Here is a 56,570-nt window from a genome sequence, read left to right on the forward strand (position 1 = left end):
CGGCCTTGAGCATGGTGTCAACATCGGCCTGGCGGCGCGCACCGATATGCCGATCGGCAAAGGTGCAGGGGGACGACTGGATGGTCATGAAGGAACTCCATAATTCAGGTGGCGTGCTGGGTACGCCACATTGACTCGGGTTCCTCCCCGCTCTGTATTGGACCTGAGAGTTTCCGCGCCTACCTGCTTTCACAGGGTGACACTTGCACCGTCGGTGAGCCCGTTGCCAGACTACTTTCCAGAGTTGCCTAACCGCGGCGGTACGTGGGCCTGAGAGATTCCCGGAGAGGATTTGCTCCTACGGCGCCTGCTGAACGTACCGGCAGGACTCTCCCGCCGCAGATCAAAAGCATGTGCCACTTTGTCAGTGACACGTCTCACAGGATAACCGGATTTCAGGCCGCTTGCAAGGCGGGGAGGATGGATGCCAGTGCCACCTGCATGGCTGTTTCGCCGGGGACGCTCACGCTGGCGTGGCGTTGCCAGAGGTGGAGGCCGGCAGTGGCGATGAGCCCAGAAGCGACAGGCGGCCGTCGAATGACGTTTGTGCCGGCAACAACCAACCGTAGCTGTGCGGTGTGTGGGTCACATGTGTCACGTCAGAGTTCGCACGGTCGTTTCGGGATCAGTCGGACCATCCGGGTGAGCCGCGCCTCCGGCTGAGGCGAGTACCGGGTAAACGGAGTCATGGCAGGTTCCGATAAGTCGAGTACTGGGTACTCGTACTTTCGGTCGGCGTCCGTTCGTAGACTCCGGATACCGGACGCTGCGATCCGCGCCCCGGTCCGAACAAAATCTGAAGGGGCATCGAGCTCACATGAGAACAACTTCACTTAGAGTGGCCGGCGCGTCGGCGGCGTTGGCTGGCCTTATGGCGGTGGCGGCTCCGGCAATGGCGTCCGTGATATTTGATCCGGCCACGGGGACGGGGTTTGTCGGCAAGGGTGATGTGCAGCTTGTCTTTTCCTGGAATAACAAAGTGCTCCAGGACAACGCATTTGCCGTGGACTTCCGCGTGAATTCTGTGAGCGAGACGACGTGGACCTGCACGAAGATCGTCATGCAGGGCAACGATGAAACACGGGAGACTGTTCAACAGCGCAGCACCACCAGCACCGCCCAAGGACTCGTCACCACGGTTGCGCGCGAGAACTCCAAGGGTAAGGACGGAGCCGTGACAGGCTTCTACCTCACTGGCTATGAAGGCGCGCCTGTCTTGGGCACGGACGGACCCGCGCCAGGTTCCTGCCCGGCTGACCCCAGCGGCTTCGTCTATGACGGAAACTCGGTGACGACCGAATCCGGCGGTGGCCTCCAGGTCACCCGCGACGGCACGAACTGGTTCAGCATCGGATAGGTTCCGGCAGTGCGACGGGCAGGGCAGAGGCGGGACCATCGCTGCTGCCCGCCCGTCGTCGCCCGTTCAGGAACCTTGGGCGGCAGCGCGGCGGGAGTTCCTCACGTCCCTTGATCAAGTCTTTCGGATTTAGCGTGCAATCTGCGTCATATTCCCGCACGTCGGGCGATTACTTAAATATGGACCTGACGTCCATCAGCATTTTTCAGGGTATTCACATTGGAGGAATTCATGTCGTTCTTTACCGCATTGGTGACAAGCAAAATCGCGGCCGGGATTCTGGCCGGAGGAACCCTCGCCGCCGGGGGCGCGGCCACCGCAGCCTACACCGGGACACTTCCCGCGCCGCTCCAGCAGGCCAGTCATGAGGTCATGGGCGCCCCAGCACCGGCGGCCGCTTCCACGGCCGCTGAGCATACGCCCGCCGCAGCCCGGCACGGGAAAGCATCGAAGGCCGCCGCTGCGCCGGCGCCGCGGCCGGACGCAACACCTGCGGGCCCGGACGCTACCGGTCCGGCAGCCTTCGGACTGTGCACGGCGTTCACCAACGGCGGCCTGGACCCGGCCTCAACCGCCTTTGAGTCCTTGGCGACGGCAGCGAATGGCAGCGCGGGTATCGCAGCGTACTGCAAATCCGTGCCAGCGCCCGGCCAGGCGGCTGACCGTCGGCAGGACAAACCGGATAACTCGGGCACATCCCTATCACCGGGCAAGGTAACGCCGCCGGCTCAGGCTGACAAGGGACTGTCCCACAAGCCTGCCACGGCAGGGAAACCCTAAGCCAGGCCGAACGGGGATGTCTGGGAGGCGGGGGATGGATTCGATCACTGACGACCTCGTGGCAGGGGGCCACGGGGACTGCGCATCGTTGTTCTCCACCGTATACCGGGCATTCTCACCGGCAGTCGCTGGCTATCTGCGGGCCGGCGGAGTGGACGACCCCGAGGGCGTCACCCACGATGTGTTCCTGGCCGTATACCCCAGATTGACGGCGGTCAGCGGCGGAGCGAAAGGCCTCCGGGTGCTGATCTTCTCCATCGCCCACGCCCGCCTCGTAGATCACCACCGCCGCCGCAGCAGAACACCCGTCCCGATGGAATACGATCCCGGCAGGGACGACCGTCTGAGCGCATCGGCCGAGGACACGGTCCTGGACGGCAACGCCGAAGCCAACGCCCTGGCGATGCTTGAGGGCCTCAGCGAGGATCATCGGGAAGTCCTCCGGCTGCGCATCATCGCTGAGTTGTCCGTGAACGACGTCGCCTCCATCATGCAGAAGTCGCCAGGGGCCATAACGCAGCTCCAGCACCGGGCCCTGGCCAGCCTACGGAAGCTGCTCAAGGTTGAGACAAGGGTGGCCTCATGATCACCAGGCACACACTTCGCGACGAACAGGTCGTCGATGAACTGCTCTTGGAAACCGGCAGCGAAGATGCCCCTGACCTGAGAGCTGCACTGCTGGACCTGCGCTGTTTCGTGGCCAGTCCCGCGGTGGTTCCTTCCGCTGAACTTGAAGCACTCATGGCCACCGGACCGGCCAGCCTGGACGCCCGCCGCCGGCGCAACCACCGCCGAACCGCATTCACTGCGGTGGCCATTGCAGCGTCCATGGGAATTGGCACTGCGGCCGTGGCCGCGGCCGATCCAGGATTCCGCGAACATGCACAACAGGCCTTCACCACCGTGATCGACGCGGTCACGCACGGCTACTCGGGAAAGCCAACACCCGCCTCCGGCCCCGGTGCCACGAAGACGCCCGCCCGCGTTCCCGATCTTCCAGCACCTGCGCAAGGTCTTCCAGCACCTGCGCAAGGCGACCCGGGGCGGTCCGGCACGAATCCCGCGTCATCGCCGGTGATCCCGCCAGCCAACGGAACGGCGAACGGGCCTGCACCCGCCGTCCCCCAGAGGCAAGGGAACCATCCCGCACCCGCATCTCCGTCCTTCAAGGCCCACCGATAGCCTGAACGTGGGCAGCAAGCTGCTGCCGGCGGCCAACCCGGTTCAGGACTGCGGGACCTCGTTCCTGAGGGAGCCGCCGCAGCGATCGAGACCAAGCAGGAGGTCGGTTCTTTGAAATCGTCCGCGGACATGGTGAAGGCGATCGAGCCGGCCGTCAGGTTCGATGAGCGGCCGCCCGCCGAGGGGCCGGACGTCGAGACGCCGTACGCCACAACATGTGGCTCAGCGCCGAGGAGTAGGCCGAGGCGTTCGACTCCCCTACCCCGGCACCCCGCACAACGAGGCCCGCGCCGAGGTCTGGGACGAGCTGCTCACCGGCCTCAAGGACAAGCACGACGGCGGCGACCTCCCGGAAGGCGTGCCGCGCCGGCGCCGTCACCTGGCGGCGCTGCTTGGCGGCGTCGGCGAGCAGCTGCCGGAACTGGGCTTTGGTGTTGAGGGTGAGTTTTTCGCCGTTGAGGAAGAACGTCGCGGTGCCGGTGACGCCGAGGGTCTCCCCGTCCGAAATCTCCGGCACCGCGCCTACAATAGGTGCATAGGTACGCACATATTGTTTAGATTAAGGAATTCTCATGATCGAAATCCTGGCCGTCCGCGCCTACCGGAAGCTCTTCTCAGCCCAGATTGTTGCGTTGTTGGGGACCGGCTTGCTAACGGTGGCCCTCGGACTGCTGGCGTTCGACCTTGCCGGAGCTCAGGCCGGGGCCGTGCTGGGGACAGCGTTGACCATAAAAATGCTGGCCTACGTCTTCGTCGCGCCAGTCATGGCGGCACTGGTGGAAAAACTGCCAAAAAAGGCCGTACTGGTGGGCGCGGATCTGATCCGTGGCGGAATCGCCCTTATGCTGCCCGCGGTGGATCAGGCCTGGCATATCTATGTGCTGGTCTTTGTGCTCCAGAGTGCTTCGGCGACGTTCACGCCCGCCTTCCAGTCCCTGATCCCGGTGGTGCTTCCCGACGAACGGCAGTACACCCGGGCCCTGTCGCTCTCCCGCCTTGCGTATGACCTGGAATCCCTGGTCAGCCCGGCCCTGGCCGCCGCACTCCTGTCCGTCATTACGTTCCATGAACTTTTCCTCGGCACCGTGGCAGGCTTTATGTTCTCGGCGGCACTGGTGGTGACCACGCAACTGCCCACAGCCACCGCCGTGAAGCAGGAAGGATCACTCTGGCACCGCACCACCCTCGGGGCACGGATCTTCGCGAAGACGCCGGAACTGCGCGGCCTCCTCGCATTGAATCTGGCCGTGGCAGCCGCTACAGCCCTGGTGCTGGTCAACACCGTGGTCTATGCCCGGGACCTTTTCGCAGGATCCAACGCCGACGTCGCCGTTGCCCTTGCCTGTTTCGGCGCAGGCTCGATGGCTGCAGCACTCAGCGCACCCAGGGCGCTGGACCGAATAGCCGACCGTTCACTGATGATGGCCGGAGCCGCGCTTCTTGCCCTTGGCCTCGCCGGCACGTTTGTCCTGCTGGCCACCGCCGGGCCGTGGCTCATACTGCTGGGGCTCTGGGTTGCCCTGGGGGCCGGGACCTCGATGATCAGCACCCCTTCGGCCCGGCTGCTGCGCCGCTCCGCAACGGAAAGCACACGGACCCATATCTTCACCGCCCAGTTCTCCCTCTCCCACGCGTGCTTCATCATCACCTACCCGGCGGCCGGCTGGATCGGCGCGTCCGCCGGCCAGCCCGCGGCCGCAGCAGTCCTGACCCTGGTGGCTATGATCGCTACAGTAGCGGCCCTGAAATTCTGGCCGACAGCCTCCAGGACCGGCGCAAAACCGGCCAGCAGGAAAGGGTGACCCCGTGAAAGAGGCCCAACGCATCAACGCACCGAGCCTTCACCACCCCCGGCTTCCCGATGCCCGCCGGCTCGATGCCGCGACGGCCACGTTCCGGATGCTCTCCGATCCCACCCGCCTGCACCTGCTCTGGCTCCTGACCCAGGACCCGGCCGACGTCACCACCCTGGTGGAACGAACCGGAGCCTCCCGAACCTCAGTCAGCCAGCACCTCGCCAAACTCCGCTTCAGCGGCCTCGTCAGCACACAAAGGGTCAGCCGCAGAGTGGTCTACAGCATCGCGGACGGCCACCTGGCCCGGCTTGTCCTGGAAGGCCTGAACCACGCCGACCACACCGTCACCGGGGAACCCGGCCACGGCTGACTGTCCTGGCGGCGAGGCGAGCGCCCTGGCAGCAACAGCAGACTTCTTCATTGCCCTCTCCCGGCCCAGCAAGGCACTGGGGCTGCAGCCTTACTGGGGCCAGAAGAGCAAAACGCGTGCTTAGCGCAGAACGCCGCAGGCCGCAGGGTCGGTGGCCTCGGCCGGGAGGTTCGGGTTAAGCTCGCTGGCACCTTCAGGATCGCTGAAGTTGTAGGTTCCGTTGCCGTCGTAATCCAGCCCGTGGATCACCAGGACACCCTCGCCATCGCGGATGGAGTCCGCGATCTGCTTCGCGGTGCCAAGCCCGCCGGCGCCCGGGTAGCCGGTACCGGCAACGTCCGTGAACTCGATATTGTCCCGGCTGTAGTCATAGCTGCCACCATGCGAGACCGGGAACCGGGAAACGTCCAGGAAGCTGGCGGGGGTCGTATCGCCGGTGGTGTTCAGCGACACCACAACGGGGCCGTAGGCCGGAACACCCTCCAGGGTATTAATGCGTCCGTCACCGTTGCTGTCTTGCGCCAGTGTGGGGCACTCGTTCAGGGCCTGGTTGCCGTAGTGGATGTGCTGGGCGTGCGGGGCGTCGGGGGTCAAGCCAGTAGCGTGAACCTCGATGTGCTGGATTTTCTGGTTGCGGACAACCGCGGTGGCGGTGCCCGAAGCGCCTGAGCCGTTGAGCTGCTTGAGGGTGGCCGTCAGCGTCACGGTTTTCTCCGCCGCCTTTGCGTTCTGGGCCATGACTGGCCCGGCGCCCAGCGACACAGCAGCCAGCATTGCCACACCAGCACCACCCAATACCAATTTTGTATTCCGTTTCACGATTTACTCCTTGGTCAACGATCGCAGGGGGAGTCCCGACGGTCATGTGTGATTCGTCACACCGTGCGTTACGGATGGGTCACTGCTTCAAGCCACTGCGCACACCCCGCCCGCACATGTTAAGTTGAGAGCCACGACGGGCCGTTCCGGTCCGGCGCACCGGCTGGAAAAGAGAAGTTCCGTGGAATCCCCCGCATCTGCCCCCGCACCCGTGAGGATCCTCACGGTCTGCACCGGCAACATCTGCCGCTCCCCAGTGGCCGAACGCCTGCTGCAGGCCGGGCTGGACCAGGTGATGCCGGGCGGCTTCGAGGTCACCAGCGCCGGAACCCGGGCCATGGTGGGCGACCCCATGCAGCCGCTGTCCGGAGACATCGTGCGCACCTTTGGCGGAAACCCGGACGGTTTCGTCTCGCGGCAACTGACCAGCAAAATATTGCGCGGCGTGGACCTGGTGCTGACCATGACCTCGGGCCATCGCGGTGAAGTGCTCCAACTGGACGCGTCCCTGCTCAAGCGCACCTTCACCATCCGCGAGTTCGCCCGCATGCTCGACGTCCTGGACGAGCGTGCGGACAGTGCCGCAATCGTTCCGGTAACGGCCGACGGCGGCAATCCCCTCAGCGCCAACACCGCCTTCTGGCGGGGGCTGCCCGCGCGGGCCGCGTCCGTCCGGCACCTGTCACTGCCGGCGGATTCCTCGGAGAACGACATCATTGACCCCTACCGGCGCAGCCCGGAGATATACCGCCAGATGGAGGACGAACTGGCCCCCGCCATCGTTTCCGTCCTGCGACATGCCCGACTAAACGTTCCCGCCTGAGCAAGCGCGCTTTCCACCGAACCCGGCGCGCCGCCGTCGTACGTCACAGCACGGAAACGACACGCTCCGCGTTATAGCCGTAAGCGGGCACCAGGGCGGACACTAAGTCATGGTAAGCACCCCAAGCGGTTCTGATCCGATTGACCCAGCCCCGTCCGGCCCCGAAGCTGCCGCGCCTGCCGCGCTGAAACGGCGGCGCGTGATCGCGGCGGTGCTGTCGCTTGTACTGGTGGCCGTCGTCGTCGTGTCCGCCCTGGTATTCACCCGGCCAGCCGCGGATGTTGCGGCCCCGGCGCCCATCATCGCTGACTCCGCCACCCCCACCCCCACTCCGTCGGAGACGCCGCCGCCGGCACCGGCCCTTCCCCCGCCGCCCGAACCCATCGCGGAACTCCCTGCGGCGCCCATGAACATCCTGGTGATCGGCAGCGACAGCCGCGCCAACGCCCGGGAGCAGGCGGCCATCACCCAAGCCACCGGCGAATCCCAGGACCACCGCGCCGACACCCTGATGCTGGTCCACGTCCCGGCCGACCGCCGCAGTGTGCACGTCGTCTCCCTCATGCGGGACCTCTACGTCAACATCCCCGAGTATGGCTTCGCCAAGATCAACGAAAGCCTGCAGGCGGGCGGCATACCGCTGGCCACCCGGACGGTGGAGTCCCTGATGGGGACCCACATCGACCACACCGTCATGCTGGATTTCAACGGGTTCAAGACGCTCACGGACGGGCTGGGCGGAATCGACGTGAACGTCACAGTGCCGTTCCAGTCCACGCACGAAACGCAGCACGTCTTCACGGCGGGGGTGAACCACTTGGACGGCCAGGCGGCACTGGAATTCGTCCGCGAGCGCTACGCCTTCGTTGACGGCGACTTCCAGCGGGTCCGGAACCAGCAGACGTTCCTCCGCGCCATCCTCGCCCGGCTGACCAGCGACGGCGCCCTGCACGATGTGACCGCAGTACGGGCCCTGGTGAGTTTCGCCGCCGGCTACCTCACCGTGGACCAGGGCTTTGATCCTGTGGGCGTGGCGATCCTTGCCTACGGAATGCGCGGCATCGACCCCAATGCCGTTGTTTCGCTCACGCTGCCGACAGCCGGGGTGGGCACGGCACCAGGAGGGGCGTCGGTGGTGTTCCCGGACTACGGCGGGATCGCCCAGGTGGCGGCGGCCATGCGCGAAGGCCGGCTGCCCGAGTACGCCGGCGGATAGAACGCCGGGCAACACGATCCGGGTACTAGCGGGCACCCATGAAGCGGCCCCCTGCTGTGCCAGGGGCCGCTTCATTGGTGACTTAACTCCGGGTGGGGTCCGGCCGCAGCGGTGCCGGCCCCGGATCCGGGACGGGCAGCGGGCCTGGAGGTTCCGGCGTCGGGATGGGGCTGGGCCCGTCGGGTCCCGGGTGGCCGGGATGGGTGGGGCCCGGGTTAAAGGGGTCCGGGCCTGGTTCCGGCGGGAACGGCTCTGGTTCGTGCACTGGCGGGATGGTCATGGAACTTCCCCTCTCACTCATGGCGCGTGCGCCTTTGCGTGATCAGGATACTCCCGCCCGCCATCAACGCTCTCTCACATCCTGCAGAAATTTCCCGAACGCTCTCTCACTCCGGCTGTGAGTGCGTTCTAGTCCGACCTAGTTCTAGGCCGGACGGCGCAGCCGGACCGGGCGGGAAACCGGCGCCTTGGCTGCTTGGCCGGCTTCCTGCATCCGCGGGACGGCAAAGGTCACCACCAGGCGGGCGTTCGCGTCGTCCGTGGACCTGATGGTCAAGCTTCTGGTGCCGGGCGGCACGGACGGGGTGAATACCTGCAAGTTCCGTGAGCCCACACTGGCCGAATCCCTCAATGTGTAGAGCGTGCCCCAATGGTCTTCGATGGCAATTTCCGGGATGGCCATCCCGGCAGCGGATTCCACGTGGATGTTGACCACCAGGCACGTGCTCCAGACTTCGACGGAGAGCACCGTGAACTCAGCGCCCCGTGTCAGGTGCAAGCCGTACGTGGGCGGCAGGAGCACCTTCCGGAGGATGCCTTTCGGAATGAGGTTTCGCATCATCGCCCCCAAAATTTACTAAGAGTGCTTACAGTTAGACGCGATAATGACGCCCTGTCAAGGTCCCGCTCCGCGTTCTGTGGCAACCCACAAGAGCTCAAGTTAACCCGCGCCACGCCGGGTGTTCATCCGGTGGAAACGGGCTGTGTATTCGCCCCCGGCAGGGTGGGCCTATGACTGATATCTCACGCCGCACCATCGTCAAAGGTTCCGTCCTCGCAGCAGCGCTGGCGGCCGCGCCCGCCGCCGCCAACGCCAGCAGCTTCCGGGCCGGCCGGTCCGGGATCCCCCTCGTCCGGAACCGCCTCACCCTGCCCAGCGGCATCGCCACCGGCGACGTCACCTCGGATTCCGCCGTGCTCTGGTCCCGATCCTCCGCCGCTGGCCGGATGACCGCCACCTTCCGCGCCGTGGACGACGGCGGCACTGTACTGAGCGGGCGGGGTGCCTTCGAACGCACCCTCCGCGGTCCCAGAGCCACCCAGGCGTCGGACTTCACGGCCAAAATCCGCGCCAACCACCTCCCCGCCAACACCCGCTTCGCGCTGGAGATCAGTTTCGAGGACGACGGCGGCGCGGCCGGCGAGACCGTCAAGGGAACCTTCCGCACGGCCCCCGACGCCGGGACCTTCAACGGGGAGGGACGCACCGGCGGTGACCTCCCGCCGTCGGACGCCCAAAGCTTTGTCTGGACCGGCGACACCGCCGGCCAGGGCTGGGGCATCAACGAGGAGATCGGCGGCATGCGCGGCTACCGGGCCATGCATAACACCCGGCCCGACTTCTTCATCCACTCCGGCGACACCGTCTACGCCGACGGCCCCATTGCCGAGACCGTGGTGGAGAAGGACGGGCAGGTGTGGCGCAACCTGGTCACGGAGGAGATCTCCAAGGTGGCCGAAACGCTCACCGAGTTCCGCGGCCGGCACCGCTACAACTCCCTGGACGCCAACATGCGCGCCATGTTCGCCGACGTTCCGGTGATCGCCCAGTGGGACGACCACGAGACCCACAACAACTGGTACCCGGGCCAGATCATCGACGACCCCCGCTACACCGTCCGCGACGTCAACACCCTCGCAGCGCGTGGCCGGCAGGCGTGGCAGGAGAACATGCCCATCGCTGACAGTTCCGCGCTGTGGCGCCCCGGAACGTTCGACGACGGCGGGCACTACCAGCCGGCCCGCATCTACCGGAAGATCCCCCGCGGTCCGCAGCTGGACGTGTTCTGCCTGGACATGCGCACCTTCAAGTCACCCAACACCGACGGCAAGGAAGCCCACGCCACCTCCATCCTTGGCCAGGAGCAGGTGGACTGGCTGATCCGCGAGGTTTCCAAGTCCAAGGCGACCTGGAAGGTGATCGCCGCGGACCTGCCGCTGGGCATCATCGTCCCGGACGGTGCCGTGAACCAGGAAAGCCTGGCCAACCGCGACCCCGGTGCGCCGCTGGGCCGCGAGCTCGAAATCGCCGAGGTGCTGAGCGCGTTCAAACGGAACCGGGTGAAGAACGTTGTGTGGCTGACGGCCGACGTGCACTACTGCGCCGCCCACCACTACTCCCCCGAGCGCGCGGCCTTCACGGACTTCGATCCGTTCTGGGAATTCGTGGCCGGGCCCATCGCCGCCGGATCCTTCGGGCCCAACCCGATGGACGGGACGTTCGGACCCGAGGTGGTATTCGCCAAGGCCGGACGCTTCCCTGGCGAATCACCGCGCGACGGCGAGAACCAGTTCTTCGGCCACGTCCAGCTGGGCGAGGACTCGTTCACGGTCAGCCTGCGGAACGCCAACGGCGCCACGGTCTTCTCGCAGGTGCTGACGCCGGAGCGGTGAGGAGGGCCGCCGTCGGGCGTTGAGATGGCCCCCGGCTCAACGCCGGGGGCCACCGTATCGGGAGGGTCACCCGCAGACTGCCGATGCGCTATCTGGCGCTGTGGCGTGCCCAAACGGCTATTCGCCCTCAAGAGGCAGATGAAAAAGAAACGCGTCCGGATCCTCCCGGTAATGCCGTTCTAGCACCGGGCGGGGGACGTTTCAAGGGGTTCCGACGGGTAACTTTGGCTGCCTGCCCAGCCCGCCCCGTTGATCTATCACTTAGAGTCGCTTTGCCCCGGGTTTAGGGACCATAAGTGATAGATCAACGGGGGCAGGAGGGGCCGCGCTACCCCGGTAGCGAACGGCCGCGCCGTTGTCCGCGCGGCTCTATATATTGAAAGGCATGACCCAGACTCCGCTGCAGGATTCCGCCAGTTCCTCCGCCGCTACCGCCCCCGCACCGCCCGTCGCCAAGAAGGTCCCGCACGAGCGGACGCACCACGGGGACACTTTCGTGGACAACTACGAGTGGCTGCGCGAGAAGGAATCCGCCGAGGTGGTGGAGCACCTGAAGGCCGAGAACGCCTACCAGGAGGCGGTCACCGCGCACCAGGAGCCGCTGCGCGAGGCCATCTTCCAGGAAATCAAGGGCCGCACCCAGGAAACAGACCTGTCAGTCCCGAACCGCAAGGACGGCTGGTGGTACTTCAGCCGCTCGGTTGAGGGCAAGGAGTACGGCATCCAGTGCCGCGTCCGCGCCCAGGACTCCGGCAACCCCGTGGCCGACTGGACTCCCCCCGCGGTGCAGGCCGGCGTCGAGATCCCCGGCGAGGAAGTGCTGCTGGACGGCAACATCGAAGCCGAAGGCGAGCCGTTCTTTTCGGTGGGCGGCTCGGCTGTCACGGTGGACGGGAACCTTTACGCCTACGCCGTGGACAATGCCGGCGACGAACGTTTCACCCTTCACGTCAAGGACCTCCGCACGGGCGAACTCCTGCCGGACGTCGTCGAGAACATCTTTTACGGCGTCAGCTTCTCCCCCGACGGCACCCGCATTTTCTACACCGTGGTGGACGATTCGTGGCGCCCGTACCAGGTCAAGTCCCACGTCCTGGGCACCCCCGTCGCCGACGATGAGGTGATTTACCAGGAGGACGACGTCGCCATGTGGCTGGGCTTTGAGCTCTCCTCTGACAGGCGTCACCTCGTGCTGGGCATCGGCTGCTCCGAGTACAGCGAGACCCGCCTGCTGCGTTTTGATGACCCGACGTCGGCCCTCACCACGGTGATTTCGCGGGACGAGCGCGTCCTCTATGAGGCCGAACCGTTCCTGCTCACCGGTCCTGACGGCGAAAAATCAGAGCGCATCCTGCTCACCCACAACCGCGGTGCCATCAACTCCATGGTCTCCCTGGCGGACCCGGCCGAGCTCGCCAAGCCGCTGGCCGAGCAGCACTGGATCACCGTCGTCGAGCATTCCGACGACGTCCGCGTCAACGGTGCCGGCGTCACCTCCACGCACCTGATTGTGTCCGTCCGCAAGGACACCATCGAACGCGTCCAGGTGATGGGACTGGCCGGCCTCGGTACGCCCGCTCAGGAAGCTCCGGTGGAACCGGCGTTCGATGAGGAGCTGTACACGGCCGGAGTGGGCGGTTCGGACTACGAGGCACCGGTCATCCGGCTGGGCTACACGTCCTACTTCACGCCGTCGCGCGTCTACGACTTTGTGCTGCCCACCCCGGCTTTGCCGCTTGGTGAGCTGCTGCTCCGCAAGGAAAGCCCGGTGCTGGGCGGCTACTCCGCCGGCGACTACGTGGCCACCCGCGAATGGGCCGACGCCGCGGACGGCACGCGGATCCCCCTGTCTGTGCTGCGGCACAAGAGCGTCAAACAGGATTCGACGGCGGCTGGCCTGGTTTACGGGTACGGCTCCTACGAACTGAGCATGGACCCCGGTTTCGGCATCGCCAGGCTGTCGCTGTTGGACCGTGGTGTGGTGTTTGTGATCGCGCATATCCGCGGCGGCGGCGAGCTGGGCCGGCACTGGTATGAGGACGGCAAGAAGCTCACCAAGAAGAACACGTTCACCGACTTTGTGGACGCCACCGACTGGCTGGCCACCTCCGGGTGGGTTGATCCGTCCCGGATTGCGGCTCTGGGCGGTTCTGCGGGCGGGCTGCTGATGGGTGCCGTGGCCAACCTGGCGCCAGAAAAGTATGCCGCGGTGGTGGCGCAGGTGCCGTTTGTGGATGCCCTCACCACCATCCTGGACCCGGAGCTTCCGCTGTCCGCCCTAGAGTGGGAGGAATGGGGCAACCCCATCACGGACCCGGACGTGTACGCCTACATGAAGTCGTACTCGCCGTACGAGAATGTGCATTCAGTCGCGTACCCCAAGGTGGCCGCGGTGACCTCGTTCAACGACACGCGCGTCCTCTACGTGGAGCCGGCCAAGTGGGTCCAGGAGCTGCGGAACAAGACCACCGGCACGGAGCCTGTGGTGATGAAGATCGAGATGGACGGCGGCCACGGCGGCGCGTCCGGGCGCTATGTCCAATGGCGCGAGCGGGCGTGGGACTACGCGTTCCTCGCCGACTCCCTCGGCGCCAAGGACCTGCTGCCCGGGGCTGGCCTCAAGTAGCCCATCGGACCCCTGGATCTCGCTCCCCACCCGCTCCCTCACCGGGCCGAATCCGGTGGTTGAGCTTGTCGAAACCCGGATCTCGCGGCTCAGCTGTCATCCCTGCCGTATTCGGGGTGCTCGGCCAGAAGTTCGGCCAGAGTCTCGAGGTTGGCATGGACGGTGCGGGACTGGGCTTTTTCCACAAACCGGTCGGCGAGTTTGCCGAATACCCCGCCCAGTCCCGACGCGGCGTCGATCCGGTAGTTGAGGCGGGTCCCGTCACCTTCAGGAGCGAAGGCGGTGGATACCGTGAAGTCCATCTTTCCTTCCACCGACTTGGAAACGAAGCGGCTTGGTGGCTCGAATTCCGTCACTTCCGTGGTCCAGTCGAATTTCCGTCCCACAATCTTGCTGGTTCCTTTGGCCCGCGTGCCCAGCCCAACGGGCCCGGTCCCGATTTGTTCCGCGTGCACCACGGACGAGTCCCAGACCGGAATATTTTCGCTGTTCGACACGAAGTTGAACACTTCCTGTGGCGGGCGGGCAATGTAAACAGTTTCTTCCACGACAGGCATCGGATTCTCCTTGGACACGCCTGTTGCCAGCGCGGCGTGGCCGGCAGCTAAGCACAACGACAGTTTCGTCCTGGCGCACCAGACAGTCAATGGCGTCCGGAAACCTCCGATGGGCTCAGCTCCGCGCAGTCTATTCTTCGGCGAGGATCGCGTAGACCAACTCTGTTGCCCACTGGTTTTTGTAGTGCCATTTGTCCACAAACCTGGCTTCCAACCGCATTCCCAGCCGTTCGCATAAGGCGGCGGACGCGGAGTTCAGAGCATCGAGCCGCGCCTCGATCCGGCGCATTCCCAGCTCCTCGAACCCCAGCTTCAGCACGGCATCCGCTGCTTCGATAGCCATGTCGAGATCCGGGTTTCGACAGGCTCAACCACCAACGACGGCGGCAGTCGCCTCTGCGATGGCACGCTCCTCGTCGGTGGACACCACCAAAACGGGGATGACGGACGAAGCAGTGGAAATCACCCGCGGTTCCCTGGACCGCTGACTGTTCAGGCCGGCGTCGAGCTCTATGCCCAGTGCGTGCAGCCTGTCAGTCACGAGGGCGCGGAACTGGTGCGAGTTTTCGCCGATCCCCGCCGTGAACACGAGCGCCTTGGCACCGCCGACGGCCACGTGGTAGCCGCCGACGTACTTTGCGAGCCGGTAGGACGTGACTGCGAGCGCCATTGAGGCCTTGGCGTCACCGGCCTCTGATGCCTCCACGACCGAGCGCATGTCGTTGTTCCCGGCGAGCCCCTTCAACCCCGATTCACGGTTGAGCATGGTGTCGATGTCCTCCGGCGTCCACCCGATCCGGCCGAGGAATACCAGGATGGAGGGATCGAGGTCGCCTGAGCGGGTGCCCATCACCAGGCCCTCCAACGGAGTGAAGCCCATGGACGTGTCCACCGAATGACCGCGACTGATGGCCGTGACGGAGGCGCCGTTCCCCAAGTGGGCGATCACGCCGTCGAACTCTTCCATGGGAAGATCCAGCAGCGCGGCTGCGCGCTGCGTGACGTACTCGTGCGAGGTGCCGTGGAAGCCATAGCGGCGGATGCCGTGGTTCGTGTAGAGCTCGTCCGGGACGGCGTAGCGCCAGGCGTGCTCGGGCAGGGTGCGGTGGAAAGCGGTGTCGAACACGGCCACCTGCGGCAGGTCCGGCCACTTCTTGCCGATGGCGCGGATGCCCAGGACGCTGGCGGGATTGTGCAGCGGCGCGAGGGGGCTGAGTCGCTCGATGGCGCGGGTGATCTCGTTGTCGATCAGCACCGGCTCGGCGAACCGCTCGCCGCCGTGCACCACGCGGTGGCCCACCGCCGTCAGTTTGATGTCCCCGAGCTCGGCATGGATCGCGGCATCAACCTGCTCCGCCGCCTCCGCGTGGTCCCGGGGGCCCTCGATTTCGCCGTCGCCATCACCGCCGTTGCCCATGCCGATCTTCTCGATCAGCCCTTCGGTCAGCACAACGCCGGCGGCCACGTCACGGACCTGGTACTTGAGCGAGGACGAACCGGAGTTGATGACGAGTACAAGCATGGGGCCTCCTGAAGCCTTGGTACCGCGGGCACAGCTGACGAGGTGGTGCTGGAGCCTGGCGCAATGCTCCCCGGAATCCACTCTATAAGTTGCCCCTTGGATACGTCGGTTGCAAATGATAATGATTCTCATTAGAGTGATCGGCATGCATATCACTGTGATCAGCAGCCTGGACGCCCTGTGCCGCCAGCAAGCCTGCCAAGACGCAGCTGCGGCCAATCCAGGTGCCGTGGTGGTCCTGCACGACCTGCTGGAGAACGGCGTGGTCATCCGCAGGATCTCCAGCCAGTCCGGGCTTGTGGAGCGCGCCGAGACGCAGCTGGAACACGGCTGCCTGAGCTGCACCGTGCGGCTGGACCTCGTGCCCACCATCGAGCGGCTGCTCGAACGCGCGGAGACGCAGGCCATCATCGGGCTCCCGCCGGCGGTGTCTGCGGAGGCCGCGATCGGGGCGCTGCGGCGAGGCCTTTCCCGCCCGGTGACGATTGATTCCGCTGTCCTTGCCTGCGCCCCTGACACACTGGAGGACCACATTTGGGACCATCACACCCTGTTTGAATCCGGGTTCACGCCGGTCCCGGAGGACCAGCGCACTGCGGGCGAATTCCTCATCGGCGAATTGTCGTTCAATGACACGGTCCTCCTGGCGGAGGTGGACCTGTTTCCGGCCGACCCCGCCCTGCGGGTTCGCGGCGTGCAACTGGCCCGGGAACTTGCCCCTCACGCCGACGTGGCGGAAAACGCCGGCCTCATCCGCCCTGGCCGCCACGACTACCATGACGCCCTGGGCCGGACGGTCCCCGGTTCGGTGCGGATCCCGGCGTCGTCCTCAACGTCACCGTTCACTACTGTCACCCACCGGGCCCAACGTCCGCTGCACCCTGAGCGGTTCCGGCACGCCCTGGCGTCCCTCGCGGAGGGCTGCTGCTGGTTGCGGGGACGCCTGTGGATCGCCGCCGCACCGCAGTGCCGGATCGCCATCCAGGGCATCGGCCCGCGTGTCTGGCTCGAAAATACCGGACCGTGGCTGGCCGACCAGGACGCCGGTGCGGCGCCAGATCCCCTCAACCATGTGGACGCCCACCTGGACTGGCATCCGGAACACGGAGACCGCGGAAGCGTGCTGGCCGCGACCGGAGAGGGCCTGGACCCGGTGGAAATTGCGCAGCTGCTCTCCGCCTGCGAGCTCACCGACGCGGAAATGGAGGCCGGGTTCGCCGGGCTCACCGATCCTTTCCAGCTCGACCCCGCCCCGAACTGAACGACCCGGCTGCACGCTGCCCAACCGGCCAAAGCGGCACCCACCAACCGCCACCAACAACAAGGAGCAAGCCCATGAAAGTCAGAAATTCCCTCCGCGCCCCGAAGAAGGTTCCCGGCGCCCAGATTGTCCGACGCCGGGGCCGGACCTTTGTCATCAACAAAAAGAACCCGCGGATGAAGGCCCGTCAGGGCTGAGGCTGCGGACCGGCTCACCCCGCGCTTGCCGCCGCGCAAGCCACCCGGTTGCGCAAGCCGCGGCAGGCGCTTAGAGTCGGCGGACACGTTGCACTACGCAGAAGGGACTTCCATGCCGAACGACACCACTCAGCCCGACAACACCGAACCCGACACCGCGGAATCTGACACGGCAGGCACCAAGGACCCCACCGGCGTCGAGGGTGCCAACCCGGCCCTGGACGACACCGGAAGCCCCAAAGCCGGCGAGGTGGGTGACGCTCCGGAGCAGCCCGAGGATCCGCAAAACCTGGACCTCACGCCCGAGGGCCTCTCCGATGAGCCGGCCAGGGAAGAGGACCCGGACAGCGTGGCCAAGCCGGACAACAGCTAACAAGCGCGGCTCCGGCACTGGTGGTTGCGCCTGTCGAAACCGGATCGATCCGGTTTCGACAGGCTCTGCCACCGGTATTAGACCGCTGCCGGGGACGGCCCCTGCGCCTGGATGGCCGTGATGGCCACTGTGTTCACGATGTCCTCCACGGTGCAGCCGCGCGAGAGGTCGTTGCCGTAGACCAGCACCCGGTCCGGCATGAGCATCAGGAACACCGAGGACACGATCTTCACGCCGTCGCGCGTTTTGACGAACTCCAGCGCGGGGCGGATGGTGTGCGCAGCGGGCATCGATGTCGGCGCATTTTCCGTCGGCCAGGAGGGCCCGCGCCCACCGGTTTGAAGAACCCGATCCGGTCCGCGTGCCGGTGGAGTGTGTCCGCGAGGCCCAGAGCCACGAGCGATTTGCCCGATCCCGGGGTGGTCGCGCTGACGTAGATGCCTTTGGCTATGGTTCGCCATTTGCTGTGCGTGGTGCCGGTTCCTCCATCCTTGCACCTTCCGGGGCCGTCACAGGGCACCTGAGAGCGCCGCGCCCTTGACATCGGACCTGCATCTGGGATTACCTAATGAACATTCGGTAAATAAAGCTGGAGGCAATGACGCATGGCTGAAGCAGCACTCTCCGGGGTCACCCACCCCATCCTGGAAAACGACTATGCCTCCGAATGGATGGGCATTGAAGTCCTCGCCGTCAGCGACGGGCACGCCACCATCCGCATGACCCTCCGGCAGGAAATGCTCAACGGCTTCGGCATGGCGCACGGAGGAATGATCTTCGCCTTCGCCGATTCCGCCTTCGCCCTGGCCTGCAATCCGGTTAACCCGACGCCGGGAGAGATCAACAACATCACCGTTGCCGCCGGCGTGGACATCAACTTCCTGAAGCCCGCCTACCGCGGCCAGGTGATCACCGCCGTCGCGGACCGCCGGTCCAGCTCGGGCCGCAGCGGCCTGTACGACATCCAGATTTTCGCGGCCGACGGCGGTGCCCAGCCCGATTCGCCACCCAGTTCCGGCACGCCCGGGGAACTCATTGCCGAGTTCCGCGGACGCAGCCGCACCATCCCCAAAAAGTAGGAAAACCATGACCCTCCACGCCCCCGAAACTCCCGCACCGCAGCCGACCTCCCCGCGTACAGATCCCGTCCTGGACCGCGAGGAAACCATCTCCCGCGATGAGCTCGAGGCCCTCCAGCTCACCCGCCTGCAGCACACGGTGGCTTACGCCTACAGCCGGGTGCCGCTGTACAAGCGCAAGTACGACGACGCCGGCATTCACCCTACGGACCTGCGCGAACTGAGCGACCTCGGCAACTTCCCGTTCACCACGAAAGAAGACCTGCGCGCTGAGTACCCGTTCGGCATGTTCGCTGTCCCCCAGAGCGAAGTAGCCCGCGTGCACGCGAGCTCGGGCACCACGGGCCGGCCCACCGTCGTCGGCTACACCAAACAGGACCTGGCCGACTGGGCCAAACTCGTGGCCCGCTGCCTCCGGGCGTCCGGCGTCCGGCCCGGCATGAAGGTCCACAACGCCTACGGCTACGGCCTGTTCACCGGCGGACTGGGCGCGCACGCCGGCGCGGAAGCGCTGGGCTGCACCGTGATCCCGATGTCCGGCGGGCAGACCGAACGCCAGATCCAGCTCATCCAGGACTTCGCGCCGGACGCCATCCTGGCCACGCCCACCTACCTGCTCACCATCGCCGACGCCATGGCACACAAGGGCATCGACCCGACGTCCACCTCCCTCAAGTACGCGGTCCTGGGCGCCGAGCCGTGGACGCAGGAGATGCGGCACGAACTCGAAGTGACCATGAACATCAAGGCGTGCGACATCTACGGCCTGTCCGAGGTGATGGGCCCGGGCGTCGCCGGGGAAGCAGTGGAAACCCAGGACGGCAGCCACATCTGGGAGGACCATTTCCGCCCCGAAATCATTGACGCGTTCAATCCCGTAGTGGGCAAGGAAAACGTGCTGCGCGATGGCGAACACGGCGAACTGGTATTCACCTCGCTCACCAAGGAAGCCCTGCCGATCATCCGCTACCGCACCAAGGACCTCACCCGCCTCCTGCCCGGCACGGCCCGCCCCGCGCACCGCCGGATGGGCCGCATCACCGGCCGCAGCGACGACATGATCATTCTGCGCGGCGTGAACCTCTTCCCGTCCCAGATCGAGGAGATCGCGCTGCGCATCCCCGAACTCAGCCCGCACTTCCAGCTCGAACTCACCCGCCCGGAAGGCCAGCGGATGGACCAGCTGACCGTCAGGATCGAACGCCGGGACACTGTCACCCCCGAGCAGAGCACGACGGCGGCACGCGCCCTGCAGGAACAGATCAAAATCCATGTGGGTTCTTCGTGCGCCGTTGACGTGGTGGAGCCGGGTTCACTGGAGCGGTCAAACGGCAAGCTGCGGCGGATCTACGACCTGCGGCCCAAGGCATAGGGCCCGCCACCTTCCCGCGCGAGCGGACACTTGGGGCCCCGGCCTGCGGGTCCGCTGCGCCGCTGCCGGGATTACCGAACGTTCATGGGAAAATAGCCGGTATGCCCACTACAGCAGCCCCCAACAAGCGCGGCCGTCCCGGTTACGACCAGCAGTCGGTGCTGCTCATCGCCGTCGACGTCTTCAACCGGCACGGCTATGACGCCACGTCCATGGGAATCCTCGCCGAGAACCTGGGCATCTCGAAATCGGCCATCTACCACCACGTGCCGTCCAAGGGCGACCTCCTGAGGCTCGCCCTCGACCACGCGCTGGGCGGCCTGGAATCAATCCTCGAACAGACCGGGGCCCAAAGCGGTGCGGCGGACGCACGGCTGGAATTTGTCCTGCGTCAGACCGTGGCCGTCCTGGTGGAGCGGCTGCCGTTTGTCACGCTGCTCCTGCGGTTGCGGGGCAATACTGACATTGAGCGCGACGCCCTGGAACGGCGTCGTGCGTTTGATCACGAGGTGGCCGCCCTCATTTCCGCAGCCCGCGACGAAGGATCGCTGCGCCAGGACATCGATCCGCGTACCGTCACGCGCCTGCTGTTCGGGACCATCAACTCAATCGTCGAATGGTACAAACCGGGCGGCTCCCTCACACCGGAGAAACTGGCCGACGACGTCATCACCATCGCGTTCGACGGGCTCCACGCGCAGCACTAGGGTTTCGACAAGCTCAACCACCGGGCGGTCAGAGCTGGTATTCGGCCTGCATACCCAACGTCTCGTGAACGCAGAGGATGTTGTGTTCCGTGTCCATGAACCAGGCGCATTTCTCGGAGTCCGTGGTGCAGATGTGGTTCTCGGTCCTAAGGTTGGGCAGGTCGTAGTCCTGGAACCGGACGCCCTTGGCCTCCATGTCCTGCACGATCCGCTCAATGTTTCGCACCTCGAAACTGAGGGCGGTGTGCTCGGAGTGCTTCCCGTCCGAGACCGGCAACAACTGCAGCATCGGGCCGCCGTCGCTACCGAGTAATTCGCTTCCATTGTCCGTCATTCCGCGGTGCGGGAGGCCCAGTTTTTCGGTGTAGAAACTGCGGGCGCGCGCTGCGTCATCGACGGGCAGGATGGTTGTGGCTGTGTTCATGGCTAGGTTCATTTCGCCACCTCCTACGGTGGAAATTTTACGCCGCGGCAACCCGGAAAGATCCAAACGGGGGCTACTTTTCGACCAGCGTGAGGACGTCGTAGGTGGCTACAATCTCGTCGTTCTGGTTGGTCAGGAGCGCGTCCCAGGCCACCTCGCCGTATTCGTACGTTTCGCGCGGCGTGATCTTCTTTGCCGTCAGGGTGACCCGGATGGAATCCCCGGCAGCCACGGGTGTGATGAAGCGGAGGTTCTCCAGGCCGTAGTTGGCCAGGACCGGGCCCGGCGCCGGTTCCACGAACAGTCCGGCGGCCCAGCTCAGCAGCAGGTATCCGTGCGCCACGATGCCCGGGAAGAACGGGTTGGCTTCGGCCGCTTCCTGGTTGGTGTGGGCATAGAAGGTATCGCCGGTGGAGTCGGCGAACGCTGAGATGTCCGCCAAGGCCACTTCCCGCAGCCCGGACCGGACGGCGTCGCCGATCCGCAACGAAGCCAGCGACTTCCGGAACGGGTGCGTCCCCTCGGTCTCCGCAGTGAAGTTCCGGTCCGCCCCGGTGTGCCAGAGGCCGGTGACGGCGGTGAGCATGTTGGGCGAGCCCTGGATAGCGGTGCGCTGCATGTGGTGCATGACCGATCGGATGCCGCCCAGTTCCTCGCCGCCGCCGGCCCTGCCGGGACCGCCGTGGACCAGATGCGGGACAGGGGACCCGTGGCCCGTGGAACTGCGGGCGTCCTCACGGTTGAGCATCAACACACGGCCATGGTGGGCAGCGATCCCGGTGACCAGTTCGCGTGCTACGGCCGGATCGTTGGTGCACACCGATGCCACGAGGGAGCCGCCGCCCCGGGCGGCGAGCCGGACGGCGTCGGGCAGGTCCGTGTATCCGATCACGGAGGCTACCGGGCCGAACGCCTCCAGCGAGTGGATCGCGTCGGTCTCTGCGTCAGCCCAGCTCAGCACCACCGGCGACATAAAGGCGCCGGCATCCACTACACCCGTGGTACCGCTGGCAGAAGTGACCGCCGGCGAATCGAGCGTTCCGTACGCAAGCTCACCGCCGGCGTCGAGCATTGACTGCACCGCGGCGCGGACGTCGGCGAGCTGCTCAAGCGACGCCAACGCGCCCATGGTGACGCCGTCGGCGCGGGGATCCCCCAGCACCACACGCTCGTCCACCCGTTTTCCAATGGCGGCGATCACCGCCGGCACCAGCTCCTGCGGGACGATGGCGCGGCGGATGGACGTGCACTTCTGGCCCGCCTTGACCGTCATTTCGGTGACCACGGACTTAATGAAGGCATCGAATTCCGGTGTGCCCTCCACCGCGTCGGGGCCCAGGATGGCGGCGTTGAGGGAGTCTGTTTCGGACGTGAACCGGACGCCGCCCTGCACCACGTTGGGATGCGATTTCAGGGACAGCGCGGTGGACGCGGAGCCGGTGAAGGCCACCAGGTCGCGGTAGTCCAGCACGTCGAGGAGGCCGCGGACGGAGCCGGAAATGAGCTGCAGCGAGCCCTTGGGCAGGATGTTGGATTCGATGATCGCCTTCACCACGGCCGCCGCCACGTACCCGGTGGGGGTGGCTGGCTTGACGATGGTGGGGACCCCGGCGAGGAAGGCCGGCGCGAGTTTCTCCAGCATGCCCCAGACCGGGAAGTTGAACGCGTTGATCTGCACCGCAACACCGGGAATGCGCATGTAGATGTGCTCGGCCACGAACGAACCGTCCTTGGACAACACCTCCATGGGGCCGTCCACCACCACCTGCGAATTAGGCAGCTCGCGCCGGCCCTTGGAGCCAAACGTGAAGAGGACGCCGATGCCGCCGTCGATATCGATCATCGAGTCGATCTTGGTGGCCCCGGTCTGGGCCGAAAACGTGTAGAAATGCTCGCGCCGGGCATTCAGGTACTGCGCCAGCTCCTTGAGCTTGAGCGCGCGCTGGTGGAAGGTCAGCTTGCCCAGTTCAGCCTGTCCCGTGGTGCGGCCGTAATCCACGACGGCGGCAAGGTCCAGGCCCTCGGTGCTCACCTTGGCCAGAACTTCCCCGGTGCTCGCATCCCGTACGGGGACAGCGGAGGCTGCCGAACCGGCGTCGGGAGCCCACCAGGAATCCTGGACAAAACTGGGAACGGTCTGGACTGTGTCGACTGTGGCTTCGGCAGTGGTGGTCATCGTTGACGGGTCCTTCCAACACGGGGACAAACGGGGCCAAGGCTTTACTGACCGTCCGTTCGGTAATATGTCTACAGTACATGACTGTGCTGCACTGCACACTGAAAGTTCAGCCTCGACAAAGGAGACCCATGAGCGCCCTATCCCCCGACGCCGCTGCGCCGGACGCCACCGCCCATGGTGCTGCCCCGTGGAAGATCGTCCTCGGCGAACTCGACGAGAAGATGGGTGTGAAGATCCTGGAGGAATCGGTCCAGCGCGTGGTGGCCACGATGCCGGTGGAGGGCAACAGGCAGTCGTTCGGGTTGCTCCACGGCGGCGCGTCCTTGGCGGCAGGCGAGGCCGTGGGCTCCTGGGCGGCCGTGATCCACGCCAGCACACTGGGGAAAACTGCCGTGGGCGTGGACGTCTCAGCGACGCATCACCGCTCGGCGCGCGAGGGGCAGATCACCATCACCGCGACGCCCATCCACCTCGGCGGCACCCTGACCACGCACGAGGTCCTGATCACCAACGACGCCGGCCAGCGCCTCTGCACGCTGCGCATCACCAACCTGCTGATGGACAAGAAGTAGCCCTCCTACTCTCCGGTTGCTCTATCACTTAGCGTCGCTATTCGACGCTGATGACGACGCTAAGTGATAGATCAACTTCGGGTGGGGCGCTACCGCTTCCGCCGCTTCGCCAACACAAGGAACACACCGCCGACGGCAAGCGCACCGGCCGCGAGCCCGGCGAACAGGACCAGCCCGGACGCCCCGGTGTTGGCCAGGCTAGCCGCCCGGCTGTCACCCAGCGGACGTACGACGGCGGCGCTGTTGCCTGACGTCGCTGGCTCACCGGTCGCGGCTGGTACCTGAGCCGGAGGTGCGGATTGTGGGGCCTGCGGGGAGCGCTGGCTGACCAGGGTGAAGTCGAAGGCCACGGCTCCGGAGGTGCTGAATCCATTGACAGTTTCGGCCGTAAAACGCAGTGGGCCGGCCACAACAGGGGCAGTAAACGACCACGCACCGTCGGCATCCACGGGCACTTCAACAGGCGCCCGTCCACTGACGGTGATCCTGATCTTCGTACCGGCCGCGACCGCCGATGCCGGAGCCGCGGCCACCACTCCTGTGACGGTCTGGCCGGCGTCGAACGTTGCCCCCGGCGCGGGCGACGTCACCGTTGGCTTGTTGAGGAAGAGTTCAAGCTGGTAGCCGGGGAGCACGGCCATCGCGTCGTCCAGCGTGGAGGCGATGGCGAAGTTCTTGACGAAGTGGCCATTCTCATCGGGGGTATCCCCGGCCGAGTGTGTGCCCACTGCGTAGTTCCCGCTGACCCAGGGCCCGCCGGAATCTCCGCCGCTGGATTGGACGTCAAAGGACAGGAAACCGTTGAACGCCCGCAGGTCTGCGGGGGCCGAGGTGATGCCCCGGACCACGTAGATCCCCACCTCGTCGATGGTTCCGCAGGACCATGCTGACGTGCGGCCGGAGCGGCAGACCGGCTGGCCCACAACCGGGGCAGCCGTTCCGATGATCTTGACGTCCGGGCCCGGCTCTGACGGATCGCCCCACGTACTGGCGGCGGGCAGTGGGTTCAGGTCCGCGCGGAGTTCCTCAATGACGGCGATATCAGTTCCGACGTTGCCGGGGTTGGTCAGGTTCAGCGGACGCAGGACGGTGGAGTTACCGGGTCCGCCGAACTGGCTGAAACCAAACTTTCCGAGCAGCCCGGCAGGCACCCCTTGGAATTGGAGTGTGGCCGTCTCCGCGGCGCCGTCAGCGCTGCAGTGGCCGGCCGTGAGGACTGCGGGCAGGCCAGCGGGGTCAAAGGCCGAGAAACCTGTGGAACAGACAATGCCGTTGTCAGCGGCGTAACCCAATCCTCCGGGGACGTCTGCCTCGGGCGCGAGCGGCGCCCCGGCGTCGAGCTCCACGTTGGCGTAGCGGGCCACGAACTCGGCGGCCGAGATCTTGCCGTCCGCGATGGGGCTGGTGCGGTTGGGGCCGGTGATACCCGGATTTCCGGCGGCCACATCAGGAACCGTGGCCTCGGACCCGTTGATGCCGCCCGTACGGACTACGAACCTTCTGCCGGTGAACGCCACGGCCTGCAACCCCACCGCACCCACGTCGCGGAGGTACGCCTGGTACAGGTCCTGGGTGCTCCGGGCCAGTTCGGTACCGGCCGCGGGAGAAGCAGCGTTCGACGGCGGCGCGGCGGACGGTGCGTCAAGGGCGACGGCCGGGATAATCGCGCTGAGCCTGGCCACCTCAGCCTCCAGCTCGGCTCCGGAGCCGGCAACCAGAATGCTGCCCTCGCGGATCCGTGTTCCGAGGTAGCCGGGGATGTCCCGGAGGGCCACCGCAACATCCGCGGCCTGCTTGCCCAGCTGGCCCGCAGCCGCGAACTCCTCGGGGGTCAGGCCAAGATCGCGGAGGGCAGCTTCACGAAGGCCGGCGTCGCTGGGCTTCGCGTCGCTCGGCTGCACGTCACTCGACCGAACGTCGCTGACCCCGGAACCACCCGCCGTCGGGCTTTCCGAAACCGCGGGCGGCTCCACGGCCGGCTGCTCAGCAGCCCAGGCCGGAACGGCCCCGAGCCCCACGGAAAGTGCCACACCGGCAGCCGCTGCTGCCGCAAATACGCGTTTCAAACTGTGTGCCGTCGCTTTCGTTCTATTCATCTGTATCGCTCCGCCGTGCCATGTATGCGGCGACCACCGCGGCCAGGCACAAAACTGCCCCGCCCACCATGAGGAAGATCTGGCCCGGGAGCCACTCGCCGTCGACCGTCCCGTCGCCGAGCCCGAAGTTCTCTTCCGTGGTCCCGACATCTGACGCGAGGACGGCCCAGAACGGCCCGGCTACAAGCATCACCACTCCCGCCGCCGCGAGCGACGCCGCCACATACTTCATGGAATTCATGGCGCCACCCGGCTGCCGAGCAAGTTCAGGACGGCGCCCAGTTCGGCTTCGGACAGGCCGTTGCGCAGCAGGAATTCGCGTGTCTCCAACTCCCGGACAAACTCCACCACGGCCCGGCCGCGCCGCTCCAGCAGGGGTGTTAGTTCAGCGTCATCTATGTAGCGTTCGCCGGCATGGGGCGGGCCGTGCGTCCGGAAGCGTTCGTTGATGCCGCGGGCGGCTTTGGCGTACCCGTCTGCAATGACTTGGTCCGGGTCGCCGGCCAGGTTCTGCAGCATGGCTGCGACCATGCCGCTGCGGTCCCGGCCCGCCGCGCAGTGAATGACGACGCCGGCCCCGGCTGCCGCCGCAACAGCGCGGAACACCGCCACGAACTTCTCCGGGTAGAGCCGGACATTGTGCAGGTAGTGGGCGGGGTCGCTGAGATACGGCCCGCAGACGGCGGTGAGCCGCGGATCGTCGGGTTCTTCGGTGGGGGCCGAGACGATCGTAATGCCGGACCAGGCCGCTTCAGCCACGGCGGGGTCGGTGTCCCGGCGCTGCGCTTCACGGGAGTTACGGAGGTCCACCACGGTGCGGACGCCGTCGTCGTACGCGTTCCGCCAGCCGGTTTCGGTGAGCCATTCGCGGCGGCCCATCCGGAAGACGCCGCCGGCGACGTGCCACGCATTCACGGCACCGCCCCAGCCCACGGCTCCGCCTGTCGTCTCCACCCGGACAGCTAACCACAAAGCCGCACTGCCTGCACGCGATAGGCGCGTAATCGGGCAAAGCCGTACCAGTCAGGCGCGCTTGGCGAGCCTGTGTTCAAGCCCGTTCCGGACCATGGGCCATTCGTGCTCCAGGATCGAGAACACCACAGTGTCCCGCAGCACACCATCCGCGGTCCGGGAGTGGTTGCGCAGCACGCCGTCCTGCTTCGCACCAAGCCTGGAAATTGCTTCGCGTGACTGGTGGTTGAGCCAGTGCGTCCGGAACTCCACCGCCGGGCAGCCAAGGGTCTCGAACGCGTGGCGCAGGAGCAGCAGCTTGGAGTCCGGGTTGGTGCCGGCGCCCTGTACTGACGCGGCATTCCAGGTGGAGCCGATCTCCACGCGTGGAGTGCCGGCGTCGATATTCATGTACGTGGTCATTCCGATGATCCGGCCCGGGCCGCCCGTTGCCGGGTCGATGAGGCGCGTGGTGAACGGCAGCATGGACCCCGTCTCCTGCAGGGCCAGCCGGCGCTCGATCTCCGCGGCCATCCCCTCCGGCGCGGGAACAGAGGTGTACCAGAGCTGCCACAGCTCGCCATCCTGCGTGGCCGTCACCAGGCCATCATGGTGATCGCGGCGCAGCGGCTCGAGGATGACGTGCTTGCCGGTCAGGGTGAGGGGTTCAAAGAGGATCACCCGGAAATCCTACTCAGCCCAGTCGAAGAATCCCTTGCCGGTCTTCCGTCCAAGCTCTCCGCGGGCCACCTTGTCCTTGAGGATCTGCGGCGGGGCGAAGCGCTCCCCCAGCGTGGACTGCAGGTACTCGGCAATGCCGAGCCGCACGTCCAGGCCCACAATGTCAGTGGTCCGCAGCGGGCCGGTGGGGTGTTTGTAGCCCAGGACCATGGCGTTGTCGATGTCCGCCGGCGATGCCACGCCCTCCTCCACCATCCGCATGGCCTCCAGCGCGATCGCCACGCCCAGCCTCGAGGAGGCAAAGCCCGGTGCGTCATTGACGACGACGGCGGTCTTGCCGAGTGCGTCGACCCACCTTTTCGCCGCTGCAGCCAGGTCCGGGGACGTCCGCTCGCCAAGAACCACTTCAATAAGGGTGGAAGCGGGGACAGGGTTGAAGAAGTGCAGGCCGAGGAAGTTCTGCGGGCGCTTGAGTTCGCGGGCCAGGCCGTTAACCGACAGGGAGGAGGTGTTGGACGCCAGGTACGCGTCATCGGCCAGGCGCTCCTCGATGCCGCGGAGCGAGGTGATCTTCAGGTCCCAGTCTTCGGGCACGGCTTCGACCACCAGCCGGCGGTCCTTGAAGTCGTCGTAATCCACGGTGATATTGAGCCGGGAGACCATCTCATCCAGGTTGCCGTCAACTGCTCCACGCTCGATGCTCCTGGCCGCCGCGGCTTCCACGCGTTCACGGGCGGCCTCGGCGGACGCTTCATCGCGCTCCACCACCAGGACGTTGGCCCCTTTGATCAGGAACGCGTGGGCGATTCCCGCGCCCATGCGGCCGCCGCCCAGGACGCCGACTGTGGAGGGAAGGTTCGGGTTCGTCATGATTGTTTCTTCTCTGATTTCTTGTCGAGGAACGCCTGCATGCGGTCAAACTTGGCCTGGGATTCAAAGAGGATCCCCTGCGCCAGCTGGTCGATCAGCGGGTGAGCCTCAGCCGGGGCATGAAACACCGACTTGGTGATCCGGACGGCCAGCGGGTCCTGGCGGCCAATCCTGTCCGCCAGGCTGTGCGCGGCATCCAGCAGGTCCGGCGCCTCGTGGATCTCCGTGATGAGGCCGGCAGCCAGGGCCTCCTCAGCCCGGAGTACCAGGCCCGCGAGCAGAATCTGCTTGGCCAGCGGCTCCCCCACGAGCTCCTTCAACCGCCAACTGGCCCCGGCCGCGGCCAGGATCCCCAGCCCTGTTTCTGGGTTGCCGATCCGGACACTGGGCGTTCCGATCCGGAAATCAGCAGCATAGGCGAGTTCCGCGCCGCCGCCCAGGCAGTACCCGTCCAGGGCGGCAATGACCGGCATGGGCAGCTTGGCGATCCGCACGAAGATGGTGGAATTGATGCCCTGCAGGGCATCATCGCGGCTCCGCTCGCGCAGCTGGGCGATGTCCGCGCCCGAGGCAAAGACGCCGTCCACCCCTGAGATGATCAGGATTTTGGGATTCTGCTCCAGCGCGGCGCAGACTACGTGCAGTTCGTCCACCATCTGCTGGTCGATGGCGTTCCGGACTTCCGGGCGGTTGAGGAGGACCACCACGCGGTCCTCACGCTCCTCGACCAGGAGCGTGAGGAAGTCGCCGGTGCTCAAGTGTCCGTTCGCGCTGTCTGGGGAGGGGCTCAAGTGTCCGTTCGCGCCTTCCGGGGCGGGCATCAGACACGCTCCAGCAGCATCGCGGTGCCCTGGCCCACGCCGACGCACATCGTGGCCAGACCAATCCTGGCATCCTCGCGTTCCATCCGGCCCAGCAGGGTAATGGCGAGCCGTGAGCCGCTGGAACCGAGCGGATGCCCCAGACTGATGGCGCCGCCGTCGTTATTCACAATCTCCGGGTCCAGCCCGAGCCGGCGCATGCTCGCGAGCGACTGCGTGGCGAACGCTTCATTAAGCTCGACGGCGCCCAGGTCACCGACGCTGAGGCCGCTCCGGGCGAGCACTTTCTGCGTCGCCGGGACAGGGCCGATGCCCATGATTTCTGGTTCGCAGCCGGCAGAGCCGCCGTCAATGATCCGGGCCCGCGGCGTCAGGCCAAGCCGAGCGATGGCGGCCTCGGACGCAACCACGATGGCCGAGGCGCCGTCATTCAGCGTGGACGAGTTCCCGGCCGTGACCACGGAACCGCCCGGAACCACGGGGCGCAGCCCGGCAAGGACCTCCAGGGTGGTGCCGGCACGGGGGCCTTCATCGGTGTCCACCACCGTTTCGGACTTGCGGGACTTGACCGTCACCGGGACGATCTCTTCCCTGAACCGGCCCGCGGCGATGGCGGCGAGGGACCGCTCGTGGGAGCGGACCGCGAAGGCGTCGGCGTCCTCGCGGGTGATGCCGTCCACGCGTGCCACCTCTTCGGCGGTTTCCGGCATGGAGTAGGTCATCTTGCCGTCCCGCGCCAGGCCGCCCCTCTGGAAGAGGGGGTTGACGAAGCGCCAGCCGATGGACGTATCGAAGATCTGGCCCGGCTTCGCGAACGCCGCAGCCGGCTTCTCCTGCGCCCACGGCGCACGGCTCATGGACTCAACGCCGCCGGCAATCACCACATCCGCGGCGCCGGACTTGATCATGTGGCTGGCCTGGATGATGGCGCTCAGCCCCGACGCGCACAGCCGGTTAACCGTGATGCCGGGGATGTGGAGGGGAAGCCCGGCCAGCAGGATGGCCATCCGGGCGACGTTGCGGTTTTCCTCACCCGCACCGTTGGCATTGCCCAGGATGACTTCCTCAACACTGTCCGGATCCAGGCCCGCTCGGGACACGGCCTCGCGGATCACCAGCGCGGCCAGATCATCCGGGCGGACCGCCGACAACGCACCGCCGTACCTGCCCACGGGAGTGCGGACACCGCCAACAAGAAAAGCCTCGACCATCAGAACATCCTTTACGCCAGGGAGCCGGAATATTCGGGACCGTCCAGTGACCGCCCTATTTACCGACCGTTCGTTCTATAAAGAGTACACTCACAGAACCACGACGCCGAGGTGTCCGGCCAGAAGCGGCGCCAGCAGGCTCAGCTGATAATCATCGATCACCACACCAGCCAGGTTCGCGAGGCCGCTGATAGTCCGGAAATCCGTGCCACGAAGGTCAAAGTCCTTCAGCCGGGCGCCGGTGAGATCCAGGGTTCCGATGGTGCAGTTCTTCAGCGCCACACGCGTCCCGGAGGCGGAGCCGAGGTCCAGTTCGTTGATGATGCAGTCGCTGATGACGACGTCGGTCAGCTTGGACCCGCGCAAATTGAGAAAGTCCAGCTTGCCGCCGTCGATCCGAACAGACTGCCAGCCGGTCTCATACAGTTCAGCCGAGCCCAGCCGCGGATTGTTCAGCTGCACGTCGCGCCAGGTGGAGCGGGCGGCCCGGAACACCGGCGCGTACAGCTCGGACAGGATGCAATCCCGGAAAGTGGCCCCGCGGAGCTGGGTGTCATTGAAGGAGACGCCCTGGAACTCGCACTCGGCGAAATCCGTGCCGCTCAGCTCCAGACCGTCGGCCGCCGCACGGCTGTACCGAACGCCGTCGTACCTTTCACCACGCTGGAAGTCGGGGGCGGGATCATCCGTGATGTCCTCCAGGCTGACCTGCGAGAGCCGGGGAGCCGTTACCTGGGGGGCCTTTGCCGCCACTAGAGCGATTCCGCTTTGGCCGCGATTTCCGCCAGGTCCCTGGTGAGCGCCTTGCGCGTCATGCTCATGCCCAGCTTCCCGAAGAGTGCCATGGTCACCTTGCTGACGAGCGTGGGTTTGACGACGTCGGCACCGAAGGTCAGCGTCAGGGCCGTCCCGCCGTCACGCTCGGCCAGGCTGAAGCGAGACGTGTAATCGGCCCCGCCCTGGAGCGCCTTGACCACGGTGCTGCGGGGAGGATCGGACTGCGCCACCCACATCTCCACAGTCTCCGCGCGGCCCATCATTGTGCGCGTTTCCTTCCAGCGCGTCCCTTCGCCGTAGGGCCCGTCACTGAGCATCTGCACAGCATCGATGCCGGACAGGGTGGCTGCGGAGCCCGGGATGTCCGAGATGACCGCCCAAACTTTTTCCGGCGTGGCATGGATGTGCTGGGTCAGGCTTGTGCTGGGTACCATGCTTCGAGCCTAGTCGGGGGCACTGACACCGACAGGCAACCTGTCTTCGGATCCCTTGAAGTAGTAAGCATGCTTTGTGTTATTGTGAAAAGGCATTGTCAGTTCAACGGGAAACGAAAGGCGGCCAGACACATGGGCCTCGGAGACAAGATCGGCAACGAAGCAGAGCACCTGGGCGGCAAGGCCAAGGAAGCGACCGGCAACGCCACGGATAACGACAAACTCAAAGCCGAAGGCCAGGCGGACCAGGTCAAGGCTGACGCCAAGAAGGTCGGCGAAAACGTCAAGGACACCTTCAAGGACTAGTCCTCAACATTCGAACGGCGGCGGATTCCCATCGGGATCCGCCGCCGTTCCTGTGTCTGCCCAACCCGCCGATGAAGATCGGCGGCTACCCTTGGCCCATGACGTACGTAGACCTGAGTATCCAGGGTGCCGCCGCTGGCGGCTCACCTTCCCTCGGCGGGTACCTCGCCACGCCTGCCGGACCCGGCCCGTTTCCCGCGGTCCTGATGATCCACGAGGCGTTCGGCCTGAACGATCTGGTGCGCGGGCATGCCGACCGGATGGCCCGCGCCGGGTACCTGACACTCGCGGTGGACCTGTTCAGCGACGGCGGCCCGCGCCGCTGCCTGGTCAGCACCATGAGGAGCATGGTCAGGGGAAGCGGCCGGGCGTTCACCGACCTCGCCACCGCCCGCACCTGGCTGGCCAGTTCGCCGCTGTCCACCGGCAAAACCGGGGTGATGGGCTTCTGCATGGGCGGCGGATTCGCGCTGCTAGTGGCCCGCGACGGCTTCGACGCGGCCTCGGTCAACTACGGCCGCCTGCCCGGAAATCTCGAGGAAGCCCTCCACGGCGCCTGCCCCATCGTGGCCAACTTCGGCGGACGGGACCGCACTCTCAAAGGCGCGGCGGACAAGCTCGAGACCGCCCTGGACAATCTCGGCATCGAAAACAGCGTCAAGGAATTCCCCACCGCCGGGCACGCGTTCCTCAACGAAACCGACCTGGGCCCGGCAGTTTTCCGGCCGCTGATGCGGGTTATGGGCATCGGCCCGGACCCGGAATCCGCCCCCGAAGCCTGGCAGCGGATCGAAGGCCACTTCGCCCGGTACCTCACGAGCACAGACGACGACGGCGGGCCGCCCCCGAAAGGGTGACCCGCCGTCGTCGGACTTCTTAGCGTCCGTCCGCTAAGCGGGCGGCTGCAGAGCGGCCGGCCGCAGAGGCGAACGTCCTAGCAGAACAGTTCGCTCTTGGGCTCGTTGTTCCGGACCTTCTTCCAGCCGAGCCACAGGACCAGGGCGAAGAACGGGATGGTGGCCAGGGTCCAGAGGCCAAGGTGGAAGACCTCGCCGGACTTGCTGGTCATGGTGTCGAAGCCGATCAGCACGGTGATGGCCAGCAGCGCAATGAGGCCGGCCCAGCTGCTCCAGGTTCCGCCGGGCGCGGGCAGGGAGGAAACCTTGCCCTTCTTCTTGCGCAGCGCGATCTGGCTGGCGAAGATGGCTCCCCAGGTGAAGATCACGCCGATCGAAGCGGAGTTGAGCGCCAGGTCAAAGGCGTGTGAGCCGCCGAGCCAGATGTTGAGCAAAATGCCTACGAGGTACACGGCGCCGATGGCCAGGATGGCGGCATACGGCACGTGGCTCTTTGACATCTTGGTCAGCCACTCCGGAGCGTGTCCGTTGTTGGCCATGGTGCGGAAGATCCGGCCGATCGAGTACAGGCCGGAGTTGCAGGAGGACAGTGCGGCCGTGATGACGATCATGTTCATCACGTCGCCCATCCAGCCGAGGCCCATCTGCCCGAACACGGTGACGAACGGCGAGGTACCCGCCACGTACTGGTCCGAGGGCAACAGCATGGCCAGGAGGGTCACGGAACCGACGTAGAACACCACGATGCGGAAGACGACGGCGCGGATGGCCTTGGGAACTTCCTTGGCGGGGTCCTGCATTTCACCGGCAGTGATGCCGACGAGCTCAATGCCGTTGTAAGCGAAGATCACGGCGTTCAGGACCAGGATCATCACCAGGGCGCCCTTGGGGAACATCCCGCCTTCGGCCGCGAAGAGGTTGTTCACGGAAGCGTTCCCGTCGCCCACCCGGGCGTTGGTGACCACCATGAAGGTGCCCACGGCAAGGAAGATCAAGATGGCGCCGACCTTGAGGCAGGAGGCCCAGAATTCGAATTCTCCGAACGCCTTGACGCTCAGGAGGTTGACGCCCACGAGCAGCAGCAGCGCTGCGATGGCGGACAGTTCAACAGGCACGTTGGGGAAGAAGAACTGGAAGTACAGTCCGATCGCAATGAGTTCGGCGATGCCGGTCATGGCCCAGTTGATGAAGTACATCCAGCCGGACAGGTACGCGCCCTTCTTGCCGAACATTTCCCCGGCGTAGCTGACGAAGGAACCCGACGTCTGGCGGTACATGATCAGCTCGCCCAGGGCCCGCATCAGCAGGTAGGCGATGACGCCGGCAATGGCGTAGGAGAAGATGAGGGCGGGGCCCGTGGAGGCCAGGCGTCCGCCGGCACCCATAAAGAGGCCGACGCCGATGGCGCCACCCATGGCAATCATGGTCACCTGGCGGCCGCTCAGGGATTTTTTGTAGCCCTCGGCGCTGAGGGTGGAGTCGACACCGGCGGATTGCTCCGTGGGGCTCTCGAGTTCTGTGGGGGTACTTTGAGGCACAACAATTCCTTGTGGGTAGGGGATTGGCCGGTCCCGGAAACCTCGAGTTTTTGTCCAGATAATTCGGGATAATCCCGCATCTGGGGTACTTGTGTGGACAAAAACTCTCAGGCGCCGAAGGTTCGCACGGCCTGTCCATCCTACAAGAACCGAACCGCAGCAAGTGACGCGGGCTACACCCGGGCCCGGTTAAGGCAAACTTTTGCCACGTATATGGCGGCTTTGCAGAACAATGTTCTGTTCGACATCCTCCTGGACGCTGAACGTGCGCAGAGGTTCGGCGCCGGTGCTGGAGCAGCCCGTTTCCAGGCTGAACGCGTGGTGGTGCAGCGGGCAAATCACCACCTGCAGGTCGATGGTTCCGTCCGCAATGGGACTGCCCCGGTGGGGACAGACGGCGCACGTGGGGCAGGACGGTGAGCGGAAGCGCCGTCCGGAACTGGCCCGGCGTGAGCGGATCGTCGCGTTCGCGGCACAAAGGCGCAGGTTCGTTCCAGCCAGTTGGCCTGTTCCCGGTAGTACTGCATAAAGCGGCCGGTGAGGAGCTTGACCTCCCCCGGATCATCCACGGTGGCCAGCAAATCGCCCTTGCGGATGTGGGCGCCGGCCGCGCCGCCCACGTAGAGTTCCCAGCGGCCGCCTTCACAGCCACCACGCCTACATCCTTGACCAGGGATCGGCGCAGTTCCGCGGGCAGCCGGACACAGCCAGCTTCAGCTTGGCGGGCGACTCGATCCCCTGGAACCGCGACTCGATCTCGATGCCCAGCTTGGTGGAATCGCCGGTGCCGTAACGGCAGAAGTCCTTGCCCACGCAGGTCTTCACGGTGCGGAAGCCCTTGCCGTAAGCGTAACCGGAGGGCATGTTCAGGTCCGCCCACACCTGCGGGAGGTCCTCCTTCGGGATCCCCAGCAGGTCGATCCGCTGCCCGCCGGTCAGTTTGATCAGGGGTACGTTGTGCTTTTCGGCGACGTCGGCGATGCGGCGCAGCTGCTGCGCGCTCGTCACGCCGCCCTTCATCTGCGGGACCACGGAGAAGGTGCCGTCGCGCTGGATGTTGGCGTGGACGCGGTCGTTGATGAAGCGGGCATCGCGTAGCTGGCGGCCGAATCCTCCTCCACCGCGCCGTCCGCCGCCCACTCCACCACCTGCTTCACCAGGAGTTTGCAGGAACCGCAGCCCTTGCCCGCGCGGGTGGCATCCATGACGCCGGACACTGTGGCGCAGCCGCCCCTTCACGGCGTCCACCAGGGCCTTCTTGCTGACGCCGTTGCAGTTGCAGACCTGGGCGCCGTCGTCGAGCTCGGCCACGCCCACCGCCTCACCCGGCCCGCCGACGTCGAACATCAGCGCGATCCGTTCGTCGGGCAACGGCAGCCCGCGGTCGTAGGCCTGCGTCAGGTAGGCGACCTTCAGGCTGTCGCCCAGGAGCGTGGCGCCCACCATTTTGTTGTCGCGGACCACGATGGACTTGAACATGCCGCGGCTGCCCAGGTCCACCACCACGGATCCCCCAACACCATCCGGGGCGGCGAGATAAAGCTCCACCACCGAGCCGCCGTCAATGTCCTCCACCACCCGCAGCGGCACATGGACTTCGCTCTTCGCTCCGATGGGGAAGTAGCGCATGGGCACCCCGTTGCGCATCAGGACCACCGTGATGAGTTCACCGCTCGAATTTCCGCCCCGGAAGTAAAGCGTCTGGTTGAGGACACCGTCCGGAACGTAGTGCGAGAGTTCGCGGTGGACGGGGACGGGTTTATCCAGCCCGGTGCCCACAAACGGGAAGATGCCCTGCAGGAAAAGGTTCTTGGTGATCACGGACAGATCCTTTCGACCGGCGGGAGACTGGCATAGGCCTATCTTCTGCCGCCGATGTTTCCGCCGGCCGGTCCGTGCGTAACTTTTCCTTTGCGGAAACCTCACCATTTTTCCGGGCCGCGCCGGTGTGTTGGCGGAATCAGGCCGGGGCCAGGACGCCCTTGTCCATCGAGTACCGGATCCAGCGCCCGGATTCGTCCGTGCGTGAGGTGTCGCTCTTTTTCGCGCACCGGGCAAACCAGTCCCGCAGAGCGCGGTCGTGGCTGACCATAACCAGGGTCCCGGTGAAGCCGACGAGAGCCTCTTCGAGCTGCTCCACGAGAACCGGCGCCAGGTGGTTGGTGGGTTCATCCACAATCAGCGTGCCGTAGCCGCCCAGCAGCAGCCTGGCCAGGGCGAGTCTGCGCTGCTGGCCCGCGGACAGGCTGCCCACCGGGACGTGGAACTCGCTGGTCCGGAACAGCCCCAGTCGCAGGAGAGCCTCGGCGTGCTCATCAATGTTGCCGCCGAGGCCCGCCGCGAAGGCCGGCAGCAGGCGGAGCGCGGGCCGCTGCGGCAATTCGAGTTCCTGCTGCAGGTAGCCGATCCGGGCAGGCCGCTGAACCGACCCTTCAACGGGCTCCAAGGTTCCCGCCAGCACCGAGAGCAGGGTGGATTTTCCCGCGCCGTTCGGCCCGGTGATGAGGATCTTCTCGCCGGCGCGGGCCGCGAAATCAGTGACGCCCAGGCGGCCCGGAACGGCGACGCCGCGGGCCACGAGGACCGCCGACGCCGGCAAGAGGGAGTCCCCGGCCAGGTCAGCTGCCCCGGACCTCATCGGTGCAGCAAGCGCCGCAGAGAGAGCCTCCGGATCCACTGCCAGTTCCGCCGCAAGCCGTAACGGCACCGGCGGCCGGTCAATGGGGCTCGCTTCCAGCCGCCGGAGCCGTTCCTGCGCGTTGCGGACCTTGCTGCTCGCCGCCTTCTGCCAGGTGCCAGCCTTGAAATCGAAGCCCACTTTGTCATTGTCGCGCTGACGGGCGTAGCCCATCTTCCCGGTCACTGTGTCCGCCTGCCGCTGCTCGGCATCCATCGCATCGATCCACTCGTGGTACTGCTGGACCCAGCGCTGGCGTTCGGCGGCCTTCTCACGGAGGTAGCCGTCGTAGCCGTTGCCGTAACGGGTCACGGCCAGGCGCTCGGCATCGACCTCAATCACGGTGCTGGCCACTTTGCGGAGCAGGACACGGTCGTGGGACACCACCACCACCGTCCCGCGATGGGCGGCCAGCCGGTCCTCCAGCCAGGCGGTTCCGCGCGCATCGAGGTGGTTGGTGGGCTCGTCCAGGAGCAGGATGTCCGCCGGGTCGGCCAGGACACAGGCCAGCGCCACGCGTTCCTGCTCGCCGCCGGAGAGCGATCCCAGCGTCCGTTTCCGGTCCAGGCCACCCAGGCCCAGCCGGTCCAGCGCAGCCTCAACACGGGATTCCGCGGCGTAGCCCTCGCGCAGCTGGTACTCGGTCTGCAGCCGGCCGTACGTTTCCAGCTCGTCGTCCTCGGCATCGGCGAGGCCGGCCTCCAGCCGGTCAAGCTCGGCTTCAAGGGCGCGCAGCGAGGCCAGGGAAGAGTCGACGGCGGCCCCTACGGTGAAGGATTCCGGCAGGCCATGCGTCTGGGCGAGGTAGCCCACGCGGCCGTGGCTGACAGCAGTTCCCTCGTCGGGCGCTTCCAGCCCGGCCAGGATCCGGAGCAGCGTGGATTTTCCGGCGCCGTTTTCGCCGACGATGGCAACATGGTCCCCGGCCGTGATGACCAGGCCGATTCCGTCCAGCAACTGCCGGTCGCCATAGCCATGGGAGACGCCGGAAAGGTTCAGGTGTTCAGTCAAGACAAGTCCTCGCAAGATTCCGCAGTGTGGCCGCCGGAACCGGTGCTCGACGGCGGCCCTGGATTCGGGGAAACAGCCCGGCATGGCCGGACTGCTGCTCAGGACTTCATCGCTCCAGCTTCCCCGCCGGAAGCCGCAGCGTCAAGCCGGGGCACCACCGGCGACACCATAGTCTGCCAGCAACGCGGGGTCACTTAACGCCCCTGTTTCCCCTCGGGATGGGCCGGAAGTGACCCCGCGTTGCTGTGGAGTCCTGGGTCTACGCGACCAGGACCGCGGCGGCTTTCCTGCGGCGGGCCTTCGCCAAGCGGGTGCCGATCAGTCCCTGCCGGGGGCTGAACAGATAGACGGCGGCGAACACCACACCCTGAGTTAGCACCACCATGGCGCCCGAAGCCGTGTCCAGGTAATAGCTGAAATAAATGCCCGCGATGGAGCAGACGGCTGAAATTACCGGGGCGATGACCAGCATCCGGTTGAAACGGTCCGTAAGCAGGTAGGCGGTGGCACCGGGGATGATAAGCATGGCCACCACCAGCACCACGCCAACGGTCTGCAGCGCCACCACCGACGTCAGCGCCAGCAGCCCCATGAGCAGCGCCCCCAGCCGTTTCGGCGAAAGCCCGATCGCGTGGGCATGCGTGGGATCGAACGCGTAGAGCGTCAGGTCGCGGCGCTTCAGGATCAGGATAACGAAAGCGACGACGCCGAGCACCAGCACCTGGATCAGGTCCGGGATGCTGACGCCCAGGAGGTTGCCGAAGATGATGTGGTTCAGGTCAGTCTGGCTGGGCGTGACGGAAATGAGCACCAGGCCCAGGGCAAACAGCGAGCTGAACACAATGCCGATCGCGGCGTCTTCCTTGACGCGGCTCGTGTTGCGGACGACGCCGATCAGGGTCACCGCGATCAGCGCGAACACCAGCGCACCGAGCGCAAACGGGGCGCCCACAATGTAGGCCAGCACAACGCCGGGCAGCACGGCATGGGAGACGGCATCGCCCATCAGGGACCAACCGATCAGCACCAGCCAGCAGCTGAGGACTGCGCAAACGACGGCGGCGAGCGCGGTAGTGATGATGGCGCGGACCATAAAGTCGTAGCTCAGCGGCTCAAGCAGGATGTCGAGGAATTCCATGGGTCAGCCCCTGCTCTCGGTGGTGGCGGGATGGACGACGGCGGCGGGGTGGGCAGGTTCCGGGAGGTCGCGGTTCAGCACGTCCAGGCCGAACGCCATGGCCAGGTTTTCCGGCTGCAGCACCTGCTCGGGGGCGCCGTGCATCAGGACCCGACGCATGAGGAGCACGGCTTCGTCGCAGAGTCCGGGGAGCGCGTGCAGGTCGTGGGTGGAAATCAGGATGGTGCAGCCGTCGGAGGCGAGCTCGCGCAGCAGCCGGGTGATGGTGGCCTCGGAGCGCTTGTCCACGCCGGCGAACGGCTCGTCCAGGAGCATCATGGTGGCGCCCTGGGCGATGCCGCGGGCCACAAAAGCACGTTTCTTCTGCCCGCCGGACAGTTGCCCGATCTGCCGCTCCGCGTACTCGCCCAGTTCCACGCGGTCCAGCGCCTGGTCGACGGCGGAACGGTCGGCCCTGGAGGGGCGCCGGGTGAAGCCCTGGTGCCCGTAGCGTCCCATCATCACCACATCGCGGACGGACAGCGGGAACTGCCAGTCCACATCCTCGCTCTGCGGCACGTAGCCGATCCCGCCCTCCTTGCGCGCCTTGGTAGGCGCCTGTCCGCCGATCAGTACACGGCCGGCGTCGGGCTTGATCATTCCCATGATCACCTTGAAGAGGGTGGACTTCCCGGACCCGTTCATGCCTATCAGGCCGCAGATCCGGGCGGCGTCCACGGTGACGGAGGCGGAATCGAGCGCCAGGACCTCGCCATAGTGGACGGTGACGTTTTCAACGAGGATGGCCGGGGTGCTCATGATTTCGCTCCTGGGGTGGCGGTGGACGTGCCGGCCAGCGCTTTGGTGATGAGCTCGGCGTCGTGCCTGATCAGGTCCAGGTAGGTGGGTACAGGACCGTCAGCTTCGGACAGCGAATCCACGTAAAGTGTGCCGCCGAACTTGGCTCCGGTGGCGCCCACCACCTGCTGCATGGGGGCATCGGACACCGTGGATTCACAGAAGACAGCCGGGACCTGCTTGGCCTTGACGTACTCGATGGCGCGGGTGATCTGCTGCGGTGTGGCCTGCTGTTCGGCGTTGACCGCCCAGATGTAGACCTCTTTGAGCCCTGCGTCGCGGGCAAGGTAGGAGAAGGCGCCTTCGCAGGTCACCAGGGCGCGCTGGCTCTCCGGGAGGCCGGCGAGGCTAGCTTTCATCTCGTCCTGCACACCCTGCAGTTTGGCCTTGTAGGCGTCACCGTTGGCCTTGAACACTGCGGCATTCTCAGGGTCAAGCCCGCTGAACGCCTTCACCATGTTGTCCACATAGATCTGTACGTTTACCGGCGACATCCACGCATGCGGGTTCGGCTTGCCCTGGTATGAGTCCTCGCTGATGGACATGGCCTCCACACCGTCACTGACCACCACGTGCGGCACATCCAGGCCCTCCACGAACTGCCCGAACCAGGCCTCGAGGTTCAGCCCGTTGTCCAGGATGAGGTCCGCCTTCGATGCCTTGCGGATGTCGCCGGGGGTGGGTTCGTAGCCATGGATCTCCGCGCCCGCCTTGGTGATGGACTCAACGGTGAGCTTGTCCCCCGCAACATTCCTGGCGACGTCGGCCAGTACCGTGAAGGTGGTCAGGACCACCGGTTTGTCACTGTCACTCGTGCCAGACGCATTACCCCCGCAGGCGGTCAGGGAGAGGGACAACAGCACGACGGCGGCGGCGGCAGCGCGGAACGTCGCCGCTCGCAGGGCGAGGGTTCGGACGGCTACTTTGGCGCGCCGAAACAAAAAGTTAGGCATGCCGAATATTCTACGGGACGCGGTTCTGGCCCCGCAATGTGACGCCCACCCTCTACCACCCGCCCCAACTAGATAGGGAGCTAGGCTGAAGACATGGCCACCACACACCGGAAACCACCCGCGCCGCAGCCCGACCTGTACCGGTTTTCCAGCCTTGATCTCACCACCGTCGGCCTCTACGTGGCCGTGGCCGGACTCTTCGCCGTCGCCGGGGAACTGCTGGCCCCGTTCATCCGCCAACTTGCCCCCAGTCCGGCCGCGGCATCGTACGCCGTGAACCTCATCTTTTATGGCACCATCGGGATCCTGGCCCTGGCCGCCGCCCGCCGGGTGGTAGCCCGGGACCTGCGCGTGCTGGCCACCCGTCCGTGGTTCACCGTACTGATGGTGCCCGCCGCGGTGGTGGCCATGATGATCCTCACGGCCGTTGTGGTGGCGGCCGGCGGCGGAGTGGAGACCTCGGCAAACCAAGCCGGGCTGCAGTCGCTGATGCAGCAGGTTCCCGCCTGGCTGATGGTGCCGGTCCTGGTGGTGGTGGGCCCCTTCGTGGAGGAGTACATCTTCCGGCACCTGCTGATCGGCAAGCTCAGCCGCCGGCTCAACATCTGGTTCTGCTGCGCCCTGTCTGTGGTCCTCTTCGCCGGCATCCACATCGCGGGCCAGGAAACCATCACCCTCAGTGCGTTGCTCCCCTATCTGGCCATGGGCGCCACGCTGGTCTTTGTCTACGTGTGGACCGGGAAGAACGTGATGTTCTCCTACTTTGTGCACGCGGCGAAGAACCTGCTGGCGGTCATCTTCATCTACTCCATCCCGCCCGAGCTATTCGAGCAGCTGCAGCAGGTCCAGCCCTAGCCCAACCAACGCGGGGTCAGATATAGCCGGTGCGCGGCCTCCAGATGGGCCGTATCTGACCCCGCGTTGCTTCAGCTGAGCCGATTACTAGACTTGTCCGGTGAGCAACCAACTTCCCGCCAAGGTGTCCGATGTCTTTGACCCCACCCGCTGGCGCACCGTGTCCGGTTTCGACGACTTCCAGGACATGACGTACCACCGGCAGGTAGAACGCTCCGAAGACGGCACCGTAACCCGGGACCTGCCCACCGTCCGGATCGCGTTCAACCGTCCGGAAGTCCGCAACGCCTTCCGCCCCGGCACCGTGGACGAGCTCTACCGCGCCATGGACCACGCCCGTATGAGCCCGGACGTCGCCACCGTGCTGCTCACCGGCAACGGCCCCTCCCCCAAGGACGGCGGGCACAGTTTCTGCTCCGGCGGGGACCAGCGGATCCGCGGCCGCGACGGGTACAGGTATGCCGACGGCGAGACGCAGGAAACCATCGACCCCGCCCGCGCCGGCCGCCTCCACATCCTCGAGGTCCAGCGGCTGATGCGGACCATGCCCAAGGTGGTCATCGCCGTGGTGAACGGCTGGGCTGCCGGCGGCGGGCACTCCCTGCATGTGGTCTCGGACCTCACCATCGCCTCCCGCGAGCACGGCAAGTTCAAGCAGACGGACGCCACCGTGGGAAGCTTCGACGCCGGGTACGGCTCTGCCCTGCTGGCCCGCCAGATCGGCCAGAAGTCTGCCCGCGAAATCTTCTTCCTGGCCCGCGAGTACTCCGCGGACGACATGGTCCGGATGGGCGCCGTCAACGAGGCCGTGGACCACGAGCGCCTCGAAGAGGTGGCCCTGGAATACGCCGCGGACATCGCACGCCAGTCACCCCAGGCCATCCGTATGCTGAAATTCGCGTTCAACCTTGCCGACGACGGCCTGGCCGGCCAGCAGGTCTTCGCCGGCGAAGCCACCCGCCTGGCCTACATGACGGACGAGGCCGTGGAAGGAAAGGAAGCCTTCCTGGAAAAACGGGATCCGGACTGGTCCCGCTTCCCGCACTACTTCTAGGCACCTTCGAGGCACCTCCTCGGTACAAAACTTCCAAGCCGGCCGGCCTCCAGGCTTCCGGCTGACTTCAAAGGCAGGACGGCACATGAATCTCGGAACCCAGACCATCGGTCCCACGGACATCGACCCGGTGCTAAAAGCCCTGGCCGCCGCCCTCCACGGTGAGGGACCGGCCGTCGAACTTTCCGCGGGCCCCAACGGCGAACTGGTGGTGGGACACACCGAGACGCCCGGCTGCGATGACGCCGTGGCGGTGGTCCGCACGTCCGGCTCGACGGGCGCGCCGAAGGCCACGATCCTCACGGTCGAGGCGCTGGCGGCCTCATCCATGGCCACCGCCCTGGCGCTCAAGGGCGAGGGCCAGTGGCTCCTGGCGCTGCCGGTGCAGTACGTGGCCGGCGTGCAGGTGCTGGTGCGCTCCCTGTTCGCCGGCACCCGGCCGTGGGTCATGGACATGTCCGGCGGCTTCACCCCCGAGGCCTTCACGGCAGGCGCCATGGAACTGACCGACAAGCTCCGCTTCACCTCGCTGGTGCCCACTCAGCTCCAACGCCTCCTGGAGGCGCCGTCGCCGGAGACCCTGGCCGTCCTGCGCCGCTTCAACGGCATCCTGCTGGGCGGCGCACCGGCGCCGGCCGGACTGCTGGACGCAGCCCGCGAGGCCGGCGTCAGGGTGGTCACCACGTATGGGTCCGCGGAAACCTGCGGCGGCTGCGTGTACGACGGCGTACCTCTGGAAGGCGTCCAGGTTCGGGTGGCCGAGGACGGCCGCATCCTGCTCGGCGGCGACACCGTGGCCGCCGGTTACATGGATGCGCCCGAAGCGACGGACACGTTCTTCGAGGAGGACGGCGTCCGCTGGTACCGCACCAATGACCTCGGCACGCTGGACGCGGACGGCCGGCTCACCGTGCTGGGCCGCGCCGACGACGTCATCATCACCGGCGGGGTCAAGGTCTCTGCCGCGCATGTGCAGGAAGAACTGGAAAAGTCCGACGGCGTCGCAGCGGCTTTTGTGGCGGGCGTCCCGTCCACGGAATGGGGCCAGGCCGTGGCCGCCTTTGTTGCCCTCGATGGCAGTAACTCCGGCGCCGGTGCCACGGGCACCCCCGCCGGGGATCACGCCGTCGTACTCAAAGAGGAATGGCACCGGCGGCTGGGCCGCCTGGCACCGAAAACCGTGCTGGCCGGCCCGGATCTGCTGATGCTTCCCAACGGCAAGCCGGACCGCCTGGCGATGATCGACCGGCTCAACGCGCTGCATCAGGGAAAGTAGAGTAGAGCTGCACCGGCGGCCCGTTCGCGGCCGCCACCACCGTTTGACCGTTCTCCCGACCCAACACGAGGTACTGACCGTGGCCACAGCCGCACAATGGATCCAAGGCGCCCGCCTCCGCACTTTGCCGGCCGCCATCGCCCCGGTACTGATCGGCACCGCCGCGGCCTACGAGCTGGATTCGTTCCGCCCCGTTAATGCCGGGCTGGCCGCCCTGGTGGCGCTGCTGCTGCAGATCGGCGTGAACTACGCCAATGATTATTCGGACGGAATCCGCGGCACCGACGAGGACAGGGTGGGGCCGCTGCGGCTGGTCGGATCCGGGACGGCCCGCCCGGAGCACGTCAAATATGTGGCCTTCGGAACGTTCGCGCTGGCCATGATGTTGGGCCTGGTCCTCGTAATCATCACCCAGAGCTGGTGGCTGATCCTGGTGGGTATCGGCTGCGTCATGGCCGCCTGGGGCTATACCGGCGGCAAGAACCCCTATGGCTACCTGGGCCTGGGCGACGTTTTCGTGTTTGTCTTCTTCGGCCTGGTGGCAACCCTGGGCACCACCTACACCCAGGCCGGCCAGGTCAGTCTGCCGTCCGTGGTCGGTGCGATCGGCACCGGCCTGATCGCCTCGGCCCTGCTGATGGCCAACAACGTCCGCGACATCCCCACCGACATCCAGGCAGGCAAAAAGACCCTGGCCGTGCGTCTGGGTGACAAGCACGCCCGCGAAAGCTATGTGCTGATGCTGGCCGTGGCCATCCTCTTGGTGGTCATCCTGGCTCCCGGACGGCCGTGGATGCTGATTGTGCTGCTGCTCATCCCGGCCTGCTTGATGCCCGCCTGGCTGATGATCAACGGCCGCAAGCGCAAGAGCCTCATCCCCGTGCTCAAGCAGACCGGCCTGATTAACCTGGGCTACAGCCTGCTGTTCTCACTGGGGCTGGTGCTCAGCCACGGATTCTAAGCCGGCTCCAGGCCGGCTAGGCCTCGGGGGACTTCGTTTCGGGCGCCTTCGGGCCGCTGTTCCGGATAGTGATGTCCGGGTTGGCGTCCAGGAGGCTATCCTCGGCTTCGGCGTCGGCCACCTCGCTTTCACTTCGCAGCGGCTTGGCCTTGCCGGAGAGCCGGCCGTGAATGGCGGCAGCGGCGTCGTCGCGCTGTTTCTGGAAGAAAAGGTAGCTGACCGCAAACGCGATCAGCGCTGCGCAGATGACTGACAGCACCGCCCCCAGGCTCAGGAACATAAATAGCACAAAGAGCGGCGCAAACAGCGCCAGCCGGATCAGGGAGTATTTTAGAAAAGCCACGGTGCAAGTTTAGCCGCCCTGCCTGAACGCCCCCGGCCTGCGGACGATAGACTTAATGGCATGCTCTTCCGTGTGGTTCTCGCCGTCGCAGTTCTCGTCATCTTTGTGTATGGCCTGGTGGACGTGATCCGCACTGACGGCCGCCTCACCCGCGGGATCTCCAAGCCGGCCTGGATCGTGGTGATGATTGTCCTTCCGGTGCTCGGCGCCATCCTGTGGCTGCTGATCGGCCGTCCCCGTGACTCAGCTCCGGTCCGCCAACCACGCAGCCACCCCACCGCGCCGGATGATGATCCCGATTTCCTTCGCAACCTGGAAATGCGCCGCCGGAACCAGGCTGAGGCCGCCCGCCTCAAGAAGCTCAAGGATGACCTTGAGGCGAAGGCCAAATCCGACGGCGGTCCGGCGGGCACCGGGCAGGACAGCGCCGGCAAACGGGGCAAGGGTGGGATCGGCCACGACGAAGCCGGCGATGCCAGCACGGGAGACGCGGACAGCCACGATACCGGCGACATAAAGTAGGAAAACATGGCCCAGCACCCCGACGGAGAATCCCAACAGCCTCTTGCACCCGCCGCGGCTGCCAGCCCGCCGCCGCGGCCCGGGCTGTCCTACGCCGCTCCTGCGCCCATCGTGGTCATTCCGCCGACACCGCGGAGTGTCCGCTTGGGGCGGGCATTCTGGCTGTTCAGCTTCGTGGCAGGCCTGGCCGTGCTTATCGGTTCGTTCCTGACCCGCGACTCACACCTGGAGCGGCTCCGCACTGTGGTGGACCAGATGTCCCCCGGCGGCGGACCTGACGCTGTAACTACATCCGCGACCATTGTTTTCTGGGGCAGCCTGGGCGCCCTGCTGCTGGTGATCCTGCTCGAAGCGGCGGCGCTGGCAATTTTCTCAGCGCGCCGCGGCTGGTCCCGCTGGCTCATGATCCCGCTGCTGGCCGGGCAGGTGGTGTTCATGGTGGTGGCCGCAGCTTTCCTCGTCCCCGACGGCGACGCCGGCAGCTACGTTGTTATGCTGTGGGGAGCCCAGCTACTCCTTGCGTTCCTCGGCCTGGTGGCGGTTTTCGTGCCGTCGGCCGGCGGGTGGCTCAAGGCAGCGCGGATCCAGTCGGCGCAGGTTATGCCGGCGCGGACGCGGCAATAAGGGCTGACCTCAGGCGGACTGCGCGTGCAGCTGCAGCGCCGAGCATTCAGCCACGACACCCTCACAGCTGCGCATCACCACGCGGCAGGCCTCCACGGCTGAGCGGTCCGTCAACGGATTTTCCGATACTGTCCGCCAGCGGTCCACGCAGCGGCGGGCTTCGGCCAGGACTTCGTCCGGTCCGGCATCCGGAGCCAGCCCCATCCTCAGGGCAGACGCCGCTCCCCAGCCGCCGACCAGCCTTTCGGCTTCCGCCGCCAACTCATCGTTGAGGGATACACCGGTGGTACGGATCGTGGCGAGCAGGCGGAGCTCACGGAACTCATGGGCGTTGGCCTGAAGGCGTTCCAGGGCTGCGGCCAGGTGGCCGGCACCCTCCCGGGGCACAGTGCGCAGCAGGCCTTCCACTCCCACCAAGGCAGTGCGGGCTTTGAGGGCATCCCCGCGGGCCTGGAACTGTCGCGCCACAAGATGCAGCAACGGGTCCAGGCCGCTGCGCCGGGCCAGTTCATGCGCCAGTGGCGTGGGTTCGGTGAAGCCGCTCCGGATCAGCACCACGCCCAGCCGGATCCCAAACAGGCCGAACCGCTCCAGGAGCGAGGCACGGGCTTCAGCGCCCAGGCCTTCCGGGACAGAGGCCCTGATGAACCTGTCCGCCGAGAGCAGCATCCGCTCCCGGGCGGACCGCTCCATGCCGGCCAGGACCTGCAGGGACTCAAAGTCCGACTGGCGCATGCTGCGTGCGCTCTGCGCCAGCAGCCCGGCCACCGGGACCACCCCCAACGCCAGCTTGCGCAGGCTGTGGTCCCGGCGGTACCGGTCAGCGATGTCACCCGCGGAGAGCAACGAATCAATGCGGCCCGCACCGATCTCATCGGCCCGGGACAGCACGGCAAGGGCGTTCACGGTTCCCGACCTACCCGCCTCGGTATCCCTGAAGGATTCGAGGAACCGCAGGTCCGAGGCGTGCATGTGGCGCATCAGGTAAATGATGGCATCAGCCTCGGAGGGCGCGTCCACGGGGATGAGGAAATCGGTGGACCGAGCAGAGACGTTTTCGGACAACGAGGCAATTCCCGGGGTGTCTATCAGGGTGAGCTCGCGCAGGGCCGGCGAGGGCCACTCAACCACCAGCCGTTCCATGTCCCCGGCGCGGGCGTTGCCCAGGACAAACACCAGGCGACCGTCCACGCGCTTCAGCGGCAGGATGTGCGGTTCACCGGCAATGGGGTAGGCCGTGATCCGGGGTGTGTGCCCGTAGCGGTACCAGGTCACAATCTTTGTGCATTCCCCGGTGTCGGTCGGGGCGATCTCCTCCCCGATGATGGCGTTCAGCAGCGTGGATTTTCCAGCCTTGACCATGCCTGCCACAGCGATCCTTAGGGGCTCGGACAGCCGCCTGGCGTAGGCTTCCAAGGCCGCAGCCGCAGCGGGGTCGTCCGCATACAGAAGCAGGGCGTCCTGGATCAGGTCCCCCACTCCCTTGCTGATGGACTCCTTCATCTGGCCGCCGCAACCACCGGCACCGTGCCCACCGACTGGCCGCCCGTCGTCGGACTTCCCGACGCCGGATTTCCCACCGCCGCTGCGTTGCCCCCCGCAGTGCCGCGCCCGACCGGAGACTGCCCGGCCGGGGACTGCGACGCAGGCGACCGGGCCACTTCGGTGGCCACCAGACCGGCGGCATGGTGCAGGGCGTCCACCTTCTTGAGCTCGGCCTTGATCTCGCGGATGCGGATGTCCTTTTCCAGCGTGTACGTAGTGGCTGCCTTCTGGGCTGCGGATACCGAGTCCGCCAGGGAGCGGTGGTGTTCGTCCGCGATTTCCGTGAAGTGGTCCCGGGTGGAGCGCTGCACCAGCCTGAGCCGGTCCTTGAGCTGCTTGCCCACCTGGAAGGTGACATCGTCCAGCTGGCGGCGGACCAGCGCCTTCGCTTCGGCCTGCCGGCGCTTCAGCCGGGCTTCCTTGTCCTCCCGGTACGCCTTGCGGCCCAGCAGCAGGCCGGCACCCACGGACAGGGGATTGATCAGGGCCATACCGAAAATCCCGGTCAGGAGCCCAAACATCAGCACGCCGCCGTAGGAGCCGCGCATGCCGATCAGGACCTTCTGCAGGGGGTTCACGTGCCCGTCGTCGAGGGTCGGCATGTTGTCCACGGGGTCCAGGGCATCGCCGGTGTCCGAGACGTGCAGCGCGGGCAGGGCCACTTCGTCCTCCGAAAAATGCTCCGCCACCTGTGCGGCCAGCCACTGCGCGCGTTCGCTGGTCCAGACAAACGTGTCCGAGATCGCGGCGGCGGCGCACTCCTCGAGCCACGCGGAAAACTGGGTCCAGGTGGGGCCGGGGTCACCCTGGTCAATAGCGGCCTCGGCTTCGCGCTGGATGCGCCGCAGCCGGTCGCGCAAGTCGTACTCCATGTCCGCGATCAGGTCCCCGATGCCGTCGTTGAGCGTGATCTGCCACCTGGCAGACCGTTTGCGGAGCTCATCGGCCTGCGACTTCGCCTCCTCCAGCCCGGCAATCATCTGCGGCGTTCCCTCAGGATCCTCAAGAGCTCCCAACTCGGACCGCAAGGACAGGCGCAGGTTCTCGGTCACGGAGAGCAGGTCCTGGCTGACGGAGCGCCGTTGCAGGCGTTCCGCCTTCCCCACAATTTCATTGCGGAGATGGCCTATCAGCCCGGGGAAACCTGACTCCACATTGAGCTCGCTGTCCTGCAGGCGGGCGGCCTCCAGCCGGAGGTCTGAGGAAACCGCGAACAATGGGATGTCCGGCCCCACCTGCGCGAGCTGGGCCCGGTCCATGGCCTCCACACGCCGCCAGTCCGGATACAGGTCCGTTTTGGACAGGATGCCCGCAACGCTCGGGGTGATCCGCATGGCCTGGCGCAGGAACCGCATTTCGGGCTCGGTGTACTCCTGGGAAGCATCTGACACGAGCAGCATGGCGTCCGCGGTGGGCAAGGCCGTCAGGGTGGTCAAGGTGTGCGAGGAGCCCAGTCCTCCCACACCCGGGGAATCGATGACTGTGAGTCCACCGGCCAGGACCTTACGGGGCAGGAACACCTCGGCCGCTACCAGCTTCTTGACGTTCCCGGGGTTGCCCCGCTCGGAAACGTAAGCCGCCAGGTCGGCTATGTTGATGGGCTGCCGCTCCAGTCCGGCTTCGTCACCGGGCTCCGTGCCGGCTGTGGGCAGCAGGATGGCGGCGGACGCGGGGTCCCCGTGGCGTACCAGGGTGGGCACCGAGGTGGCGATGTCGTCGTCGACCGGGCACACGGGGGCGTTCACCAGGGCGTTGATAAGTTTGCTTTTGCCTTGCTTGAATTCCCCCACCACGATCACGCGGATACTGGGGTCCTTCAGTCGGCGCAGGGTATGGTCCAGGCGTTTGCGCAGGTCCGCGCGGTCCCCGGTCCCCACCAGTTCGATGCCCTGCTCCACCAGCGACGCCAGCTGGCCGGAGTTCATCGGTGCCGGCGTCCGTCCAGGGACTCCCGGTCGTTGCGATTCAGCCATAATTTGTCCTTTGCAGCTGGGGTGCGGGTGGGACGGGCGATAATCCGCGAAGAGCCCGGCAGGAGGTTGGTGGCCTCCTGCCGGGCGCTCCCGGTACCCGGAACTGATGCCTAGAGAACGATTGTCGAATCCTCGACTGCGATGTCTGTTTCGACGTCCAGATCGGTGTTGGTGGAGTTGTCCGAGTTGTCCTGGAAGGAGTCCTCGACCTCGACCTCAACCGGGTTGAAGGAATCAACAACCTCCACCTCGGTGGTCTCGGTCTGCGAGTTGTCGTTGAAGGAGTCCGCCAGGTCCACGGCCACGTCGGTGTTGGTTGAGTTGTCCGAGTTGTCCTGGAAGGAATCCTCGATCGCGACGTCGGTGTTGGTGGAGCTGTCCGCGGAGGAGTTGTCCTGGAAGGAATCCTCGATCTCGACGGCAACATCTGTGTTGGTGGAGTTGTCCGAGTTGTCGGAGTTATCAGAGTTATCGGAGTTGTCCTGGAAGGAATCCTCGATCTCCACCGAGTTGTCCACGGAGTTGTCCGAATTGTCCGAGTTATCCGAGTTGTCCGAGTTGTCGGAGTTGTCGTTGAACGAATCAGCGACGTCAACGTCAACGTCGGTGTTGAACGAATCGTCCACATCCAGCTGGCTGTTGCCGATGTTGACATTGCCGCCGGCGGTGATCGAGTTGTCCGTGGTGTTGTCCGTGTTGTACGAGTCGGTGGTGTTGTAGGAGTCCCGGACATTGTTGTCGTCTCCGGCAGCCAGGGCCTGGTCGCCGGACGCGATGACAGCCTCGTTGTCGAACCACTGGTTCACGTCGCCGTCGGCCCAGATGTTCTGGTTGACCGACTGGTCCGTGATCGTGTCGCGGTCGTCCACCGTTGAGGTGTAGGAGTAGTTGTTCACCACGTGGTGCAGTTGCTGGACGGCGTGGGCGTGGTCGTCATGCTGGTCGTGCCCCGCTGGTGGCGGGGTGTGGCCTGCGCCACCGCCTGCGCCTGGAGGAGGCGGTGTGTGGCCGGCGCCGCCGTTGCCGCCGGTCCACGAGGTGTTCCCGCCGGTGTTGTAATCCCGGTCGAAGGAAGAAGCGTTGACAGTGATGGGTGCGTAGTCCAGGACAACCGGCATGGCGGCGTCAACATCGGCGGCGCAGACTTCGCGCAGGCCGGCATCCTCGAGTGATTGCTCCGGATCGTTCAGGAACTCCTGGGCAGCGGCGGGGTTGTTGAACAGGCCCATCAGGAACTGGACGAGCTGGTTTGCGAGTGTAGGCATTGGATGGTCCTCAAATCTTCTCTGAGTTGTGGATCGCCAGGCCTTGGTGCCGGGCTTAAATCAAACTTAAGGTCCTTGGTAGGGGCCGGGCATCGGGTTGTGTCCCCGTACCCGGATCCCCCGCATTAGGGGTTTGCCTTTCCGTGGTTAGGGGCACTAGGGCCTCCGTCCGGGCCCGGGTGATCTGCACTTAGCGCCAGCCTCAGGCGCACCAGCAGATCGGAGCGGTTTTCGGCCCCAAGCCTCCGCCGCATCCTGGCAATGTGATGTTCAGCGGTACGGGGGGAAATATAGATGGCTTCGCCGATTTCCCGGTATGTCTTCCCTTCCAGGACCAACCGCGCCACTTCTTTTTCGCGTTCGCTGAGCCCCGAGGCGTCCGGATGCGCGCCATGGTTGTTCTCTGCGGCGCTGCGGCGTACTTCCGGTGACCGCCCGGCGGGTGGCCCGGTGGTTCCGCCCTGCGGGTGGAGGTCCCTGGCGCAGGCAAGGAGCCGCACCATGTCCCTGCGTTCGTCTGCCTGCGCGGCCGCATGTCCTGCCAGCCGGGCCCCTTCCCACGGCATGCCCACGACTTTCAGTCCCCGGGCAGCGTTCTCCACATCCGTCGCCTGGAACCGGCCGGCCATGACGCTGACCCAGGCCTTGCCGGCGGCGGCGAGCACAGCGGCCATGTGACTGTAGTCCGCGGCCCGCACCAGCGCTGCTGCATGCGGGGCAAGGTCGGCCGGGCTTTTGTTCAGCAGGGCAGCCTGGACCGCCGCCCAGTGAAGCGGAACGGCCCACAGGGGCGGCTCCCCCAGCCTGGCCAGCAGAGCCCACGCTTCATCCAGATAATGCGCGACGCGCCGTGTCTCCCGCAACCGGGCGGCAGCAATCATCAGTTCGCCCCACGGCAGCAGGCTGTAAAGGTCGACGGCGGTGTGCAGCATCGCTTCGCGGGCGCGTTCCCAGGCCATCACCAGGTCATGGACGTCGCCGCTGCGCCGCGCAAGGCCCACTTCCAGGGCCGCGCACAGGAACTCGTCCCTGGGCACCAGCGGCCAGTGGTTTGCTTTTGAGGCTTCGTTGATGGCCAGCCGTGCTTCGTCAGCATCGTCCTGCTGCATGGCCGACCACGCCTGCAGGAGGTGCAGCCGTGGCCTGGCTGCGTCACCGCCCTGCCTCGCGGCGACGGCGGAGCGGATGATGGTGTCCGCTACGTGGGGTTCACCGCTGTGGAGGGCCAGCAACGCGGCCAACGCTCCAGGGGTGTCCGGGAGGGGCAGCGCCGAACCGTACGCGTTGAGCATGTCCGAAGCATGGATCAGCAGGGGAAGGCCCCTGTGCGGATCCCACTCCAGCGACTCCATCACGCCCTTGCCCGTTTGTGAAAGCGCCACCGCCAGGAGGGTGGGCGACACCGGTGCCGACTCTGCGGGAATGGCCTCTTCCGCGCCCGTCCGGTTGCCGCTGCCGATCATGGCCACAGCGGCGAGCGGGGCGGACCGGCCCATGTTCGCCGGACCAAGCCAGGCATAGAGGTCGGCGCTACGGACCAGCAGCCCGCGCTGTGCCCAGACGGAAGCGGCAACATCCACCCCAAGCCTGACATCGGGCGGATCGGAGCTCACCAGGAGACCGTCAATAATCCGGCCGGCGGCGTCGAGGTCGCCCGCGGCGGCTGCGGCCTGCGCGCGGCGGGCAGCCGTGCGCAGTTCGTCAGCCCCTGCCAGCAGGGCTTCGCTGTACAGCTGGGTGGCCAGAGCGGGGTCGTGCTGCAGCGCTTTGTCCGCTGCCGCTTCAAGTTCCGCGGCGACCCTCGAGTCGGCAAGTCCGCCTCTCGCCAGCTCGCGGGCAAGGTCGCCGAGGGGCCGGCCCTCGGCCGAAACAAAACCGACGAGTTCCCGCTGCAGTGCATGCACCCGGGATGTGGGGGTGACGTTTAGGAGAGCGTGCTGTGCCGGACCGGCGACGGTCCCGTCGGCAAGCAGCAGGCCCGAGGCCTCGGCACGCCGGATCACCGCGTCCCGGCCCGGACTGTCACGACCTTCCAGCTTGTGCGCCAGCTCCGCTGGCAGCGGACCTGGCAGGGTGAACCCCACGGAAAGCGCCAGCAGGAGTTCGCGGACCGCCGTATTCTCGCCCCGCAAGTGCTGGGCCATGTGACTGGCACCGCCGGGGGACGTCGTCCCTGCCTCATGAAGTTCCCGTTCGGGCTGCATATGATCGGCTGCCATGACTCAGACCGCCGGCTCGGTGGGTTGAACGGGATCCGTGGGTACCGGTGCGGGGTCCGTGGTCGGGTCAGGCTCCGGCGCAGGGGCCGACGACGGCTCGGGAGCCGGGTCGGCGGTCGGGTCCGTCGTCGGATCAGGCGCAGGCTCCGCCGTTGGATCCGGCGCAGGCTCCGCCGTTGGATCCGGAGCAGGCTCCGCCGTTGGATCCGGAGCCGGGTCAGTGGTCGGATCCGGAGCCGGGTCAGTGGTCGGATCCGGAGCCGGGTCAGGGGCCGGGTCGGTAGTGGGGTCGGTCGTAGGGTCAGGTACAGGATCGACGGGCAATGTGCCAGGGCCCGGGTCCGCAGTCGGGTTGGTCACCGGATCCGGGGTGGAGCCTCCGGAACCCGGTGCGGGCTCCCCCGAGGTACCCGGTCCGGCAGCGGCCCCGCCGGCGGCCGGTTGGCCGGCTTCGGTTGGTGGCCTGCTGGTGGGCGACGCAGCGATGTCCAGTCCCGCAGCACTGGCCGCCACACTGCTGTTCTTCGGCCTGGCGCTGGCTTCAATCCCCTGCACCGGGACCTGCGCCGTGCCTGCTCCCGCCGCGGCGCCACCGGTGCCGGGGCCACCGGTGGCCCCAGGAGGTGCAGCGCTCGGGATCTCCTTGTTGGCTGCATCTGCTGGCGGGACGAACATCGCCGTAAGGCTGCCGAGTCCGTCCGGGCTCTGGGCTGCCGTCGCTGTGAGCCCGGTGAAGAGCGCGGCTACGGCTGCCACCGCAGTCAACCGCACGGTCGAGCGCGGGTGATGAACGCCGCCATGCGCACCGCCCTTGCGCCCGGCGGCGTGGGCACCGGAGGTGTGTGCTGCGGCACCGGCGGCGGCGTGCCGGGACCAGCTGGATCGTCGGCCTGCAACTCCAGGATGCCCGTCAGTCCGCGTGACGACGACAGCGGAGGGTGGGTGTTCGGTCAGGGCAGCGGGCTGCACGGCCCCCTCCGGCTGCGTGCGGAGGGCGGCAACCGCGGCGCCGAGGCAGATGGATGACTTGGGATCGGCATCCACGGCGATGGGCCGGTCCAGCTGCTCCGAAATCAGCTGCGCCACCAGGGGAATGCGCGACGAGCCGCCGATGAGAAGCACCGCGGACAGGTCAGCCGGGGTGAGCCCCAGGTCCTGGAGCGAACGCTCCAAGGCATCCACTGTCTCCTTGATGGGCTCGCTGATCATTGCCTCGAACTCGGAACGGACCAGCCGCACCTGCTGCTGGAACCCCGGCAGCAGCACCGAAATGCTGGCCTCGCTGTCCGCGGACAGTGCCTCCTTGGCTTCAACACACTCCCGCCGCAGGCGCGACAGGGCCGCCAGGGCGCCGGGCGCCGACGGGTCAAGATTGGCCAGGCCCTGCCCGGCGTGATCGGCAACGTATCGCAGGACAGCTACATCGAAGTCGGCGCCGCCCAGCCCCTCGATCCCTTCGGGACGGCCCAGCAGCTCAAAGTGGCCGGCGTCCGTTTTCTTCAAGACTGCGGTGTCGAAGGTCCCTCCACCGAGGTCGTAGACGGCGATGGTACTGCCGTCCTCCACCCGCACCTGTGCGGCGTAGTGCAGCGCCGCCGCTTCCGGCTCGCTGATCAGGGTTACGTTGGCGAGACCCTTGGCCGCGAGAGCCGCGAGGATGAGTTCCGTCCGGTGAGCGCCCCACGAGGCCGGGTGGGAAAGGACAATGGCCGACGGCGGTGCGCCCTCGCGCTCTTCGGCGCGGTCTGCGACCCAGCGGACCATCGTGGCGAACACGTCTTGGGCTGGAAGCTGCAGTGTGCCCACCGAGATTGGTACCTCATCGCCCACCCGGCGTTTGAATTCCCGCACCACCCGTTCGGGGGAATCAAGGCCGCGGCGTTCGGCAGCCTCACCCACCAGAATTGGCCCTTCCGCCGGGTAGTAGACCACAGATGGCACTGCAGTGCTGCGGAGTCCCAGCGGAAAGCTCTCCGGAACACGCGAAGAGTTCTGATCGATTCGGAGGAGGGCAGCAGCTGTGAAACTGGTCCCGACGTCTATGGCGAGAACGAAGTCCATGGGTACCTCGGAAAAACGCAGCGTGCCATCAGCGAGCTTCATCACTGACGAGCTGCAACCAAGGTAGCATCACCGTCGGTCCGGCAACACCCTCATTCGTACATCGATTGGCGTATAGCTGGAGGTTGAGACGGGACGCCGGAGAAACCCCTGTTCAGAGGCCCGAGTAGGAATGCAGGCCATTAAAGAACTGGTTGACTATGGTGAAATTGAAGACCACGCAGAGGTAGCCGACGATCGAGAGCCAGGCCGCGCGGGTGCCGGTCCAGCCCCGGGTGGCGCGGGCGTGCAGGTAACCGGCGTAGACCACCCAGATCACAAAGGTCCAGACTTCCTTGGTGTCCCAGCCCCAGAAGCGGCCCCAGGCCTTTTCGGCCCAGATGGCACCGAACATGAGGGTGAACGTCCAGCCGATGAACGCGATGGCGTTGATCCGGTAGGACAGGTTTTCCAGGCTCAGGGCCGAGGGAACCAGGCGCATAAAGCCAAGCTTGTCCGCGCCGCCGGCGGCCACCGTCTTTTGCCGGTGCGTCTGCACCAGCTGCAGTGCGGACATCGCGAACGTGAGGGTGAAGAGGGACGATGACATCACGGCGATGGAAACGTGGATGACCAGCCAGTAGCTCTGCAGCGCCGGAACCAGGTGGCCCACGGGCGTCCAGAACGCCACCGAGGCGGCCACGAGCATGATGATTACCAGGCCCACCACGAAGGTGCCCAGGAAGCGAAGGTCGCGGCGGATCAGCACCAGCAGGAACACGGCCGTGACAACGAACGCCCCCGTGGTGAGGAACTCGTACATGTTGCCCCAGGGCACGCGGCCGGACCC

General features: G+C 66.2%; 55 protein-coding genes, 2 pseudogenes and 1 riboswitch (1 of these 58 running past the window's edge). Of the genes and pseudogenes, 25 read left to right on the forward strand and 32 right to left on the reverse strand.

Going from position 1 to position 56,570, the window contains the following annotated elements; translation table 11 throughout:
- Positions 1–248 precede the first annotated feature (248 nt).
- A riboswitch (glycine riboswitch) is annotated at positions 249–346 on the reverse strand.
- Between the two features lie 471 nt (positions 347–817).
- The 4 genes from QK290_RS07485 (at position 818) to QK290_RS07500 (ending at position 3,319) form a co-directional block, all read left to right on the forward strand.
- A complete protein-coding gene (locus QK290_RS07485) occupies positions 818–1,357 on the forward strand; it encodes a hypothetical protein (RefSeq protein ID WP_282330060.1) in 540 nt (179 codons plus the stop codon).
- Between the two features lie 231 nt (positions 1,358–1,588).
- Positions 1,589–2,137 carry a protein tyrosine phosphatase gene (locus QK290_RS07490; RefSeq protein WP_282330061.1) on the forward strand — a complete coding sequence of 183 codons (549 nt, stop codon included), beginning with the start codon at positions 1,589–1,591 and terminating at the stop codon, positions 2,135–2,137.
- 34 nt (positions 2,138–2,171) lie between these two features.
- Positions 2,172–2,723 (forward strand): sigma-70 family RNA polymerase sigma factor, encoded by a 552-nt coding sequence (locus QK290_RS07495; RefSeq protein ID WP_282330063.1) that lies wholly within the window; start codon positions 2,172–2,174, stop codon positions 2,721–2,723.
- A complete protein-coding gene (locus QK290_RS07500) occupies positions 2,720–3,319 on the forward strand; it encodes a hypothetical protein (protein ID WP_282330064.1) in 600 nt (199 codons plus the stop codon). Before QK290_RS07495 ends, QK290_RS07500 begins: the two co-directional genes overlap by 4 nt.
- Before the next feature lie 391 nt (positions 3,320–3,710).
- Here the strand turns inward: QK290_RS07500 and QK290_RS07505 are convergent.
- Positions 3,711–3,830 (reverse strand): annotated as a pseudogene (locus QK290_RS07505) (disulfide bond formation protein DsbA); the annotation flags it as partial.
- 61 nt (positions 3,831–3,891) lie between these two features.
- Between QK290_RS07505 and QK290_RS07510 the strand changes: the two are divergent.
- Positions 3,892–5,121, forward strand: coding sequence for an MFS transporter (locus QK290_RS07510; protein WP_282330065.1), 1,230 nt, complete (start codon positions 3,892–3,894; stop codon positions 5,119–5,121).
- 4 nt (positions 5,122–5,125) lie between these two features.
- Positions 5,126–5,485 (forward strand): metalloregulator ArsR/SmtB family transcription factor, encoded by a 360-nt coding sequence (locus QK290_RS07515; protein ID WP_282330066.1) that lies wholly within the window; start codon positions 5,126–5,128, stop codon positions 5,483–5,485.
- A gap of 120 nt (positions 5,486–5,605) precedes the next feature.
- Here the strand turns inward: QK290_RS07515 and QK290_RS07520 are convergent, their stop codons facing one another.
- Positions 5,606–6,304 (reverse strand): hypothetical protein, encoded by a 699-nt coding sequence (locus QK290_RS07520; protein WP_282330067.1) that lies wholly within the window; start codon positions 6,302–6,304, stop codon positions 5,606–5,608.
- Positions 6,305–6,485: 181 nt separating this feature from the next.
- Between QK290_RS07520 and QK290_RS07525 the strand changes: the two genes are divergently transcribed.
- Both QK290_RS07525 and QK290_RS07530 read left to right on the forward strand, forming a co-directional pair.
- A complete protein-coding gene (locus QK290_RS07525) occupies positions 6,486–7,127 on the forward strand; it encodes a low molecular weight phosphatase family protein (protein WP_282330068.1) in 642 nt (213 codons plus the stop codon).
- 109 nt (positions 7,128–7,236) lie between these two features.
- Positions 7,237–8,343, forward strand: coding sequence for an LCP family protein (locus tag QK290_RS07530; protein ID WP_282330069.1), 1,107 nt, complete (start codon positions 7,237–7,239; stop codon positions 8,341–8,343).
- A gap of 424 nt (positions 8,344–8,767) precedes the next feature.
- On the opposite strand, the gene QK290_RS07535 is transcribed toward QK290_RS07530, so the two are convergent.
- Positions 8,768–9,181, reverse strand: coding sequence for a hypothetical protein (locus QK290_RS07535; protein WP_282330070.1), 414 nt, complete (start codon positions 9,179–9,181; stop codon positions 8,768–8,770).
- A gap of 173 nt (positions 9,182–9,354) precedes the next feature.
- On the opposite strand from QK290_RS07535, the gene QK290_RS07540 reads away from it, so the two are divergent.
- Entirely contained in the window at positions 9,355–11,016 is a 1,662-nt protein-coding gene (locus tag QK290_RS07540) for an alkaline phosphatase D family protein (protein WP_282330071.1), read from the forward strand.
- Positions 11,017–11,401: 385 nt separating this feature from the next.
- The gene (locus QK290_RS07545) at positions 11,402–13,642 is read left to right on the forward strand and encodes a S9 family peptidase (protein ID WP_282330072.1); all 2,241 of its coding nucleotides are present in this window, start codon (positions 11,402–11,404) and stop codon (positions 13,640–13,642) included.
- 89 nt (positions 13,643–13,731) lie between these two features.
- On the opposite strand, the gene QK290_RS07550 is transcribed toward QK290_RS07545, so the two are convergent.
- From QK290_RS07550 to QK290_RS07560, 3 genes are all read right to left on the reverse strand, one after another.
- Entirely contained in the window at positions 13,732–14,199 is a 468-nt protein-coding gene (locus tag QK290_RS07550; protein ID WP_282330073.1) for an SRPBCC family protein, read from the reverse strand.
- 130 nt (positions 14,200–14,329) lie between these two features.
- A complete protein-coding gene (locus tag QK290_RS07555; protein ID WP_348994447.1) occupies positions 14,330–14,542 on the reverse strand; it encodes a GNAT family protein in 213 nt (70 codons plus the stop codon).
- 24 nt (positions 14,543–14,566) lie between these two features.
- A complete protein-coding gene (locus QK290_RS07560; RefSeq protein ID WP_282330074.1) occupies positions 14,567–15,721 on the reverse strand; it encodes an acetate kinase in 1,155 nt (384 codons plus the stop codon).
- A 145-nt stretch (positions 15,722–15,866) separates the two neighbouring features.
- On the opposite strand from QK290_RS07560, the gene QK290_RS07565 reads away from it, so the two are divergent.
- The 3 genes from QK290_RS07565 (at position 15,867) to QK290_RS07575 (ending at position 17,552) form a co-directional block, all read left to right on the forward strand.
- On the forward strand, positions 15,867–16,982 hold the full coding sequence (locus tag QK290_RS07565) for a GTP-binding protein (RefSeq protein ID WP_282330075.1): 1,116 nt from the start codon (positions 15,867–15,869) through the stop codon (positions 16,980–16,982).
- 74 nt (positions 16,983–17,056) lie between these two features.
- Positions 17,057–17,179, forward strand: coding sequence for a type B 50S ribosomal protein L36 (ykgO, locus tag QK290_RS07570; protein ID WP_282330076.1), 123 nt, complete (start codon positions 17,057–17,059; stop codon positions 17,177–17,179).
- Positions 17,180–17,291: 112 nt separating this feature from the next.
- Positions 17,292–17,552 carry a hypothetical protein gene (locus tag QK290_RS07575; protein ID WP_282330077.1) on the forward strand — a complete coding sequence of 87 codons (261 nt, stop codon included), beginning with the start codon at positions 17,292–17,294 and terminating at the stop codon, positions 17,550–17,552.
- Positions 17,553–17,629: 77 nt separating this feature from the next.
- Here QK290_RS07575 and QK290_RS07580 read toward each other — a convergent pair whose 3' ends face one another.
- On the reverse strand, positions 17,630–17,842 hold the full coding sequence (locus tag QK290_RS07580; RefSeq protein ID WP_282330240.1) for a phosphate acyltransferase: 213 nt from the start codon (positions 17,840–17,842) through the stop codon (positions 17,630–17,632).
- Between the two features lie 315 nt (positions 17,843–18,157).
- On the opposite strand from QK290_RS07580, the gene QK290_RS07590 reads away from it, so the two are divergent.
- The 3 genes from QK290_RS07590 to QK290_RS07600 all read left to right on the forward strand — a co-directional run bounded on the left by QK290_RS07590 (position 18,158) and on the right by QK290_RS07600 (position 20,710).
- Positions 18,158–18,631, forward strand: coding sequence for a hotdog fold thioesterase (locus tag QK290_RS07590; protein ID WP_282330080.1), 474 nt, complete (start codon positions 18,158–18,160; stop codon positions 18,629–18,631).
- 7 nt (positions 18,632–18,638) lie between these two features.
- A complete protein-coding gene (locus tag QK290_RS07595; RefSeq protein WP_282330083.1) occupies positions 18,639–20,003 on the forward strand; it encodes an AMP-binding protein in 1,365 nt (454 codons plus the stop codon).
- A gap of 101 nt (positions 20,004–20,104) precedes the next feature.
- The gene (locus tag QK290_RS07600; protein WP_282330084.1) at positions 20,105–20,710 is read left to right on the forward strand and encodes a TetR/AcrR family transcriptional regulator; all 606 of its coding nucleotides are present in this window, start codon (positions 20,105–20,107) and stop codon (positions 20,708–20,710) included.
- Positions 20,711–20,738: 28 nt separating this feature from the next.
- Here QK290_RS07600 and QK290_RS07605 read toward each other — a convergent pair whose 3' ends face one another.
- Positions 20,739–21,134, reverse strand: coding sequence for a VOC family protein (locus QK290_RS07605; RefSeq protein ID WP_282330085.1), 396 nt, complete (start codon positions 21,132–21,134; stop codon positions 20,739–20,741).
- 73 nt (positions 21,135–21,207) lie between these two features.
- Positions 21,208–23,310 carry a phenylacetic acid degradation bifunctional protein PaaZ gene (paaZ, locus tag QK290_RS07610; protein ID WP_282330086.1) on the reverse strand — a complete coding sequence of 701 codons (2,103 nt, stop codon included), beginning with the start codon at positions 23,308–23,310 and terminating at the stop codon, positions 21,208–21,210.
- Between the two features lie 131 nt (positions 23,311–23,441).
- On the opposite strand from paaZ, the gene QK290_RS07615 reads away from it, so the two are divergent.
- On the forward strand, positions 23,442–23,885 hold the full coding sequence (locus tag QK290_RS07615) for a PaaI family thioesterase (protein ID WP_282330087.1): 444 nt from the start codon (positions 23,442–23,444) through the stop codon (positions 23,883–23,885).
- A gap of 89 nt (positions 23,886–23,974) precedes the next feature.
- Here the strand turns inward: QK290_RS07615 and QK290_RS07620 are convergent, their stop codons facing one another.
- The 9 genes from QK290_RS07620 to QK290_RS07660 form a co-directional block, all read right to left on the reverse strand.
- On the reverse strand, positions 23,975–25,951 hold the full coding sequence (locus QK290_RS07620; RefSeq protein WP_348994448.1) for a S1 family peptidase: 1,977 nt from the start codon (positions 25,949–25,951) through the stop codon (positions 23,975–23,977).
- Positions 25,952–25,973: 22 nt separating this feature from the next.
- The gene (locus QK290_RS07625; RefSeq protein ID WP_282330089.1) at positions 25,974–26,222 is read right to left on the reverse strand and encodes a hypothetical protein; all 249 of its coding nucleotides are present in this window, start codon (positions 26,220–26,222) and stop codon (positions 25,974–25,976) included.
- Positions 26,219–26,935, reverse strand: a complete 717-nt coding sequence (locus QK290_RS07630) for a tyrosine-protein phosphatase (protein ID WP_282330090.1) — start codon at positions 26,933–26,935, stop codon at positions 26,219–26,221. The genes QK290_RS07625 and QK290_RS07630 overlap by 4 nt, the downstream gene beginning before the upstream one ends.
- Before the next feature lie 69 nt (positions 26,936–27,004).
- Entirely contained in the window at positions 27,005–27,613 is a 609-nt protein-coding gene (locus tag QK290_RS07635) for a GNAT family protein (protein ID WP_282330091.1), read from the reverse strand.
- A gap of 9 nt (positions 27,614–27,622) precedes the next feature.
- Positions 27,623–28,483, reverse strand: coding sequence for a 3-hydroxyacyl-CoA dehydrogenase family protein (locus QK290_RS07640; RefSeq protein WP_282330092.1), 861 nt, complete (start codon positions 28,481–28,483; stop codon positions 27,623–27,625).
- Positions 28,480–29,274, reverse strand: a complete 795-nt coding sequence (locus tag QK290_RS07645; protein ID WP_282330093.1) for an enoyl-CoA hydratase/isomerase family protein — start codon at positions 29,272–29,274, stop codon at positions 28,480–28,482. The genes QK290_RS07640 and QK290_RS07645 overlap by 4 nt, the downstream gene beginning before the upstream one ends.
- Positions 29,275–29,303: 29 nt before the next feature.
- Complete coding sequence (locus QK290_RS07650) at positions 29,304–30,515, reverse strand: thiolase family protein (protein ID WP_282330094.1); 1,212 nt, start codon at positions 30,513–30,515, stop codon at positions 29,304–29,306.
- A gap of 90 nt (positions 30,516–30,605) precedes the next feature.
- Positions 30,606–31,268 carry a pentapeptide repeat-containing protein gene (locus QK290_RS07655; RefSeq protein WP_282330095.1) on the reverse strand — a complete coding sequence of 221 codons (663 nt, stop codon included), beginning with the start codon at positions 31,266–31,268 and terminating at the stop codon, positions 30,606–30,608.
- Positions 31,268–31,726, reverse strand: a complete 459-nt coding sequence (locus tag QK290_RS07660) for an SRPBCC family protein (RefSeq protein WP_282330096.1) — start codon at positions 31,724–31,726, stop codon at positions 31,268–31,270. The genes QK290_RS07655 and QK290_RS07660 overlap by 1 nt, the downstream gene beginning before the upstream one ends.
- A 132-nt stretch (positions 31,727–31,858) precedes the next feature.
- On the opposite strand from QK290_RS07660, the gene QK290_RS07665 reads away from it, so the two are divergent.
- Entirely contained in the window at positions 31,859–32,032 is a 174-nt protein-coding gene (locus QK290_RS07665) for a CsbD family protein (RefSeq protein ID WP_282330097.1), read from the forward strand.
- A 98-nt stretch (positions 32,033–32,130) separates the two neighbouring features.
- Positions 32,131–32,889 carry a dienelactone hydrolase family protein gene (locus QK290_RS07670; protein ID WP_282330098.1) on the forward strand — a complete coding sequence of 253 codons (759 nt, stop codon included), beginning with the start codon at positions 32,131–32,133 and terminating at the stop codon, positions 32,887–32,889.
- 77 nt (positions 32,890–32,966) lie between these two features.
- On the opposite strand, the gene QK290_RS07675 is transcribed toward QK290_RS07670, so the two are convergent.
- The 7 genes and pseudogenes from QK290_RS07675 to QK290_RS07705 form a co-directional block, all read right to left on the reverse strand.
- Positions 32,967–34,427, reverse strand: a complete 1,461-nt coding sequence (locus QK290_RS07675) for an amino acid permease (protein ID WP_282330099.1) — start codon at positions 34,425–34,427, stop codon at positions 32,967–32,969.
- Between the two features lie 189 nt (positions 34,428–34,616).
- Positions 34,617–34,886, reverse strand: a complete 270-nt coding sequence (locus QK290_RS07680) for a Rieske 2Fe-2S domain-containing protein (protein WP_348994451.1) — start codon at positions 34,884–34,886, stop codon at positions 34,617–34,619.
- Positions 34,828–35,912, reverse strand: a pseudogene (locus tag QK290_RS07685) ((2Fe-2S)-binding protein); the annotation flags it as partial. The pseudogene QK290_RS07685 and the gene QK290_RS07680, both read right to left, overlap by 59 nt.
- A 475-nt stretch (positions 35,913–36,387) precedes the next feature.
- A complete protein-coding gene (locus QK290_RS07690) occupies positions 36,388–38,115 on the reverse strand; it encodes an ABC-F family ATP-binding cassette domain-containing protein (RefSeq protein WP_282330100.1) in 1,728 nt (575 codons plus the stop codon).
- A gap of 259 nt (positions 38,116–38,374) precedes the next feature.
- Entirely contained in the window at positions 38,375–39,253 is an 879-nt protein-coding gene (locus QK290_RS07695) for a metal ABC transporter permease (RefSeq protein WP_282330101.1), read from the reverse strand.
- A gap of 3 nt (positions 39,254–39,256) precedes the next feature.
- Positions 39,257–40,051, reverse strand: coding sequence for a metal ABC transporter ATP-binding protein (locus tag QK290_RS07700; protein ID WP_282330102.1), 795 nt, complete (start codon positions 40,049–40,051; stop codon positions 39,257–39,259).
- Positions 40,048–41,043 (reverse strand): metal ABC transporter substrate-binding protein, encoded by a 996-nt coding sequence (locus tag QK290_RS07705; protein WP_282330103.1) that lies wholly within the window; start codon positions 41,041–41,043, stop codon positions 40,048–40,050. The genes QK290_RS07700 and QK290_RS07705 overlap by 4 nt, the downstream gene beginning before the upstream one ends.
- A 93-nt stretch (positions 41,044–41,136) precedes the next feature.
- On the opposite strand from QK290_RS07705, the gene QK290_RS07710 reads away from it, so the two are divergent.
- The 4 genes from QK290_RS07710 to QK290_RS07725 all read left to right on the forward strand — a co-directional run bounded on the left by QK290_RS07710 (position 41,137) and on the right by QK290_RS07725 (position 45,189).
- Entirely contained in the window at positions 41,137–41,898 is a 762-nt protein-coding gene (locus QK290_RS07710) for a type II CAAX endopeptidase family protein (protein WP_282330104.1), read from the forward strand.
- A gap of 100 nt (positions 41,899–41,998) precedes the next feature.
- Positions 41,999–42,952: a 1,4-dihydroxy-2-naphthoyl-CoA synthase gene (locus QK290_RS07715; protein WP_282330106.1), complete on the forward strand. Its 954-nt coding sequence runs from the start codon at positions 41,999–42,001 to the stop codon at positions 42,950–42,952.
- An 85-nt stretch (positions 42,953–43,037) separates the two neighbouring features.
- Positions 43,038–44,228 carry an AMP-binding protein gene (locus tag QK290_RS07720; protein ID WP_282330107.1) on the forward strand — a complete coding sequence of 397 codons (1,191 nt, stop codon included), beginning with the start codon at positions 43,038–43,040 and terminating at the stop codon, positions 44,226–44,228.
- A gap of 79 nt (positions 44,229–44,307) precedes the next feature.
- Positions 44,308–45,189 (forward strand): 1,4-dihydroxy-2-naphthoate polyprenyltransferase, encoded by an 882-nt coding sequence (locus tag QK290_RS07725; RefSeq protein WP_282330108.1) that lies wholly within the window; start codon positions 44,308–44,310, stop codon positions 45,187–45,189.
- 16 nt (positions 45,190–45,205) lie between these two features.
- Here the strand turns inward: QK290_RS07725 and QK290_RS07730 are convergent, their stop codons facing one another.
- Positions 45,206–45,532, reverse strand: coding sequence for a DUF4229 domain-containing protein (locus QK290_RS07730; protein WP_282330109.1), 327 nt, complete (start codon positions 45,530–45,532; stop codon positions 45,206–45,208).
- Positions 45,533–45,592: 60 nt separating this feature from the next.
- Between QK290_RS07730 and QK290_RS07735 the strand changes: the two genes are divergently transcribed.
- Together QK290_RS07735 and QK290_RS07740 are read left to right on the forward strand one after the other, a co-directional pair.
- Positions 45,593–46,054 (forward strand): PLDc N-terminal domain-containing protein, encoded by a 462-nt coding sequence (locus QK290_RS07735; RefSeq protein ID WP_282330110.1) that lies wholly within the window; start codon positions 45,593–45,595, stop codon positions 46,052–46,054.
- Positions 46,055–46,060: 6 nt separating this feature from the next.
- Entirely contained in the window at positions 46,061–46,678 is a 618-nt protein-coding gene (locus QK290_RS07740; protein ID WP_282330111.1) for a hypothetical protein, read from the forward strand.
- 9 nt (positions 46,679–46,687) lie between these two features.
- Here QK290_RS07740 and QK290_RS07745 read toward each other — a convergent pair whose 3' ends face one another.
- The 6 genes from QK290_RS07745 to ccsB form a co-directional block, all read right to left on the reverse strand.
- The gene (locus tag QK290_RS07745; protein WP_282330112.1) at positions 46,688–48,181 is read right to left on the reverse strand and encodes a dynamin family protein; all 1,494 of its coding nucleotides are present in this window, start codon (positions 48,179–48,181) and stop codon (positions 46,688–46,690) included.
- Entirely contained in the window at positions 48,178–50,196 is a 2,019-nt protein-coding gene (locus tag QK290_RS07750) for a dynamin family protein (protein WP_282330113.1), read from the reverse strand. The genes QK290_RS07745 and QK290_RS07750 overlap by 4 nt, the downstream gene beginning before the upstream one ends.
- Before the next feature lie 110 nt (positions 50,197–50,306).
- Positions 50,307–51,461 carry an IniB N-terminal domain-containing protein gene (locus QK290_RS07755; protein WP_282330114.1) on the reverse strand — a complete coding sequence of 385 codons (1,155 nt, stop codon included), beginning with the start codon at positions 51,459–51,461 and terminating at the stop codon, positions 50,307–50,309.
- A 125-nt stretch (positions 51,462–51,586) separates the two neighbouring features.
- Complete coding sequence (locus QK290_RS07760) at positions 51,587–53,680, reverse strand: LuxR C-terminal-related transcriptional regulator (RefSeq protein ID WP_282330115.1); 2,094 nt, start codon at positions 53,678–53,680, stop codon at positions 51,587–51,589.
- A 3-nt stretch (positions 53,681–53,683) separates the two neighbouring features.
- Entirely contained in the window at positions 53,684–55,783 is a 2,100-nt protein-coding gene (locus tag QK290_RS07765) for an Hsp70 family protein (protein ID WP_282330116.1), read from the reverse strand.
- 112 nt (positions 55,784–55,895) lie between these two features.
- Positions 55,896–56,570 carry the 3' portion of a c-type cytochrome biogenesis protein CcsB gene (gene ccsB, locus QK290_RS07770; protein WP_282330117.1) on the reverse strand. It continues 453 nt past the right edge of the window, so the window shows 675 of its 1,128 coding nt (coding positions 454–1,128); its start codon lies beyond the right edge, outside the window; it ends in the stop codon at positions 55,896–55,898.

This window comes from Pseudarthrobacter sp. AL07 (assembly GCF_029960665.1).
Classification (GTDB): domain Bacteria; phylum Actinomycetota; class Actinomycetes; order Actinomycetales; family Micrococcaceae; genus Arthrobacter.

Excerpts from the sequence above, each read along its gene's own strand:
- QK290_RS07485 (WP_282330060.1), top strand. The coding sequence starts at position 818 with ATGAGAACAACTTCACTTAGAGTGGCCGGCGCGTCGGCGGCGTTGGCT.
- QK290_RS07650 (WP_282330094.1), bottom strand. The coding sequence starts at position 30,515 with ATGGTCGAGGCTTTTCTTGTTGGCGGTGTCCGCACTCCCGTGGGCAGG.
- QK290_RS07765 (WP_282330116.1), bottom strand. The coding sequence starts at position 55,783 with ATGAAGCTCGCTGATGGCACGCTGCGTTTTTCCGAGGTACCCATGGAC.
- QK290_RS07605 (WP_282330085.1), bottom strand. The coding sequence starts at position 21,134 with ATGAACACAGCCACAACCATCCTGCCCGTCGATGACGCAGCGCGCGCC.
- QK290_RS07625 (WP_282330089.1), bottom strand. The coding sequence starts at position 26,222 with ATGAATTCCATGAAGTATGTGGCGGCGTCGCTCGCGGCGGCGGGAGTG.
- QK290_RS07555 (WP_348994447.1), bottom strand. The coding sequence starts at position 14,542 with ATGGCTATCGAAGCAGCGGATGCCGTGCTGAAGCTGGGGTTCGAGGAG.
- QK290_RS07750 (WP_282330113.1), bottom strand. The coding sequence starts at position 50,196 with ATGGCTGAATCGCAACGACCGGGAGTCCCTGGACGGACGCCGGCACCG.
- QK290_RS07705 (WP_282330103.1), bottom strand. The coding sequence starts at position 41,043 with ATGCCTAACTTTTTGTTTCGGCGCGCCAAAGTAGCCGTCCGAACCCTC.
- QK290_RS07580 (WP_282330240.1), bottom strand. The coding sequence starts at position 17,842 with ATGCCCGCTGCGCACACCATCCGCCCCGCGCTGGAGTTCGTCAAAACG.
- QK290_RS07700 (WP_282330102.1), bottom strand. The coding sequence starts at position 40,051 with ATGAGCACCCCGGCCATCCTCGTTGAAAACGTCACCGTCCACTATGGC.
- QK290_RS07490 (WP_282330061.1), top strand. The coding sequence starts at position 1,589 with ATGTCGTTCTTTACCGCATTGGTGACAAGCAAAATCGCGGCCGGGATT.
- QK290_RS07550 (WP_282330073.1), bottom strand. The coding sequence starts at position 14,199 with ATGCCTGTCGTGGAAGAAACTGTTTACATTGCCCGCCCGCCACAGGAA.
- QK290_RS07575 (WP_282330077.1), top strand. The coding sequence starts at position 17,292 with ATGCCGAACGACACCACTCAGCCCGACAACACCGAACCCGACACCGCG.
- QK290_RS07745 (WP_282330112.1), bottom strand. The coding sequence starts at position 48,181 with ATGAAGGAGTCCATCAGCAAGGGAGTGGGGGACCTGATCCAGGACGCC.
- QK290_RS07670 (WP_282330098.1), top strand. The coding sequence starts at position 32,131 with ATGACGTACGTAGACCTGAGTATCCAGGGTGCCGCCGCTGGCGGCTCA.
- QK290_RS07660 (WP_282330096.1), bottom strand. The coding sequence starts at position 31,726 with ATGGTACCCAGCACAAGCCTGACCCAGCACATCCATGCCACGCCGGAA.
- QK290_RS07495 (WP_282330063.1), top strand. The coding sequence starts at position 2,172 with ATGGATTCGATCACTGACGACCTCGTGGCAGGGGGCCACGGGGACTGC.
- QK290_RS07695 (WP_282330101.1), bottom strand. The coding sequence starts at position 39,253 with ATGGAATTCCTCGACATCCTGCTTGAGCCGCTGAGCTACGACTTTATG.
- QK290_RS07720 (WP_282330107.1), top strand. The coding sequence starts at position 43,038 with ATGAATCTCGGAACCCAGACCATCGGTCCCACGGACATCGACCCGGTG.
- QK290_RS07590 (WP_282330080.1), top strand. The coding sequence starts at position 18,158 with ATGGCTGAAGCAGCACTCTCCGGGGTCACCCACCCCATCCTGGAAAAC.
- QK290_RS07565 (WP_282330075.1), top strand. The coding sequence starts at position 15,867 with ATGCATATCACTGTGATCAGCAGCCTGGACGCCCTGTGCCGCCAGCAA.
- QK290_RS07735 (WP_282330110.1), top strand. The coding sequence starts at position 45,593 with ATGCTCTTCCGTGTGGTTCTCGCCGTCGCAGTTCTCGTCATCTTTGTG.
- QK290_RS07760 (WP_282330115.1), bottom strand. The coding sequence starts at position 53,680 with ATGGCAGCCGATCATATGCAGCCCGAACGGGAACTTCATGAGGCAGGG.
- QK290_RS07615 (WP_282330087.1), top strand. The coding sequence starts at position 23,442 with ATGAGCGCCCTATCCCCCGACGCCGCTGCGCCGGACGCCACCGCCCAT.
- QK290_RS07530 (WP_282330069.1), top strand. The coding sequence starts at position 7,237 with ATGGTAAGCACCCCAAGCGGTTCTGATCCGATTGACCCAGCCCCGTCC.
- QK290_RS07595 (WP_282330083.1), top strand. The coding sequence starts at position 18,639 with ATGACCCTCCACGCCCCCGAAACTCCCGCACCGCAGCCGACCTCCCCG.
- QK290_RS07755 (WP_282330114.1), bottom strand. The coding sequence starts at position 51,461 with ATGCCTACACTCGCAAACCAGCTCGTCCAGTTCCTGATGGGCCTGTTC.
- QK290_RS07640 (WP_282330092.1), bottom strand. The coding sequence starts at position 28,483 with ATGACGAACCCGAACCTTCCCTCCACAGTCGGCGTCCTGGGCGGCGGC.
- ykgO (WP_282330076.1), top strand. The coding sequence starts at position 17,057 with ATGAAAGTCAGAAATTCCCTCCGCGCCCCGAAGAAGGTTCCCGGCGCC.
- QK290_RS07740 (WP_282330111.1), top strand. The coding sequence starts at position 46,061 with ATGGCCCAGCACCCCGACGGAGAATCCCAACAGCCTCTTGCACCCGCC.
- QK290_RS07600 (WP_282330084.1), top strand. The coding sequence starts at position 20,105 with ATGCCCACTACAGCAGCCCCCAACAAGCGCGGCCGTCCCGGTTACGAC.
- QK290_RS07510 (WP_282330065.1), top strand. The coding sequence starts at position 3,892 with ATGATCGAAATCCTGGCCGTCCGCGCCTACCGGAAGCTCTTCTCAGCC.
- QK290_RS07535 (WP_282330070.1), bottom strand. The coding sequence starts at position 9,181 with ATGCGAAACCTCATTCCGAAAGGCATCCTCCGGAAGGTGCTCCTGCCG.
- QK290_RS07545 (WP_282330072.1), top strand. The coding sequence starts at position 11,402 with ATGACCCAGACTCCGCTGCAGGATTCCGCCAGTTCCTCCGCCGCTACC.
- QK290_RS07540 (WP_282330071.1), top strand. The coding sequence starts at position 9,355 with ATGACTGATATCTCACGCCGCACCATCGTCAAAGGTTCCGTCCTCGCA.
- QK290_RS07665 (WP_282330097.1), top strand. The coding sequence starts at position 31,859 with ATGGGCCTCGGAGACAAGATCGGCAACGAAGCAGAGCACCTGGGCGGC.
- QK290_RS07710 (WP_282330104.1), top strand. The coding sequence starts at position 41,137 with ATGGCCACCACACACCGGAAACCACCCGCGCCGCAGCCCGACCTGTAC.
- QK290_RS07500 (WP_282330064.1), top strand. The coding sequence starts at position 2,720 with ATGATCACCAGGCACACACTTCGCGACGAACAGGTCGTCGATGAACTG.
- QK290_RS07560 (WP_282330074.1), bottom strand. The coding sequence starts at position 15,721 with ATGCTTGTACTCGTCATCAACTCCGGTTCGTCCTCGCTCAAGTACCAG.
- paaZ (WP_282330086.1), bottom strand. The coding sequence starts at position 23,310 with ATGACCACCACTGCCGAAGCCACAGTCGACACAGTCCAGACCGTTCCC.